This is a genomic window from Rhodococcus sp. RD6.2, assembly GCF_001040705.1.
Lineage (GTDB): Bacteria > Actinomycetota > Actinomycetes > Mycobacteriales > Mycobacteriaceae > Rhodococcus_G.
The window spans coordinates 683,870-741,230 of record NZ_CVQP01000005.1; the positions used below are offsets into that span (position 1 = coordinate 683,870).

The following is a 57,361-nucleotide window of genomic DNA, read 5'->3' on the forward strand; positions in this document are numbered from 1 at the left end:
ATCCGTGAGTTGCGCGACTACGTCGGGCACGATTTGCGGTCCGTCGACGATCAGGTGGCTGCCGCACGCGCCATCGTCGATCGAGGAGTGTGCGCTGTGGTCGTGGTGTCGCTCGGGGCGGACGGTGCCGTGCACGTGACGACCGAGGGGGCCGAACACACGCGGTCACTGCACGTGCCCGTCGTCAGCGGGATCGGTGCGGGCGACAGCATGGTTGCGGGCATCGTGTTCGGTCTCACCCGCGGGTGGGAGTTGCGTGATGCGGTGCGCTACGGCGTTGCCGCAGGCGCGGCGGCGATCGGCAGTCCCGGAACCGCGCTGTGCGATCGAGCGGAGGTCGATCGCTGCTACGCGCTGCTCTCGTCGGGCGGCGCAGGCGAAACTTGACCCCCCGGGAACGGGCCACGTCAGGCGTCGCCGGATGCTCAACGCAGGTGCGCGGCGATGGAGAAGGCCCAGGCCCTCACGTCGCCCCAGTCCCGGTTGTCGCCGTACCGTGCACCCATCAGACGCATGATCACCCGGAGACGACGCTGCGGAGGGCGGTCGAACACGCCCGCGAACGCGTGGAACTCGGTGACGCCGAGCATGTCCCGCACGGAGGCGATCGCCGGCGGCACCATCCGGCGGAACACCGCGCCGATCGGACCGCGCAATGCGGGACCCATCCCGACGCTGAACAGCCACGTCGGTCGCGCCGACAGGTCCGCGCGGTGCCGTTCGATGTAGTGGTGGAATTCGGGGAGGTAGTCGCCGTCGTGGATCGCGCTGCCGAGGACGACCGCCGCGAACCCACCCGGGTCGGGATCGTCGGTCACCGATGCGACGACGGCGGAACGTCCTGCCGCGGTGAGGGTGTCACCGATGCAGTTGGCGATCGTCGCGGTCGAACCCTGCACGCTGGCGTACGTCACCAGGACGGCCGGGGTTGACGTCACCGCGCCGGGTCCGGTTCACCGTGCCGGGCCGACCGGGCACGGTCGAGCAGGATCCGGCGTTCGGCGGTCGCGACGAGACGGCGCGTGTACGCCGCGGTGTCGGGGGTGACGGACACCGACGTGATCCCCTGCCGGACGAGGTGTTCGGCGAGGGCCGGGTTCGTCGAGACGGCCTGCCCGCACAGCGACGTGGTGAGCCCGGCGTTCGTCGCACGGTCGATGATCGTGTCGATGGCGTCGAGGACCGCCGGGTCCATCGCGTCGAACAGGTCCCGGCAGATCTCCGAGTCGCGGTCGACGCCGAGGACGAGTTGCGTCAGGTCGTTGGTGCCGATGGACACGCCGTCGATACCGAGCTCCGCGTAGCGGGGAAGCCAATAGCAAACGGACGGTACCTCCGCCATGATCCACCGATGCATGCTCCGATCGGATCCCAGGGGGTGCGCATCGAGCAGTCGCAGGCAGGCCTCGAGCTCCCACCGAGTACGAACGAACGGAATCATCAGGTGCACATTCGGGTATCGCTCCCGAACGCTGCGGATCACGTCGAGGTCGAGGCGGAACAGTTCCGGTTCGCGGACGTACCGGAAACAGCCGCGGTACCCGATCATCGGGTTGTCCTCCACCGGCTCGACATCACCGCCCGACAGGTTCGCGAACTCGTTGGTGCGCAGGTCGATCGCGCGGTAGATCACCGGCCTCGGGTGGAACGCGGCGGCGATCCGGGCGACGCCGGACGCCATCTGCGCGACGTACTCGTCGCGTCTCCCCTCGGCGAGGATGGTCGCCGGATGGACTCCCTGCAGGGCGTCCATGATCATGAACTCGGCGCGCAGGAGGCCGACCCCGTCGACGTCGGCCGCTGCGACCCTTTCCGCCGCCTCCGGTGTCGCGAGGTTGACGTACACCGCCGTCGCGGTCGGCTCGGTCCGCCCCGGTTCCCCGATGTGCACGGGCGGAATCGGCTCAGCGGCGGCCTCCGATGCGGCGACCGCGCCGCCCTCGACCACCGTACCGGCGTCACCGTCGATGGTGACAAGGGTCCCGTCGACGAGGACCGACGTCGCGTCCCTTGCGCCGACGACCACCGGTCTGCCGAGTTCCCGGCCGACGATCGCGGCGTGGCAGGTGATGCCGCCGCCGTCGGTGACGATTCCTGCCGCCCGGCGCAGCACCGGAAGCCAGTCGGGCCGCGTCATGGGTGCGACGAGGATGTCGCCGTCGTGCAGCTGGCGGGCGTCGGCGACCGAGTGCAGCACCCGCACCGTGCCGGAGGCCGTTCCGGGGCTCGCGCCCAGGCCGTGTGCCAGGACCCGGCCGTCTGCGGCCGGAACGGGGGCAGCGACGCCGTCCCCACCGAGGGTGGTGATGGGGCGGGTCTGGACGATCCACAGGTCGTCGCCGGCGAACGCGAACTCGAGGTCCTGCGGCGCGCCGTACCGCTCCTCGACGGCGACGGCCAGCCGTGCGAGCCGCTCCAGGTCGGCGTCGTCCAGTACACGGTGCCCGCGGTCGGCAAGGGGGATCTCGGTGCGCCGGTCACCGTCTGCGCCGCCGGTGATGGTGAACGACTGCGATCCGATGTGGACGTCGAGGACGCCGAACCCGTCCTTGCCGACGACGTACGTGTCCGGTTCAACCTGCCCACCGACGACCACCTCACCGAGCCCGGTCGCCGCCTCCACCAGCACCCGCTCGCGGTCCCCGCTACGCGGGTCAGCGGTGAACGCGACCCCGGACCGGTCGGACGGGACCATCACCTGGACGACGACGGCGACGGAGGGCTCGTCGTCGACGTTCTGGATGCTGCGGTAGCTCAGTGCCCGCTCCGACCACAGCGACGCCCAGCAACGACGAACCGCGTCGACGACGTCGTCGACGCCACTGACGTTGGTGAAGCTGTCATGGATACCGGCGAAGGAAGTGTCGGCGGCGTCCTCCCCCGGCGCCGACGACCGCACCGCGACCAGGGTCGCGTCACCGAGATCGCGGTAGGCGTCGGCGATCTCGGTGCGCAGCGTGTCCGGGATGGGTGCGGCCAGGACGCTCTCCCGCAGCTCCGTCGCCGCGGCCGCGAGTTCGGCCTCCGCTGCACCCGCGGCAGGTAGGCGGCGGGCGCGCAGGCTACCGCGAATCCCGGCCGTCGACATCGCGTCGAGGTACGCCTCGCGGGTGACGACGAACCCGGCGGGGACCGGGAAGCCCGCGTGGGTCAGCTCGCCGAGATTGGCAGCCTTCCCTCCCACGGCGGGGGTGTCGGACAGCCGAAGGCCGCCTATCGGGCGGATCCATTGGCGGTCCACGCTTGCCGGGGTGGTGCCGTTCATGCCGTGCTCCTCACCGTCACGGTTCAGCCAACACGGCCGCCGCGGCTCGCCCAAGGGCCTTAGGTCACCAATCGGGGCGCGGTGGAGACGGCCCGAGGTCCAATGGCCCTACCCGCGGGCGTGGCGCACCTGTGACGCTGATCTGAGCGGAAGGAGCGGTCATGCACGCGCGACACATCATGAGCAGCCCGGTCACCACGGTGACCCCGCAGACGCCGATCGACGAATGCCTGCGGATCGTCGAGAAGTCCGGATTCACCGTGCTCCCCGTCCTTGACGACGGGCACAACCTGGTCGGCATCGTCTCCGAGGGCGACCTGCTGCGCGAGAAGTTCCGCGCGCCGTCCGACGAGGCGTCGGTGACGGCGTCCGTGACGATGACGAGTCCAGTGGTCGCGATGGACCCGGACGTCGACGTCAGCGCACTCGCGTCGGCGATGCTGCGATCCGGCCTGCGGGGCATTCCGATCATGCACGAACGCGACGTGATCGGGATAGTCACTCGTCGCGACCTGATCTCGGTGCTCACCATGGACGACGACCACATTCGGCGCGAGGTCCAGCACCGACTGGACGTGTACGCGGGATCGCCGAAATGGTCCGTCACGGTCGCCGACGGCGCGGTCCGGGTCAGCGGGCTCGAGTCCGGGGACGCGGAGAGCGGCGTCGTCGCCGCGCTCGCGGAGACGACCCCCGGCGTGACCGCCGTCGAGTTCGGGTAGGCATCACACGGTTGTCGCGCATCTGCCCGGACAGATCACGCAACGCCGTCAGATGCGCAGAGCCACAGAGTCTTCCGCAGAGCCGGGACACAGCGCGACTACGTCGCGGAACCCGTCGGCGAGCGCTCCCGCGAGGACCTCGACGTCGGGTACCGCTGCTGCGTCGGCGTTCACCCCGACGCAGCACCGGGACCGGTACGACATCAGGGTCACGTTGAATGCGGACCCCAGGGTCGGGCTGAACGCGTAGTGGCCGAGCAGTTCCGCGCCCGCGACGAAGAGCGGCACCGGCGACCCTGTCACGTTCGATGCGACCAGGTCGACGTGTTCGAGCATCCCGACGAGCACGGCGACCGGAAGCAGGTTCAGGGTGCCCGCGATGACGGGTGACAGCGCAACCGCCGGTTCGTGCCGCCAGGTGTCGACCACGGTGTGGATGTGGCGGATGAGTTCGGCGGGGTCGGTCACGTCGGTGGGCAGCGGGAACCGGGCGAGGGTGATCCGGTTGCCGCCCACCGCATCACCCTCGGCGCGCAGGTTGATCGGCAATGTCACCCGCAACCGGTCCACCGGGGCGCCGTGGTGGCGGTGATAGCGGCCCGAGCCCAGAAGCACCGCCGCGAGGAAGGCGTCGTTGATCGATCCGCCCGCCGCCTCCGCGGCGGCTCCGAGGGCCCGTACGTCCACGTCGAGAGTGGCGAGTCGCCGGACGGTGCTGCGGTCGGTCATCACCGGGGACAGTGTGGTGAACACGGGACCGGTCAACCGGAGCGTCGACGCCAGTGTGGTCGCCGTCCTGCGCGCCGCGCCTACCGGGTCGCGGGCCGCCGCGGTCGACGCGCGCACCGCCGTGCGGCCGGCGGCGGCCAGGTGGCCCGGCCAGTAGCCTGCGCGTGGCGCGGCGACGGGCAGACCACCCTGCTGTGGTTCGTCCGCCTGGGCCTCCTCCCGGAGGTCGCCGTCACGGGTCAGGGCAACGATCTCCCTCATGATCTGCATCCCGCCGACCCCGTCGGTCAGGCTGTGGTGCACCTTGGTGACGAGCGCGGCCCGCCCGCCCGGGAGTCCACCGAGTGTGGTGAACTCCCACAGCGGGCGATCCTTGTCGAAGGCGCCCATCGTCGCCGTGCGCGCGAAGTCCAGGACCTCGCGCCAGCCCTGCCCATCCGTGACGTTGAGCGAACGGAGGTGCCAGCTCAGGTCGAAGTCGGGGTCGTTCACCCAGTAGGGCGGCGTCGTCCCGAATCGGGGTGTGACCACCCGGCGCCGGAAGAGCGGAACCCTCCGCGTACCCCGCTCCATCATCGCGACGAATCGGTCCGGATCCGGCAGGCGGTCGAGGAGCGCGACGGCCACGATCGTCGACCGCAGCACCGGGTCTGTCTCCATCCGCCAGGACATCAGATCCGTCTGCGTCAGGTAGCGGCGGGGTGCGTCCATCACGACCACCTCGACTCGTTGTGGGTTCATGCTCCAGTATTCGGCGGGACGCGAGCAGATCACAGTGACGAAGGATGCCCCTCGGCAGGACCTTGGACCCTGCCCGACCCGAATCCGGTGCGCGAGCATGAATGCACGACCGATCGGACGAACCGGGCAGGCCGGCAGGCCAGGTCGACAAGGAGGGCCGTCATGCGAACGCTCGTGGTCTACGAATCGATGTTCGGCAGCACCAGGCTCGTCGCCGAGGCGATCGCCCGTGGTGCCGCGGACGCCGGGGAGGCACAGGCGCTTCCGGTGGCTCGCGCCGATGCGGAGGACCTCACCGGATACGACCTCGTGGTCGTCGGCGGACCGACCCACCTGCACGGGATGAGCCGGCCGTCGAGTCGTCGGGGCGCCGAGCAGACCGCCGCGAAGCCTGGAGCCGACGAGACCCTCGAACCGGGTGCCACGGAAACCGGTGTGCGGGAATGGCTCTCGACACTACCCTCGGTGCACGGTCGTGCCGCCGCGTTCGACACCCGCAGACACGCACCCGCCCTGCTGACCGGCCGGGCGTCGAACGGCATCGGAAAGGGGCTGCGGCACCGCGGATACGACCTGGTGGCCGAGTCGGAGAGTTTCCTCGTCGACAAGAAATCCTGCCTCGAGCCCGGCGAGGAGGCGCGGGCCGAGCAGTGGGGCCGCGCGCTTGCGGGCACTCGATGACGAGCGAGGAATCCCCCATGGACGAGGACGTGACCATCACGTTCCACGGAGCCGCGCAGACCGTGACCGGATCCTGCATGGAACTCTCATCCGCGGGACATCGCATCCTCATTGACTGCGGGCTGTTCCAGGGGTCCCGGACACTGGAGATGCTCAATCACGCGCCCTTCGAGTTCGATCCGACGACGATCGAGGCGGTGGCGCTCACCCACTCCCACATCGACCACTGCGGGCTACTACCAAAGCTGGTGGCCCAGGGGTTCGGCGGACCGATCTTCTGCACCGCACCGACGGCAGACCTGCTCGAGTACATGCTCGCCGACGCCGGACGGATCCAGGAGTTCGAGGCGACCCGGCGCAACCGGCGCCGGGACCGCGCAGGCGAGGAACGGTTCACGCCGCTCTACACCGAGCAGGACGCCCTCGCGGCGTGGCGACGCACCCGGCCGATGGGGCTCGAGGAGTGGTTCGAACCCGCACCGGGCTTCCGGTCGAGACTGTGGAACGCCGGACACATCCTCGGCGCAGCGTCCGCCGAGGTCGACACCGGTGATGTCCGGGTGCTGTGCTCCGGTGACCTCGGCCCGCAGCACAAGGCGTTCCAGAACGCACCAGCCGGACCGACCGGGGTGGACCACGTCGTCTGCGAGTCGACCTACGGCAGCCGGTCCCGAGAACGGCCGTCGCTCGAGCAGCGGCGCGACCGGCTCGCCGCTGAGATCGACGAGGCCCTCGCCCGCGGCGGCAACCTGGTGATTCCGGCGTTCGCTTTGGAACGCACCCAGGAACTGCTGCTCGACATCGCGCACCTGGCCGACGCGCATCGGATTCCCGACGTGCCGGTGTTCGTCGACTCGCCGCTGGCGACGCGCGCGACCAGTGTCTTCGCGCGGCATGCCAGTGAACTCGAAGACCTCGGCGACACGGACGTGTTCCGTCACCGCGTCTTCCACTTCGTCGAAAACGCCGACGTCTCCGCGCGGATCAACGACATGTCCGGAGTCGTGGTCATCGCCGCGTCGGGCATGTGCGAGGCCGGACGCATCCGGCACCACCTTGCACACAATCTGCACCGGCGGGACTCGACCGTCCTGTTTGTCGGGTACCAGGCGCAGGGGTCGCTGGGACGGGTGCTCCTCGACGGCGCCCCGCGCGTGCGGATCTCGGGGTCCGATGTCAACGTCCGCGCCCGGATCCGGCGCATCGACACCTATTCCGCGCACGCCGACCAGACCGAACTGCGGAACTGGATCGCGCACCGCGCGCCGATCACCGGTGGACTGTTCCTCACCCACGGTGAGCCAGGGTCGATCGCCACATTGAGCGCGCTGGTCGGTGAGGACACGCCGCAGCTGCCGGTCCTCACCCCCTCGATCGGCGAGACATACCTGTTGCCTGCCGCCGCCCCCGCCACACTGGTCGCCGCCGCGCGCCCCGACGCAGCCCGCCTCGTCGGCCGCGACTGGCAGAACGACTACGTGGAGTTCACCCTCGGGCTCAAGGAGCGACTCTCCCGGATCCCGGACGTCGCGGACCGGCAGAGGGCGGTCGAGGAACTGCGCCGGGTCCTCGATGTGTACACCGACGGGCGGCCGTCAACCGGCAGCACCGCCGGACGCGACGGCGCCCGGCGCCACGACGGCACCGGGCACGCGGACTTCCACCAGGTCAGCTCGTCGCGTCGTCGCCCCCGCCGGAAGTCTTGATCTCGACGTGCCTTTCCGCCGACGGCCTGTCCGCCACCGGTACCGTCACCGTGAGGATCCCGTCGGCGTACGTGGCGTCGATGTCACCTTCCTGTGCCCCGGACGGCAATGGCATCGACCGATAGAAGCTGCCGTAGTGGAACTCCGACCGGGTGCCCTCCGACTTCTGTTCGCTGCGTTCGGCGGTGATCGTCAGCTGTCCGTCGCGGACGCTGATGTCGATCTCCTTGCCCGGGTCGACCCCGGGTAGTTCGGCACGCAGCGTGTACCGGCCCTCCCCGAGGTGCTCCTCGACGCGGATCATGTGACTGTCGAGCGGTGTCCACGGCGACATCGACTCGAGCCGAGTCACCAGGTCGGACCAGTCCGGCATCGCCGGCCACATCGACATCGGTTGGTGCTGGTGACGGGGAGAGAGCGTGCCCATGACATTCCTCCAGGTGTTCCGTTCGGTGTCCCTCTCGGGTGCTGTCCCCCCGATTTCACCGCTGTCGGCACGTGGCGGGTAGGGCCGAGAGTCGTCCGGGCGGGGACAGTGGTCACCCGGGCGCCTCCCGGTCGGTGCACTCGCAGACCTGCCGGTCAGTGCGTGTGCACGATCAGCAGCGGGCACGTCACCGAATGCAGCAGTGACCGGCTGGTCGATCCGAGCAGCATGCTGGCGAAGCCGCCGCGGCCTCGACAGCCGACCACCACGAGTTGGGCGAGGTTCGCGAGTTCGGTCAGGGTCCGCGCGGGCCGGTCCTCGACAACGGTCCGCCGGACCTTGACGTCGGGGAAGTTCGCGGCGTGGCCCGCGAGTGCCTCCGCTAGGGCGGCTTCCTCCCGGGTGCGGATCGACGTCCATTCCAGGCCCTGGTTCCGTGAGAACACGTTGGCGACGGCGGTGTCCGACCAGGCGTGGACGGCGATGAGTTCGGTGCCGCGCAAGGATGCTTCGGTGAAGGCCTCGGTGAGGACGTGGTCGGTGCCGGGTGCTCCGGCGACACCAACGACGACCGGCCCGCCCAGGGCGTCCACACCGTCTGATCGGGCGGGGACGACGGCGACCGGGCATGGGGCGTGTGCGGCGACTGCGGGACCGACCGCCCCGAGTAGGTCCCCGGTGACTTCACCGAGCCCGCGGGAACCGACCACGACCATCCGTGCGGAGGCGGCCCGGTCCAGCAGGACGGGCACCGGATGCCCTGTGACGAGTTCGCATTCGATTGTCAGTGGCTTCGACTGCGGCGACTCATCGGTCCGGGTTGACTCCGCGACGTCTCGGGCCAGAGCACTCGCGTGCGCCAGTGTGCGTTCGCCTTCACGTTCCTGGTCGTCGAAATAGGACGGCGGCAGGCCGATGGGGACCCCGTAGGTGCCTGCGACGAACCTTGTCGCGACCAATTGAAGGGAGGTTCCCCGGCGCATCGCGTTCTCCGCCGCCCACCGGACGGCCTGGTTGGAGGCGGCCGATCCGTCGACCCCCACGAGGATCGCAGTGTTCGCGTTCATCGGGTTCTCCTCTGATTCGATACCCCGTCGACCGGCGTGGCGTGGCGCCCCGCGACAGGGTTCATTGCCTCATCGTGGCGTCGGCGGCCCGGAGGGAGGAGAGGCCAAGGTCACCGGAACACCGTCACAGGTCACCCAGACGGCGGATACTGGAGCAGTACCGTGAGCCGTGCCGGAGCCGCGAGAGCGGAGGTTGCCGCATGATCAGTGTCTTTCTGGTCGATGACCACGAGGTTGTTCGCAGGGGGCTGGTCGAGCTGCTGGATTCCGACCCCGAATTGCAGGTGATCGGAGAAACGGGCACATACTCCGCGGCGCTGGCCAGAGTCCCGGCACTGCGGCCGGACGTCGCAGTTCTGGACGTGCGTCTGCCCGATGGCAGCGGCATCGAACTGTGCCGTGAGCTGATGGCGCGGCTGCCCACGCTGCGCTGCCTGATTCTGACGTCGTACAGCGACGAGGAAGCGATACTCGCCGCGATCCTGGCCGGTGCGAGTGGCTACGTCGTCAAGGACATCAAGGGACTCGAACTCGTCCGGGCGGTACATGAGGTCGGTGTGGGCAGGCCCCTTCTCGACAGCAACGCGACCGCCGCGCTCATGGCGAAGTTGCGGGAGGACGAACACGAGAACACCGGCCCCTTCGCCGGGCTGTCCGATCAGGAACGCACTCTGCTCGAACTGCTCGGGGAGGGGTTGACCAACCGGCAGATCGCGGCCCGGATGTACCTGGCGGAGAAGACGGTGAAGAACTACGTCTCCCGGCTGCTCACCAAACTCGGTGTCGAACGGCGCACCCAGGCCGCGGTGCTGGCCGCGAAGCTGGACCCGACATCCGGTCGTCCGTCCGGGACCGCGACGCCCACCCGGAGGGATCGGTGACCGGACACGGATCCGGCGACCACGAGGCGAACCCGGATCCGGTACCGAGGACGCAACCCGACGTGCGGGACCGCATCCTCGAGATCCTGCACACGAAGGAGAACGTCGACGGTCTGCTCAGCGCGATCCTGGCGGTGGCCTACGGTCTCGACCTCGACCGCACACTGCGCACGATCGTGCACGCCGCGGTCAGTCTGGTCGATGCGCGATACGGCGCGCTCGGTGTGCGGGGCGCCGGGGACGAGCTCGCCGAGTTCATCTACGAGGGAATCGATGAGGAGACTCGACCGCTGATCGGGGCGCTGCCCCGCGGCCGTGGCGTCCTCGGTGTCCTGATCGCGCATCCCGATCCGCTTCGCATCGACGATCTCTCGGCCCACCCGGCATCGGTGGGATTCCCGCCGCACCACCCACCGATGCGTACCTTCCTCGGCGTGCCCGTCCGGACACAGGACACGGTGTTCGGGAATCTGTACCTCACCGAGAAGGCGAACGGACAACGATTCACCGCCGACGACGAGGCTGCCGTCGAGGCACTGGCCGCCGCGGCGGGCATTGCGATCGACAATGCCCGACTGTACGGGCAGTCCCGAACCGAGCAGGCCTGGTCGGAGGCCACACGCGAGATCACGGTGGCGCTGCTCGCCGGCGACGAGCCACCGAGCGTTCTCCAGCTGGTCGCGGACAAGGTTGTGGAACTGACGGGTTCGGACTGCAGTTTCCTCGCTGTCCCAGACGATCCGGACACCGACCAGGAGTCGCTGACGGAACTGGTGGCGAGTGTCGTCGCGGGGACACCGCCCGTCGAGATCATCGGTCGCGCGATCCCACTGCACGGATCGGCGATCGGGACCGCCTTCTGCACACGGCAACCCGCCCACGCCGATCGACTGACCCTCGGCCCCTCCCACAGCCCGACGACTCTCCCCGGCGCGGCACTGGTGCTGCCGCTCCGTACCGCGAATGCGGTCTCCGGTGTGCTCGTGTGCCTTCGGAGCGCCGCGGGCGATCCGTTCGACCCGGACGAGTTGGAGCGGATGACGGTCTTCGCCGACCACGCCGCCGTCGCGCTCCGCCTGGCGAACGCCCAACGCCGGATGAGGGAACTCGACGTGCTCACCGATCGCGATCGGATCGCGCGCGACCTGCACGATCACGTCATTCAGCGACTGTTCGCAGTCGGCCTGTCACTCCAGGGAACCATTCAGCGCGCGAAGTCCACTGAGGTGCGGCAGCGACTGATGGGCACGGTGGACGACCTGCAGGAGATCGTCGAGGACATCCGCACCGCCATCTTCGACCTGCACGGCGGCGACGAGGGCGCCACCGACCTCCGGCGACGCCTGCACCAGGTCGTCGCCGAGGTCACCGCGGACTCCCGTCTCAAGACGACGCTTCACATGTCGGGTCCGCTCTCCGTCGTCGCACGGGGGTTGGCGGATCACGCCGAAGCCGTTCTCCGGGAGGCGCTGAGCAACGTGGTCCGGCACGCCTGCGCGACCGCTGTCACCGTGTCCGTCTCCGTCGGCGACGACCTGCGTCTCGAGGTCTCCGACAACGGGCGGGGCATGGCGGCGGGAACCCAGGGCTGCGGCCTCGACAACTTCCAGTCACGGGCCGCCGCGGCCGGTGGCACCGTCACCGTCGAGAGCACGGCGATGGAAGGGACCACCGTCCGCTGGCGCGCACCACTGCGATGAACCCGCGCTTCCCTTCGCCGCGCCGATCGACGTACGCTGACCGCGTCCCGAGATCCGTTCGGGGAGCAGGCGGGAACGCATGCGCGACAGAGTTGGTGAGACGGTGATGCGGCCGGTCGTCGACCTGCGCCGGCACGGCGTGGTCATCTTCGACCTCGGTGCCGTGGTGAATTCCGCCGACGGGGGACGGCCCCCCGAGTCTGCCGTGGCCCTTGCGGAGCGACTGCGACGTTCGGGCGTCGAGTACGCGCTCATATCTGCCCACCGGAACCCACCGAGTCCACTCGGGGGCGATGAGATCGCCCGGGCATTCCCGGTTCGGGTCGAGGGGTCTGCGCCGCAGGATGCGGTGGCACGACTGGGCTCTCGGCTCTCGACTGCCGTCCTCGTCGCATGCAACGAGGACATGGTCGAAGGGGCACGGCAATCCGGTTTCGCCCTCGTGATCGGTGTCGCCTCGATCGACAATGCCGACGCGTTGCTGCAGTGCGGCGCGGACGTGGTGGTGCGGGACATCGGCGAGATCGACATCCGGGCAGGCGACCGACGCGTCGCGGACATTCCCGGCGCGGTGACGGCGCGCCACGAGTTGGCGCCACCGCTCCGCGTCCGTAGACCGGCCGTTGTCCTCGACTTCGACGGGACTCTGGCCGACATCGTGTCCGATCCGGCGGCTGCCGCCCTCGCCGACGGTGTCGCGGCCGCACTGGCGCGCCTGGCAGCCGACGTCACGGTCGCGGTGATCAGTGGTCGCGATCTCGGCGACGTGCGGGCACGGGTCGGGGTCCCCGGTCTCTGGTACGCCGGCGGCCACGGTGTCGACATCGTCGGCCCAGACGGTCGGCGGTACGAGAATCCCGGCGCGTTTCGTGCGGTGAACCGGGACGTGAACTGGGACAAGGGGCAGGCCCTGCAGTGGATGCTCACGCACGCCATCGATTCGGACACGAATCTGCTCCTCTATGTTGGCGACGACCTCCCCGACGAGGACGCGTTCGACGTGGCCACCGCCGTCGGCGGCGTGGGGATCGTGGTCCGTAGCGCGGAAGCCGCCGACCGCAGATCCGCGGCGAGATATGCACTCGACGGCCCCGCCCAGGTACGCGAACTCCTCGAGCAGCTGGCGGATGCGGTGGACCGGGACCCTGTCGACGCGTCCCGCTCCACCGATTGGATCCTGCACTACGACGGCTACGATCCAGCGACCGAGAAATTGCGGGAAGCGATCTGCACGCTCGGCAACGGATTCTTCGCCACCCGCGGGTGCGCACCCGAATCCGAAGCCGGGCCCCGACATTATCCCGGAACCTATGTGGCCGGTATCTACAACCGTCTCGACGAGACACGATCGGACATGGACGTCGCGAACGAGAGCATGGTCAATGCGCCGAACTGGTTGACCACGACGTTCCGTGTCGGCGAGAGCAATTGGTTCGATGTCGACACCGCCGACCTGCTCGAGTATCACCAGTTCCTCAACATCCGGCGCGCGGTGCTGACCAGACGTCTCCGCTACCGTGACACACACGACCGGGTTACCACGCTCGTCCAGCGGCGCTTCGTCGCCATGCACCTCCCCCACGTCTGCGCGCTCGAGACCACCATTATTGCCGAGAACTGGTCCGGCACAGTGGAATTGCGCTCTGCCATCAACGGCGCCGTGCACAATTCCTTGGTCGATCGGTATCGTGATCTGCGCAGCGACCACCTCGAGCGGGTCGAGGGCACCGAATTGTCGCTCGACTCGGTGCTGTTGACGGCACAGACGAACCAGTCCCACGTTCCGTTGGCGACGGCGGCACGGACCACCACGTGGTCTGCGGGCAAGCGGTACGCCTGCCAGTACCGGTGGCTCCACTCGGACGGAATGGTCGGGCACGACATCACGTTCGATATCGCAGTCGGGCAGGCCGTTACGGTGGAGAAGGCGGTGACCCTCTTCACGGGGCGCGACCGCGCGGTGTCACACCCAGGGGACGAGGCGGCGCGATGGCTGTCCGGGCTCGGTCGGTTCGACGACCTGCTGGCCGGTCATGCGCTGATGTGGGAACAACTGTGGGATCGCGTCGGCATCGACGTCGCCGACCACGCGGACGCGTCCCGAATCCTGCGGCTGCACCAGTTGCACCTGCTGCAGACCGCGTCACCGACGACGGCCGACCTCGATGTCGGTGTGCCCGCACGCGGACTACACGGGGAGGCATACCGGGGCCACATCTTCTGGGACGAACTCTTCGTGTTCCCTGTGTTGAACCTGCGTGAACCCGCGCTGACGCGGTCGCTGCTGCACTATCGGTACCGGCGCCTGCCCGAGGCCCGCAGGGCGGCACGCGCGGCTGGATTCCGGGGCGCGATGTTCCCGTGGCAGTCGGGCAGCGACGGGCGCGAGGAGAGCCAGCAACTGCACCTGAATCCACAGTCCGGGCGGTGGCTTCCGGATGCGAGTTGGCGACAGCACCACATAGGGATCGCGATCGCCTACAACGTGTGGCAGTACTACCAGGTGACCGGTGACGTCGAGTTCCTCGCCGACATCGGCGCCGAGATGCTGGTCGAGTTGGCCCGGTTCTTCGCCAGCCTCGCATCGTACGACCGGGAGCGGTGCCGGTTCGTGATCCCGGGGGTAATGGGGCCCGACGAGTTCCACTCCGGTTCTCCGGACGACCCGTACGGCGGCGTCGACAACAATGCCTACACCAACGTGATGGCGGTGTGGGTGATCCTCCGCGCCCTCGAGGCACTCGATGCCGTACCTGCCGCGACGCGCACGCTCCTCGTCGACACACTGCACCTCGATGCGCAGGAGACGACCCGGTGGATCGAGGTCAGCCGCGGTATGTTCGTCCCCTTCCACGACCGGGTGATCAGCCAGTTCGAGGGCTACGGCGATCTGGCCGAACTCGACTGGACCGGGTACCGCGAGCGGTACGGGGACGTCCGGCGGCTGGATCGAATCCTGGAGGCGGAGGGCGACGACGTCAACCGCTACCGAGCGTCGAAGCAGGCGGACGTCCTCATGCTGTTCTATCTCCTCTCCGCCGACGAACTGAGGGACCTGTTCGACCGATTGGGCTACGACCTCGAACCGGACGACATCCCGCGAACCATCGACTACTACATGGCCCGCACGTCACACGGGTCGACATTGAGCGCGGTCGTGCACTCTTGGGTGCTCGCCCGCGCCAACCGCCACGACGCACTGCACTACTTCGATCTGGTGCTCTCCTCGGACGTTGCCGATATCCAGGGTGGTACGACTGCCGAAGGAATCCATCTCGCGGCGATGGCGGGCGGCATCGACCTCCTGCAGCGGTGCTTCACCGGGCTCGAAACGCGCTGTGACCAACTAGTTTTCGGGCCACACTGGCCTGAGGAGCTCGGTGCGCTGGAGTTTCCGATCTGCTATCGGGGCCATCAGTTGTGGTTGACGGTGAGCGGGCGGCAGATCGAGGTGAGCGCCGCCGAGGGTGACCAGCCGCCGATCGAGATCACGTGCCGTGACCGCGTGGTCGAACTGCGACCGGGCGGCACGGTCATGCTCGAGTAGGCGGCAGGGACCCGATGCTCACGCCGGCGGGACGGTAGCCGTGGCCCACCTCTCCTCGAGGCGCCCGTACCGCCAGATCACCAACGCTGCGGCCCAGGTCACGACGAACAGGGCGACGACGCCGTAGCCGAGCACGTTCAGGTCCAGACCGGTCAACACGCCCCAGAACCCGCCAGTCCAGCCGAGTTGCTCGGCGAGCAGCCCGAGCAGTTCGACGGTGCCGATCAGCAGCGCGACGACAACGGACAGGGCGGTCACGGTGACGTTGTAGTACACCCGCCGGACCGGATGGGAGAACGCCCAGCCATACGCGAAGTTCATGAACGACCCGTCGGCGGTGTCGAGCAGGCTCATTCCGGCGGCGAACAGCACAGGCAGGCACAGGATCGCGTACCACGGCAGCCCCGCGGCGGCGCTGGTCCCGGCAAGCACGAGCAGAGCGACCTCGGTGGCTGTGTCGAAACCGAGGCCGAACAGCACTCCCACCGGGTACATCTGCCACGGTTCGGTAATCGACCGCATCACCCGGCCGAGAACTCGAGTCACCAGCCCTGCTCTGTTCAACTGGTCCTCGATCTCCGCGTCGTCGACCCGGTCTGTTCGCATTCGACGGAACACCCGCACCGTTCCGTACAGCGCGAGGATGTTGACCGCGGCAATGACGCACAGGAACGTGCCCGAGACAGTCGTGCCGATCAGCCCTGTGTACCGGTGCAGCGCGGAGTCCTCGTCCCGGACAGGTCCGGCGATCGAGGTGATCCCGATCGAGAGCAGCATCGCCAGGCCGAACACGACCGTGGAATGGCCGAGCGAGAAGAAGAATCCGACCGACAGGGGACGTTGTCCGTCGTTCATCAGTTTGCGGGTGGTGTTGTCGATCGCCGCGATGTGGTCAGCGTCGAACGCATGCCGCAGGCCGAGTGCATACGCGGTCATCCCTACGCCGAGACCGAGGGTGGACGTGCCAAGGTCGTACTGTTGCGGGGCGACCACGAATGCCAGCACACCCCACCCGATCAGGTGGAGCACAACGATCACCATTGCCATCGCCGCGACGCGGACCCACTCGGTGCCGGCGAGACCCGACCGCCTTGCCGATGTGGGCATCGGTCAGACCGTCCCGGCCCGGCCGACCAGGGCGGCCGTATCCCGGTGCAGTCGGCCGAAGTTGTAGTAGGCCGCGCACGCCCCCTCGGGCGAGACCATGCAGGTGCCGATCGGGGTCTCCGGGGTGCACGCGGTGCCGAACACCTTGCACTCCCACGGCTTGATGACCCCCTTGAGGACCTCGCCGCACTGGCAGGCCTTGGGGTCGGCCACCCGCAGGCCGGGCATCGAGAAACGCCGCTCGGCGTCGAAGTCCGCGTAGTCGGGGTGGATGCCCAACGCGCTCTGTGAGATGAACCCCAGGCCGCGCCACTCGAAATGCGGGCGGAGCGTGAAGGTCTGCGCCATCAGACGCAACGCCTGCACGTTGCCGTCCGCCCGGACCACGCGGCTGTACTGGTTCTCCACCTCGCACCGGCCGCTGCGGATCTGCTGCAGCAGCATGTGCACCGACACCAGGATGTCCAGCGGCTCGAAGCCGGCGACCACGATCGGTTTTCCGTACACCTCGGGCACGAAGCGGTACGGCCGCAACCCCACCACCGTCGACACGTGCCCCGGACCGAGGAACCCCGAGAGCCGCAGGTCCGGGGACTCGAGGATCGCCTTGATCGGCGGGACGATCGTGACGTGGTTGCAGAACACGGTGAAGTTGTCCAACCCGAGTTGCCGAGCCCGCACGAGTGTGACGGCGGTCGACGGCGCGGTGGTCTCGAAGCCGACGGCGAAGAACACCACGTGCTTGTCGGGGTTGTCGACCGCGATCTTCAGGGCGTCCAGCGGCGAGTACACGAAGCGAATGTCGGCGCCGCGCGCCTTCGCCTCGATCAGGTTCCCGCGGGAGCCCGGCACGCGCATCATGTCCCCGAACGTGGTGAACACGACGTCGGGTTGCTCGGCGAGCCACATGGCATCGTCGATGCGGCCCATCGGGATCACGCACACCGGACAGCCCGGTCCGTGCACCAGTTCCACCGAGGACGGCAGCAGGTGCTCGATGCCGTGCCGGTAGATGGTGTGGGTGTGCCCGCCGCACACCTCCATGAACTTGAACTCGTTGCCCGCGGCGAGTTCGGTGATCGATGCGACCAGGGCGCGCGCGGCGGTCGGATCGCGGAACTCATCGACGAATCTCAAGACGGCTCCCTGCCTTTCATCCGGCCGTGCAATTCACTCGGCTTCACGCGAACTCGTTCACCCGATCTCGTTCACGCGATCTCGGACGCGTTGAAGGCCTCGATCTCGTTGACGTAGTCGGCGCCCATCTTTCGCACCTGGTCGAGCGTCGCCTGGGCCTCGGCCTCGTCGATCCGGGCCATCGCGAATCCGACGTGCACCAGCACCCAGTCGCCGACCTGCAGTCCGGTGTCGGCGAGCAGCCGGACGCTGATCGCCCGCTGCACACCACCCACGTCGACCTTCGCCAGATGCTCCGCGGGATCGCTCATGTCGACCACTCGACCGGGGATGCCCAGACACATCGCGCCTCATCCTCTCTCGTCAGCAGATCCGGGGCAGCGGATCGCCGACCAGCATGTCGACGATCCGGCTGCTGCCGAACGCGGTGCGCAGCGCGACGATGCCCTCCGGCTCGGCCAGGATCTCGCCGATGTCCGCTGCATCCGCGCCACCAGGACTCGCCCGCAGCGCGGCGAGCGCAGCGTCCGCCTCGTCGGGGGCCACGACGGCGATGAACTTGCCTTCGTTCGCGACGTACAGCGGGTCGATGCCGAGCAGGTCGCACGCGCCGACCACCGCCGGCCGAATCGGCAACGAGGCCTCGTCGAGCACCACCGCGAGCCCGCTGGCCTGGGCCAGCTCGTTGCACACAGTGCCGACACCACCGCGGGTGGGGTCGCGCATCCACCGGGTCGCCGGTGCTGCCGCGAGCAGCGACTCGACCAGCGCGTGCACGGGTGCCGTGTCCGAGGGGATGTCTGCCTCGAGCGCGAGGTCGCCCCGGGCCAGCAGGACCGCCATGCCGTGATCGCCGATGGTCCCGGAGACGAGCACCCGGTCGCCGGGCCGGACGAGGCCGGCGCCGAGGCGACGGCCCGCGGGCACCACCCCGACCCCGGCGGTGCTGACGTACAGGCCGTCGGCGGCGCCCCGGCCCACCACCTTGGTGTCGCCGGTGACGATCTCGACGCCGGACGCGGAGGCAGCGGCGGCCATGTCGGCGACGATCGAGCGCAACCGGTCGATCTCGAAGCCCTCCTCGATGACAAATGCCGCGGACAGCCACCGCGGTCGCGCGCCCGACACCGCCAGGTCGTTCACCGTGCCGTGCACGGCGAGATGTCCGATCGAACCCCCCGGAAACGACAGCGGCTGCACGACGAACGAATCGGTGGAGAACGACAGCCGGTCCCCGGTGTCGAGGCGCATGGTGGCCGCGTCGCCGAGCTGCTCGAGTTCGGTGTTGCGGAAGGCGTCCACGAACACGGCGTCGACCAGAGCCGCGGACGCCTTCCCCCCGGCGCCGTGCGAGAGCGAGATCACCGTGTCGCGCAGGCGCGGTCGGCGCCGGCGGAAGGCCTCGATCCGTTCGAGAACTTCGTCCTCGTGCTCGGTTCCGGTACTCACGGTCGACCTCCCGTGCTCGACTCGGCGTGTGCCAGGTGTTCCTGCGTGAGCGACCACAACCGGTAGCCGAGCAGGGCGTGGCTCTCCTGGATCCGGTGGATGCTCTGTGATCGGACGGTGAAGCAGAAGTCGAGGTCGTCGGTGGCGGCCATGCGGCCTCCGTCGTGTCCGGCGAATCCGATGGTCAGCAGGCCGCGGTGGCGGGCCTCGGTCAGCGCGGTCATCAGGTCGTCCGAGTTGCCGGAGGTGGACAGCGCGATCACCGTGTCGTGTTCGTGGGCATGCGCGATGATCTGCCGCGAGAAGATCAGGTCGAACCCGACGTCGTTGCCGAGGGCCGTAACCACCGCCTGGTCCGCGGCCAACGACCACGCGGGCACAGGACGCCCGCGGGCGGGCCTACTGAACAGGGACGCCAGGGTCGCGGCGTCGGTGGAGCTGCCGCCGTTGCCGAAGGTGTACAGCCTGCCGCCCCGGGAGAACCGGTCGGCCGTCAGACGTCCGGCCGCGTCCAGGCCGGCCGCCCATTCGTCCAGCGAGGCACCCTGCAGGCGGGCGCTGTCGGCCGCCTTGCCGCGGGCCGAGGCGGCGAGGTCGCGCAGCAGCGCGGTGGCATCGTGTTCGTGCGCGTCGATGAACGGATACAGGAAGTCGGTGTTCTCCGGTTCGCTGCTCACGGCCACTCCTCCGTCCCGTCGTCGTCCGGGTCCAGCCGGGTGATCGCCACCCCGCCGTGCACCAGCACCAGATCGCCGGCGGCGACCTCGCCGAGCAGCGACATGTCGACCGGTTCCCGGCCGGTCGCGGTGCGCACCGGTGCCGACCCGATGCCGTCGGCCGGCCACTCCACCTCGCCGAGCCGGCCCTCATCGCTGCAGGTCACGCACGTTTCGTCGGCGCAGGCCGACGCGGTGAGCAGGCCGGGGTGTTCGAAGCACACGTGGGTGAGCTCCCACAGCAGGTGGTAGAGCAGCACGAACCGGCCGGTGGCGGGGACCATCGGGTCGTCGGAATCCACCCACAGCACGTGGGTGGCGGAGCCGGGCGCAGGCCTGGGACCGGAGCCGATCCAGATCGTGTCCGCGCCCCACGCGGGCGCCCGCCGGACGATCTGGCGGACCGCGGGCTGATCCGCGGAGGCCACCGCGAGGATCACGTCGCCGGGACGGGTTGCGACCCGGCACTGGGCCACGGGGTCCGATTCCACCAGCGACACCGAGGGCAGGGCCCGTTTGCCCATGATGACCGGGTGCACGAACTCGACCGCCACGTGATGGGCGTGTGGTTCCCACTGTGGAGAGACGACCCACAGCGTCGCCCCAGCGTGGAAGCGGCGGGCCAGTGCCAGTGCAGTATCGGCGAGGTCGGCGGCCAGCTCCGGCCCGATGGAATCGGTGCCGGGCCCTGAGTCGTGTGTCCTCGTCATCGTGGCCGTCCCCTTTCGTCGGCGTCCGGAATGCCGCCGCGGGCGTGGGCCAACCCGAGCGCAGCCTGTCCCAGCGAGAGGCCACCGTCGTTCGGCGGTACCCGCCTGTGCGTCAGGACTTCGAACCCGTTCTGCTGCAGCATGATTCGGATCGAACTCAGAAGCACCCGGTTCTGGAACACGCCGCCGGTCAGTCCGATCGTGTGCACCCCGGCCGCCTCGGCCAGCCGGGACGCCAGCTCGGCCGTCCCGGCTGCCAGCGCGAGGTGGAAACCCGCCGCGAGGTTCGCGGCAGGGATTCCGTCGCGGACACCGTCGACGAGGTGGGCGACAGTACCCGCCCAGTCCAGTTCCTCGCCCCGCAGCGCCCACGGCAGCACCACAGGGTCCGCGGCGCTGCGGGCCAGTGCCTCGAGCTCGATCGCGGCCTGCGCCTCGTAGCTGATCCGATGCCGAACGCCCAGCACGGACGCCGCCGCGTCGAACAGCCTCCCGGCGCTGGTGGTACGCACGCAGCCGACGCCGCTGGTCAGCTGCGAGTCGACCAGCGCGCGCTCGTCGGCACCGAGGGCGCGCGCAGGCGGCAGGTCGTCCACGTCCCCGATGTCGGCCTCTCGCAGCACCGCGAGCGCGACCCGGGCTGGGGTTCGCACCGCGATGTCGCCGCCGGGCAGCGGGAAGGACCGCAGGTGCCCGGCCCGGTCGGCGTGCAGCGGATCCGGACCGACCAGCAGCAGCTCCCCGCCCCAGACGGTGCGATCGCAGCCATAACCGGTGCCGTCGTAGGCGATCCCGAGCACGGCGGTGCCGAGCCGGCCGTGCTCGGCGAGCAGCGACGCGACGTGCGCGTGGTGGTGAGCGGCCGTGACCAGGTCCAGATCGTGCTCCGCGCAGTACCTTTCGCCCCACTGCCGGGTCGCGTAGCCGGGGTGTGCGTCCGCGACCACTACCTCCGGGGCGACGCGGTGCAGGGCCGTCAGCCGCGCCACCGAAGCCTCGAACGCGCACCGGCTGTCCACGGTTCCCATGTCCCCGAGGTGCGCCGAACAGAAGGCGAAGTCCTGGCGGGTGAGGCAGAAGGTGTTCTTCACCTCGCCGCCGACCGCCAGCACCACCGGACCCGGCTGCAGCAAGAGCACCGGCATCGGCGCATATCCGCGGGAGCGGCGCAGCGGCAGTTCCGCGCCGCCGGTGACCGCGACCACCGAGTCCTCGCAGGCCACCGCGATGTCCCGGTCGTGCATCACGAACAGGTCGGCGATGCCGGCGAGGTGGGCACGCGCTTCGGAGTTGCCAGTGCACAACGGCTCACCGGACAGGTTTCCGGACGTCACGACCAGCAGTCTGGGCACCGGTCCGTCGTGTCCCGGGACCGGCGCGAACAACAGGTGGTGCAGCGGCGTGTACGGCAGCATCACCCCGAACTCGTCGAGTCCGGGGGCGACGGCGGCCGCGACCGCGGTCCCACGGCGTGCGCGGAGCAGCACGATGGGCCGTGCCTGCGCCGTGAGTGCATCCCGCTCGGCCGCGGACATTTCGCAGAGCCCGGTGACCGCGGCAACGTCCGGGGCCATCAGCGCGAACGGCTTCGCCGGACGGCGTTTGCGCTCGCGGAGCCGGGCCACCGCGTGCGGGTCGGTGGCATCGCACACCAGATGAAAGCCGCCGAGCCCCTTGACCGCGACGATCGCACCAGACGTGATCGCGGACTGCACTGCGATCAGCACGTTCGCGTCGCCGTCGATGCGGATACCGTCGTGTTCGGCGAAGATCCGGGGACCGCAGTCCGGGCAGCAGATCGGCTGCGCGTGGTAACGGCGGTCACCCGGGTCGTCGTATTCGTACGCACAGGCCGGGCACATCGGGAACCGCGCCATCGTGGTCGCGGGCCGGTCATAGGGCAAGTCGGTGATCACGGTGTAGCGGGGACCGCAATGGGTGCAGTTCACGAACGGGTGCCGGTACCGCCGATCGCCTGGGTCGCGCAGCTCGCGTAGGCAGTCGTCGCAGGTCGCAACGTCCGGGGGGACGAGCGTGCGGGCGCCTGCGGTGCGGTGGCTTTCGACGATGCGGAAGTCATGTTCGCCGGACGGCGGCTGCAGGACGCTTGAGACGTTGGCCAGGATCGCAAGCGGAGGAGCGTCGGAGCGCAGTCGGCGTGCGAACCGGTCGAGGTCCTCGGCCCGACCTTCGATCTCCAGGAACACCCCGGTGTCGTCGTTCCCGCAGTGCCCGCCCAGCCCCAGGTCGCGGGCCAGGCCCGCGACGAAAGGGCGGAAACCGACGCCCTGCACCACCCCGCGCACGATCAGGCGCCGCCGCTCGATCCGGTTGGCGGCCGCTGTCTTCGGATCGGCGACTGTCATCGTCGCTGCCTTCCTCGATACGGCGCCATCGGGAGGTCAAGATCTTGGTCGCCAGTTGAGGCAACGCACTTCCATTAAGACCTCGTGGGTGGTGGATGTCAACGGCTCACCGACCGGCGGCGGGCGATCCACCGGTACCACTCGTCCAGTCCCTCACCCGTGGTTGCCGACAGTGCGATGAGTTCACTGTCCGGGTTGACCGATTTGGCATGGTGCGAACAGGATTCGAGATCGAAGTCCACGTACGGCAGCAGATCCACCTTGTTGACGATCACCAGGTCCGCGACCGCGAAGATGTGCGGATACTTCAGCGGCTTGTCGGCCCCCTCCGGCGTCGAGACGATCACCACCTTCGCGTGCTCGCCGAGGTCGAACAGGGCCGGGCACACCAGGTTCCCCACGTTCTCGACGAACAGCAGTGTTCCCGCACCCGGTTCGAGGACGGCCAGTGCATCACGCATCATCTGGGCGTCGAGGTGACAGCCGGCGCCAGTGTTGACCTGCACCACCGGGCATCCGGCCGCACCGATCCGCTCCGCATCGAGGCGGGTCTCCTGATCTCCCTCGATCACCGCGACCGGAATCGTCGAGCCGAGGTCGGCGATCGTGCGTTCGAGCAGCGTCGTCTTTCCCGCACCCGGCGAACTCATCAGGTTGAGAGCCGTCACGCCGCCGTCGTCGAGTCTGGCGCGGATTCCCGCGGCGAGCAGGTCGTTCTTCGCGAGCACCTGCTGTTCCAGCAGGACGGTCTCGATCGGGGGCCGGTCGTGATGGTGGTCGTGGTCGTGATGGTGGTCGTGGTCGTGTCCCGGCGCACCGGATTCCGCGCCACACCCGCAGGTCGCACACATGACGTCAACTCACCTCCATCGAGACGATCTGCAGTTCCCGGCCCGACCGCACCTCGATGTCGGTACTTCCACAGGCGCACACCAGGATCGGATCGGGCAGTGCGACATCGGCACCGCAGTCGCGGCAGTGCCCGACACCGGGCGGAGTTTCGATGTCGAGCCGCGCCCCCTCCGCAACGGTGTCCGCAGTGACCACGTCGAAACAGAAGCGCAGCGATTCGGGAACCACCGCGCACAACGCACCGATGATAAGGCTCACGCTGTGCACGCGGCGGTCACCGGCACGTTCGCACACCGTGGACACAACGCTCCGTGCGATCGACAGTTCGTGCATCGCGACCCGCTCCACCCTGTCGGGACTGTCGAGACCAGGGCATGTCCTACGTCCACGATAGGCCACCAATGGCGCCTGCACGGGCGATCCGTTGACCCGCACGGGCCACACCTCGATACTGGACACCACGGGTTGAGCCGATCGACGGCGGACGAGCGCGGTGCACGCGGTCGGTTCGCACTGCAAGGAGGCCCTGTGGACGGCACCCGAGTACCCGACACCGCGGAGCACACCCCGGCGGCCCGAACCGTGATCGACCGCGGCGGGCTCGACCAGCTCGTCGCCGTGCTGCGCGCCGACGGGTACCGCGTGATCGGCCCGAAACTCGACCGCAATGCCATCGTCCTCGGCGAGCTCGACTCCGGTGACGACCTCCCGGACGGGTGGGGTGTGACCACAGCGCCTGGACAGTACCGCGTCCATCGCCGCGACGACGACGCCGTCTTCGGGCACTCGTCCGGTCCACAGTCGTGGAAGCAGTACCTGCACCCTCCTCGTCGCCCACTGTGGTCGACGGACCAGGACGGGACCTTCCGGCCGCCGCCGGACGAGGAGGTGGCGTACGCGTTTCTCGGTGTCCGAGGCTGCGATCTCGCCGCCATTCGCATCCTGCGCACCGTCCTGTGCGGTGGCGGCGACGGCCGCACCGCGGCGATGTACTCACGGTTGTTCGTCGTCGCCGTCGACTGCACCGAACCCGGCGGGGTCTGCTTCTGCGCATCGATGGGCACCGGGCCGGGCGCGGCCGGCGACTACGACCTGCGGCTGACCGAGCGACTCGGACACGACGGCCCGCACTACCTCGCCGACTCCGGAACCGACAGGGGTGCAACGGTACTCGCGAGGCTCCAGCACCGGGAAGCGGACCGGGATGAGGTCGACCAGGCCGCCCGGGACGTCGCTGCCGCCGCGGACCGGATGGGCAGACGGATGCCGGACGTCGACCTCCGCGCACTGCTCCGCACCGCACGTGACGCAGATGTGTGGGACGAGGTCGCGTCACGATGCCTGACGTGCGGCAACTGCACCATGGTGTGCCCGACCTGCTTCTGCACCACGGTCGAGGACGTTACAGACCTGACCGGCGGCAACGCCGAACGCTGGCAGCGCTGGGCGTCATGCTTCGAGCCCGAGTTCTCCCACCTGCACGGCGGCGATGTCCGGGTCTCCGGGCAGAGCCGCTACCGGCAGTGGATCTCCCACAAACTCGGCACCTGGCACGACCAATTCGGCTCGTCCGGGTGCGTGGGGTGCGGGCGGTGCATCGACTGGTGTCCCGTCGGCATCGACATCACGCAGGAAGCCGCACGCCTTGCCGAGATGTTCCCGGACGTGGGTGACTACCCGGGCGAAGGAGCGAAATGAACTCCCCCGCATCCGAACCGGACCCTTCCGTCGCCGGGTTGGACCCCGAACACCTGCGGGTGCTGCTCGGGCTGTCGAGGCTCGTCGAGTTCGCGGCCGGTGCGTCGGTGTTCCGCGAGGGCGCTCCCGCCGATCGGCTCTGGGTGGTGCACCACGGACTGGTGCAGTTGCACACCCATGTCCCCGGACGCGGAGATGTCCCGATCGACACGGTCGGCGCCGGCGATCTGCTGGGCTGGTCCTGGATGACCGCCCCCTACCAATGGCACTTCGCTGCGACCGCGTTGTCCGCGTCCCTGGCACACGAGATCGACGCGGCGGCGCTCCGCGAGTCGAGCGAGGCGGACCCGGTGTTCGGATACGCCGTCGCGTGCGCACTGTCGGGTGCACTGCTCGACCGTCTGCAGGCCACCCGGGCACGACTTCTGGACCTGTACGCGACGCCTGACGCAGGCTCGCAGCGGACGACCGCCGCGAGCCCGGTGACGACATGACGGATGCGGCGGATCCGATGGTCCCGACCCCCTATCGGGTCCGGGACCGGACCACCGAAACGCATGACTCGGTGACACTGTCCCTCGTCCCCGTCGTTGTCGCGCTGCCGCACTTCGTTCCGGGGCAGTTCATGATGCTGGCCGCCGCGGGAGTCGGTGAAATCGCCCTCTCCATCAGCGGAGACCCCGCCGGCCGCCGTCTCCAGCACACCGTCCGTGCCGTCGGCGCGGTCAGCAGCGCGATCCACGACGTCCCGGTGGGGTCCGTGCTCGGGGTGCGCGGCCCCTTCGGCACCGGGTGGGACCTCGGTACCTGCGTCGGACGTGACGTGGTGATCGTGGCGGGTGGTGCCGGACTGGCGGCGGTGCGGTCCGCGGTGCTGACGCTCCGTTCGGCCCGCGCCGACTACCGCCGGGTCGTCCTGGTCGTTGGCGCACGCGATCCCGCCGAGTTCCTGTTCCGGGACGAACTGAAGGTGTGGGCCACCGACGGGAGCATCGAGGTGGAAGTCACCGTCGACCAGCCGAGCAGCGACTGGGACGGGCCGGTCGGGTTCGTCACCGAGCCTCTCGGTCGGCTGGACCTCGATCCGGGCCGGACCACCGCCCTGATGTGCGGCCCGGAACCGATGATGCGGTTCGCAGCGCGGGTGCTGGTCGGCAAGGGGATCCCCGCCTCCGACATCCGCGTCTCACTCGAACGGAACATGCAGTGCGGCACCGCGCTGTGTGGTCACTGCCAGCTCGGTGAACTCCTCCTCTGCCGCGACGGTCCGGTCGTCGACTACGCGGTGGCGGGCCCCCTCCTCCACGTCCGGGAGCTGTGATGCCGAAACCGACTCTGGCGGTGTGGAAATTCGCGTCGTGCGACGGGTGTCAGCTCTCGTTGCTCGACTGTGAGGACCAGCTGCTGCAGCTGTCCGACGAGATGACCATCGGCTACTTCCTCGAGTTCTCCAGCGCCACCGTCGAAGGACCCTACGACCTGTCCCTCGTGGAGGGGTCGATCACCACCGCGGAGGACGTCGAACGGATTCACCACATCCGCGAGCGGTCGCGCCACTTGGTCACGATCGGCGCCTGCGCCACTGCAGGCGGCATCCAGGCGCTGCGAAACTTCGCCGACATCAGGGAGTTCGCGGCGAACGTCTACGCCTCACCCGAGTACATCGACACCCTCGCGACCTCGACGCCGATCGCGGCGCACGTCCACGTCGACCACGAACTGCGGGGTTGTCCGATCGACCGGCGCCAGCTGCTGGAGGTGCTCACCGCGTTCCTGGCCGGTCGCCGGCCCGACACCCCCGCCACCAGTGTCTGCAACGAGTGCAAGCGTCGCGGCCTGACGTGTGTGATGGTCGCGGACGGAACACCGTGTCTGGGTCCGGTCACGCACGCCGGCTGCGGCGCCCTGTGCCCCTCGCTCGACCGTGGCTGCTACGGCTGTTTCGGTCCGACGCCGCGGCCGAACCTCACGTCGATGACGCAGTGGCTGCGCCTCTGCGGGATGGACGACGACGCGATCGACCGGGTGTTGGCAACGTTCAACGCGGCCTCACCCGACCTCGCCGCGTACACACACCCCGTCACCGAACGCACCGAGCCCGGTCATGGGTGACGAGGACCGGCGGCTGATCGTCCGTGGCCTGGCACGCGTCGAGGGCGAGGGCAGGCTGCGGGTCGCGGTTCGCGGCGACCGGGTCGAACGCGCTGAGCTGAGCATCTACGAACCACCGCGCTTCTTCGAGTCGTTCTTGCGCGGTCGGGACTTTCGTGAACCCCCCGACATCACCTCGCGGATCTGCGGTATCTGCCCGGTCGCGTACCAGGTCAGTGCCTGCAACGCGATCGAGGACGCATGCGGCGCTCAGCCCGACGACGCAGTGACCAGGCTGCGCAGGCTGCTCTACTGCGGCGAGTGGATCGCCAGCCACGTGCTGCACATCTACTTCCTGCACGCCCCCGACTTCGCGGGCGTCGACGACTCGATCGCCCTCGCCCTCGCCGACCGCCCCCGAGTGGAACGGGGCCTGGATCTGAAGAAGGCGGGCAACGCGATCCTCGAACTGCTGGGTGGCCGCCCGATCCATCCCGTCAACGTGCGTATCGGCGGCTTCTATCGGACGCCCACCCGCGAGGAACTCCGGCCTCTCGCAGAGCAACTGCGCCGGGCCCTCGACGACGCGCTCGACACCGCCGCCTGGATCGGCGGATTCGACTTCCCCGACCACGAACTCCCCTACGTGATGATCGCCCTCACCCGGCCCGATCGGTACGCCATCGAGTCCGGCGCCATCCACACCACCGGCGGCACCCGGTTCTCGGCCGGCGAATTCCCGGAGCACGTCACCGAGCACCAGGTTCCCCACTCCACGGCACTGCACGCTCGACTGGACGGACATCGTTACCTCGCCGGCCCGCTCGCCCGATACACCCTCAACAGTGCTCGGCTGTCGGAGACCGCGCGCCAGGCAGCATCCGCCGCCGGACTGGGTGAGCAGTGCCGAAATCCGTTCCGCAGCATCGCTGTACGTGCGGTCGAAGTGGTATATGCGGTCGACGAGGCACTGCGGCTGGTCGAATCCTACGAGCAACCGTCGGCCCCGGCCCGCGTCCTGCACCCGCGGGCAGCGACCGGTCACGGTGTCAGCGAAGCTCCCCGGGGCCTGCTCTACCACCGGTACGACCTCGACGGCGACGGCACGATCCGCAGCGCGACCATCGTCCCGCCGACATCGCAGAACCAGTCGGCGATCGAACACGAGCTGGCCGGTGTCGTCGAACGGAACCTCCATCTCGACGACGCCGACCTGACGATGCTGTGCGAGCGGACGATTCGCAACCACGACCCGTGTATCTCCTGCGCCACCCACTTCCTCGACCTCACGATCGACCGACAATGACCGCGGTGGTGATCGCGCTCGGCGACGAGTTCCGGGGCGACGACGGTGTCGGCCCGGCGATGGCGCGGGTCCTGGACGGGTGTGGTCTCCCTGCCCGAATCGTGGTCTCACGCGGCGATCCCGTCGAACTGATCGACTGGTGGAACGGTGTACACGTCGCAGTGATCCTGGACGCCGTCACGCATGTGCACCCGTGGCCTGGATCGGTCCGCGTCATCGATCCCGCCGACCTGCAGACCACCGCCGCAGGCACTCATGGCTTCGATCTCGGCGCGGCTATCGCGCTGGGCAGGGCGCTGGACAGGATGCCGGACAGGCTGGTGATCGTCGGTATCGAGATCACCGCACCCGGCCGGGGACCCGGACTCTCGGCTGCCGTGGCTGCCGCCGCCCCGGAGGTGTCACGCACGGTCGTTGCCGCGATCGCGGGTGAGGCCCCCCACTCGGACCGCTGACCCGGTCCCCGATCGCTCTCAATACCCTCCCACGGCATCGCGGCGCCGTGACCTCCACCGCAGCATCTCGTCGCAGCCCCACACCAGGAACGGCAACGGCACCAGCGCCACAACCTGCCACGGCTGCGGGGTGACCGTCCCGAACACCCGCTGCAGGACCGGCACCGTCACCACGAGCGCGGCGAAACACACCTCGAATGCGATGCCCCACAGCAACAGCGGATTCGTGGCGAAGCCTGTCTCCGCGAGCGAGGCGCGGCGGGTCCGCGCGGCGGTCGCGGTACCGATCTGGCATGCCACGATGCCGAGAAACGTCATCGTGGTGGCCTGCTGCCAGGTGTGGTGCAACGGGCCGACTCCGACGTCCGCACCCAGCGACCAGCCTCCGGCGACCAGCGTGACGAGGAACAACACCATCACCAGTACCGCCGACACCCCACCGAGAACTCCCCAGGCCCGCACCAGCATCGGCCCGTCGATCACCGACTGGCTGCGGGGTCGCGGAGCGCGTTCCATCAGCCCCGGCTCCGCCGGTTCCCTACCCAGCGCGAGAGCAGGCAGCGTCTCCGTACCCAGATCGATCGCGAGGATCTGCATGATCGTCAGCGGCAGTGGCACGGCACCACCGGTCACCGCGTAAATCAGGAACGGCACCACCTCGGGTGTGGCATGCGCGAAGATGTAGACGATGAACTTCTGCACGTTGTCGTAGACCTGCCGCCCCGCCTCGACAGCCTTGACGATCGTCGCGAAATTGTCGTCGGTCAGCACCATCGTCGCCGCCTCCCGCGCGACGTCGGTACCCGACAACCCCATGGCGACACCGATGTCGGCACTGCGTAGAGCGGGCGCGTCGTTGACACCGTCACCGGTCATCGCCACGATGTTCCCCTGCGCCTGCAGCGCGTCGGTGATGCGGAGCTTCGTCTCCGGCGAGCTCCGGGCGAAGACCAGTTCGCCCGGTTCCGAGAGGAGCGCGTCGAGGTCGCGGTCCGACATCCGTTCCATCTCGTCGCTCCCCACCACGCGCAGGCCGTCGCGACCGATTCCCACCCCTTCCGCGATGCCCTGCGCCGTCAACGCGTGGTCGCCCGTGACCACGACGAGCCGGATGCCCGCGGTATGGCATCGCCTGACCGCATCGGGTATCTCGGGCCGTGGCGGGTCGACCAGTGCGGCGACGCCGAGGAAGACGAGGTCCCGCTCGACCTCGTCACGGGTGAGCCCCGCCGCCGCGCCCGCGTCGACACGGCGGTCCGCGAGAACGAGCAGGCGCCGCCCCTGCCGTGCCCAGGCGGTGACCGTCTCGTTGATCCAGGCCCGGTCCGCCTCCGTCAGTGCCCGATCGGTGTCGCGGCCGACGGCGATCCGGGTGCAGCGGGCAACCATCTCCTCGGGCGCACCCTTCGTGTGCACACGAACGCCCTCGGGCGTGTCGTCAACCGTGGACATGCGCCGCAGGTTCGGATCGAAGTGGAACTGCGCGATCCGGCTCGAGCGGTCCTGCCGCGGTTCGACACCCAGCGCCGCGGCAGCACGCAACAACGCCAGTTCGGTCTGGTCCCCGGCCTCGACGCCCTTCTCCCCTTCCGGATCGGCAGCGGCGGCCAGTTCGGCGTTACTGCAGAACACGGCGGCACACGCCAGCCTGTGCGCCGCGGTAGCCTCCTCGGCCACCGCGGCCAGATCGACGACCCCATCAGCCGTGCGGATACCGACCACGCGCATGCGATTGAGGGTCAGGGTGCCGGTCTTGTCGGTGCAGATGACACTTGTCGATCCCAGCGTCTCCACGGCGGAGATCCGCTTGACCAACGCACCCCGCCGCGCGAGCGCCCGAACCCCGACCGCGAGAGCGAGCGTGATGGTCGGCAACAGTCCTTCCGGCACATTCGCGACCAGTAGTCCGATCGCGAAGGTGACGGCGTCCCCGAAGGACAGCCCCGCCGCGAGGGTGCCGAGCGGGATGAACGCGACCCCCATGCCGACCGCTACGACGGCGATGAGCCGGGCGACCCGCTTCACCTGCCGCTCGAGCGGGCTCTCTTCCGGCCGAACGCGTTGGGACAGCGCCGCTATCCGTCCGAGTTCGGTCCGCATCCCGGTGGCGAACACCACCGCGGTCGCGTCACCCGCGGTGCAGGTCGTCCCGCTGAAGACGACGTCCCTGGCCTGGATCAGCGGAACGTGACTGTCACCGATATCGACGGCGACCGGGACCGGCGCGGATTCCCCGGTCAGGGTCGACGTGTCGACTTCCAGTGTCCCGGTCAGCAGCCGTGCATCGGCCGAGACCCGGTCGCCTTCGGTGATCACGACCACGTCACCGGGTACCAGTTCGCGGACGTCGACCTGACGTTCCACGCCGTCGCGCAGCACCCGCGCATGGTCGGGCAGGTACGCCGAGAGCGCCTCGACCGCCTGCTCGGCATGCCGTTCCTGCACGAACGCGAACCCCGCGTTCAGGATGATGACGGCGACGATCGCGACGGCGAGTGGACCCGAGCCGGACAGCGCTGCGAGCGCCGCCGCCAACCACAACAGCAGTGCGAGGGGATGCACCAATTGGCGGAGCAGTTCCCGCCACCACGGATCCCCGCGTTTGCGCACCAGGTCGTTGGTCCCGGCGACGGTCAGCCGTCGCTCGGCGTCCCGGCTGGACAGACCCTCCCGGCGTGACCGCAGGTCGCGCAGCAGCCGCTCCAAAGCCTCCTGCGGGTCAACGGCAGTCGTTCCGTCGACCGCCGGGGGTGGCGGCACCGCTGCCGACCGGCTCACGGGGTCGCCGCGCGATCGTGCCCGGGCGCCTCACGGATCGCCCACTCCATCGCGTCCACACCGGTCACGACGACGTCCGCACCTCGACGCTTCAGAGATGCCGAACGAGCCTCCGAGCCGATCCCGACAACAAGGCCGAACCCACCGCGGTGAGCGGCGGCGGCGCCCGACTCCGCGTCTTCGGTGACGACGATCTCGGCCGGGTCGGTCCGCAGACGCCCGGCCGCCTCGAGGAACAACGCCGGGTCGGGCTTGCCGGCCAGGCCGAACCGCTGGGCGTCGACCCCGTCGACCCTCACGTCGAAGTCGTCGATCAGTCCCGCACGGGACAGCACTGCTGCGGCGTTCCTGCTCGCGCTCACGGCGGCGACGAGCACACCGGCGCCACGCAGTCGACGCAACGGGTCGACGGTCGGTGCGATGACCTGACTGCCCTCCCCGTCGAGCAGTTCGTGGAACAGCCGGTCTTTCCGCTCCGCCAGCCGCGCCACAGTCTCGCCCGGAGCACCGGGCGCGGCATCCTCCTCGACGATGATGTCCCGTGACGCCAGGAAGGAGCGGATCCCGCCCGCACGGTTCCGCCCGTTGACCCAGGACAGATAGTCCTCGTCGGTGAACGGCGGCTGCGCTGGGTCGAGGCGAATGAGGAATCCGTCACGACAGACCGCGCCGGTGGCATCCATGAGTCTCCTCGCCGAAACGCGCGTGCGTTGTTCGTTCCCCATCGTTCACGTACTCCGCTGTGTCCCCGATGCGACGCCGTTCCCACGCCGCGCGGCCCGATACAGTTCACCGAGGTCGGATTCGATGCCCCTGCACAGTTCGTCCAGATCGGGGACGCCGTCGTAGTCCCCGGTGACACCGAAGGCCAGCTGCTGGTCGTAGCTCATGACTGCGACGCCGAGCCGAAGCCGGACCGCGATCGGGACGTAGGGCAGCAGTTCGACGACCCTCCGGCCGAGCAGGGTCAGCGGAACTCGTGGCCCCGGAACGTCGGTGGTCACCAGTGCCACGCTGTGCTGCGGCACCCGAAGCATCAGCCGCACGGCCCACGCGAGCGGAGCGAACGGCACCCACTGCGCCAGATCCGACACCATCTGCCCGGCCCCCGACTCCCCGTCGGACTTGGCTGCCTGCATCCGCGAATGCACGACGCGGAGCCGCTCGACCGGACCCTCGACCTCGACCGGCAGGTACGGGAGCATCAGCGAGATCTCGTTGTCCAGAGCGGCCCCCGCAGTGCCACCGGCACGGTAGGACACCGGCACCAGCGATCGAATCGTGTGTGGCCCGGGTACCTCCCCACGCCGGATCAGTTGCCGCCGGACAGCTCCGCTGACGGCGGCAAGCGCAACGTCGTTGAGAGTCACCCCGAAGACGTCACAGATCATCAAGGCATCCGGCAACGATGCCCGGGCGAAGCCGTACCGTCGATTCCGGGTCAGTGGGCCGTTGAACGACGACGACACCGACGGGACCAGCACCCGCCCGGCGAGGACTATGGAACCGGCGGCCAGGCCGACGAGGCGCGCGACGGTCCGGCGCGGCGAGCCCAGTGCGCCGACGAACCCCGAAGCCAGCCCAACGGGACCCGATGCTTTTGTCCTCGTGGCACTTTCACCGCGCACTACAGGGTCGGTCGATGTGTCGGAGTCGGGACGCACCACCGGATCGCACAGCGCCTCGAACAGTCGCGTGCCTGAGATTCCGTCGGCCATGCTGTGGTGAAGCTTCATCAGCAGTGCCCACCGGCCGTCCGCCAACCCTTCCACGACCCAGCACTCCCACAGCGGCCGGTCCCGATCCAGCCGCACCGCCATGATGTCGGCGATCTGCCTGCACAGTTCCGCGTCGTCACCGGGATGCGGCAGCGCGACCCTCCGCACCTGACGGTCGATGTCGAACCCTTCTGCCGCAACCCATTTCGGTAGCCCCAGATCCAACGGCACCCGATGGACAACCTGTTGCGCCCGCGGAACCTCCCCGAGACGGCCACCCACTGCGGCGGCGAACTCCGAACGCGTCGGTGCCGGACCTTCGAGTATCGCGACGGCCGCGATTGCCAGGTTCGCGGTGTCGTCGGCCTCCTCGACCTCGAGGAAGCATGCGTCCAGCGGCCGTAACGACGCCACGGTGCCTCACCTCATCACTGTCCGCGTCCGGCGTCGGCTGGTCTGCCGGACCGGACGATCATGATCGGACACTGTGCGCTGTGCAGCAGCGTCGCACTGATCGAGCCCAGCACCATGCCCTCGAACCCACCTCGACCACGGGTACCGACCACCAGGAGTTCCGCGCCGACCGCTCGATCCCGAAGTGTCCCTGCCGCGTTCCCCCGGACGACGGCCCTCGTCACGGGAACCTCGGGGTACCGCTCGGACCACCCGGCGAGGGCCTCCGCGAGAACCGCCCGCTCAGCTGCGTCGACCTCGTCCCACTCCATGTCCAGTTCGCCGCAGTATGCCGACGACACGGCGAACTGCGACCACGTGTGGACCGCGACAACTCCGGTCCCGCGCAACGCCGCCTCCGTGAACGCCGCCTCCAGCGCAGGCACGCCGTTCTCGGTGCCGTCCACCCCGACGACAACGTTCCCGACACCAGAGGTCTGACCCGTCTGCCCATGAATGACGACGACGGGGCTGTGGGCATGGGCGGCGAGTGCAACGGCCACCGAGCCCGCCAGCACGGCACTCACGTGTCCCAGTCCGCGGCTGCCGACCACGACCATCCGGGCGGACTTGGACTCTTCGATCAGGGCCGGCCGCTCCGCTCCCTCGAGAACGTCGGTGGTGATCTCGGTGACGGTCGCCGACGTGTCGGTGGTGTGGGCAATGGCCGCTGCCACGGCGAGATGGTCGTGGACCGCGCGGTCCCGGTCCGCGAAGTAGCGCGGCGGCAATCGGAGGTCGCCGTGTGGTGAGACTGCGCCGAGCGCGGAGACCAACCGCAGAGGGCAATGGTGCAGTTTGGCCTCACGTGCCGCCCAACTGACCGCCGCATAGGAGGGGACGGACCCATCGATGCCCACCACGACCGGGGTGTCCGATTCGGCGGCCCTCACGCCGCACCCTCATTCGACACGGTGGTCATGGCCTTGCAGGAGATGGAGCTTGCGCTGGTACTCGTCGTCGTCGATCTCGCCGCGGGCGAGCCGGTGCGCCAGCACCTGCTCCGGTGTGTCGACGTGAGGGCTGGGCAGCTCGGGTGTGTGGGCCAGCCCCCGAACCAGGGCGATCACCACGACGGCGATCGCAACCCAGAACACGACCACCGCGACCATCATGAGCATGTACCCCCATCCGCTCATGGCGTTTCCGTACCAGAACATCATCGACGCGCCTCCGCCCTCACCGGGTGAGCAGAACAGTCTCGTGGGTGGCGTTCTCGATGTCGGCGGAAGTCATCACGATCAGGCGATACGCCAAATCTCTCAGTGCCCGCGCTGTCGCGAGCTCGTCGCCGATCACGGGCACCTGCGGATCGGCCGGATCCCGCCTGGCGAGCCCGATGCCGACGAGCGTTTCGCCACCGATCGTCAAGGATGCCTTCGCCCGCGTCCGGCGGTCGTGTTCATCGATGGCCACCTCGATCGTCCAGCTCTTGTCCGTCATGACATGCTCCTCTCCTCGTGATGGCCTGTCTTCAGCGCGTTGCCCGGTGGAGTGAGTGCAGCGGGCACGGTCTCGCCCGACGATCGCGGCGTCGAACCACCGTCAACGGTCGTGCCGTTGGATTTCGCATCCGCCGGCTGCCCACCGGAGGCCGATTCGCGAGAGAGAAACGCCGTGATTTCGCTGATGGCGCTCATCAGCGGCGCCGGGAACACCACCGTCGTGTTCTTCTCGACTCCCAGTTCGAGCAGCGTCTGCAGGTTGCGCAGCTGCAGGGCGATGGGGTGGGCCATCATCGTGTCCGCAGCCTCACCTAGTGCCGCGGCGGCGTTGGCTTCCCCCTCCGCAGCAATGATCTTCGCCCGCTTCTCCCGTTCGGCCTCGGCCTCCCGGGCCATCGCCCGCTTCATGGTCTCGGGCAGCTGGATATCCTTCAACTCGACGAGGGTGACCGCGACGCCCCACTCGAGTGTCGTGGTGTCGAGGATCTCTCGGATGCTCGTGTTGACAACCGCGGTCTGAGCGAGGACCTCGTCGAGTGAGTGCTGCCCTACGACGTTGCGCAGCGTGGTCTGCGCGATCTGATCGATGGCGGCGTCGACGTCCTCGATTGCGACAACCGACCGTTCCGCGTCGACGACCCGGAAGTACGCCACTGCGGCCACGTCCACGCTGACGTTGTCGCGAGTGATGATGCCCTGGGACTGAATCGGCATCGTGACGATCCGCATCGACACCTTCGTGAGCGTGTCGACGATAGGAATGATCAACCGCAGGCCAGGCTCGTGGACGGCAATGATTCTGCCGAGCCGAAAGTGCACGCCCTTCTCATACTGCTTCACCACCCGGATCGACGCTGCCAGGAGCAGCGCAACGGCGACAGCGACAACGATGGCGGCGATGACAGCATTCACCGGACCCCGACCTCTCGCGAGACAATTCCGACTTCCAGTGAACCGGTCAACGCCGGCAGGCGGCAGGGCCCAATGTCACAACCCGGGACGACTTCGGCACTCGTCCGGGATTGCTGACAGACAGGGACGTCGTTGCGTGGTGGCCGACTACCAGTGCCCTTCACCCAAGTCGGCCTCTCACGGCACATCAGAAGGCCACCGGTGCAGAAGTCACCTCAGGAATCCCCTGCCTTCGACGTCGAGCGCTTCCGCTACGGCCGCCGCGGCTCCTACCCCTGGCGTCGGCCCACGCGTACTTCCAGGACGCTGTCAATCGCACGGCGCGGAGTCCGCGGCGGCGGGGGCGAGCATGCGGTGCCGATCCGCACCAGTACTTGCGGATACCGGCGGCCGACGAGCTCGGCCAGCATCGCCCGCGGCGACGGTAGCTCCACTACGTGTGACACGGTGCAGGTCGACAGGCCCTGCATGGTGCATTCGAGCAGCACGGCCGACAGTGCGTACCCGCAGTCGAGCAAAGTAGGGGCCGCATCATCATCGGTCGACAACACCGCGATCCGGGCCGCGTCGTCTACGTCGGGATCTGGGGACTCCGCTGTCCCGGCGGGGAACTCCCTGTCGAGCGGAACACGACCACGGTCGTCGGCAGAGGGACGAGCCGACGCGGGGACTCCGGCGCCATCCTGATCCAATCCGGTGCTCCACCAGTTCAGCTCGCTACCGTACTGCGGGTCGTAGCGTCGCAATCGCATCGTCAGCTCCGAGATCCGCTGCAACTCGCCGACGCCAGTGTCATCCAGAAAGGTGACGCTTGTGTGGGATCTGTGCCCGAGGAACTCCAATACCGTCGGCGTCGTCACCCATTCGGGCGGTGGGTTCATCGGCATCCGGTCGCTGTATCGCCGGTCGATCGCCGCGCCCATCAGTTGTTCGGGTTCTCTGAGCGCATGTGGCGACACCGGCTGCACCGAGGCGACGTGTGTTCGCGCTGTCGGCTCGGGGAAGCGTGAAGTCCGGATGTCCCACCCTGCTGCGGCCCACGCGACTTCGGAGTGATGCAACACCACCCCGCAACCGAGGATTCCCTCCCGGTTGAACGTATCGGTGGCAGGCAGCAACCTCGTGGAATCCACCCTCAGTTCGGCCGCGGATCCGTCCCAATACCAGTGCCAGGGCTGACTGTTGTGCAGCGACGGCGCACGCGTCGCACGGTTGAAGACTGCACGCACAGTTGCCGGGTCAGGGACTTGTTCGATCGTCATCGATGGCCTCGTCCATGTCGGTAGACGCAATGCCAGTGGGCTGCTGGCGCCGATGCCGCCTGCCACAGCAGGGCGACCGAGATCGCGCTACCTGGTCCTGAATACGACCAGATCTTCGTGCGTGTACTGCCCGAGCGAGGGTGAGCATTGGACCCAGCCCCGAATCGGACCTACCTCAATACCTACCAGAAACTGACCATTGGCACCCGGCGCCGAACCTCTGGCGGGTCAGCCCTGCCAGGATCAGGGCGCCCAGCACGCAGATGAGTCCGCTTTGCTCAGGATGGTGCGCGCGGTGTGTTCATCGCGTGATCAACCCTCACGGCCCCCCGAACACCGAAGACGAGTTCGGGCGCACCGGCCACCCGTTCCCTCGGATGCAACTGCTGCTGCAGTGAGGCGACTCCCCTGTCGTCGAGAGTGCCACCGTGGATCTGGCAGGCCCAGTCGAATCGTTCCGTGGACCAGGCAATCTGGTGGCCATGAGTCTTGTTCGCCCACGGCTCGACCGATCGTGGCCGTCGGGTGAGCCAGCCGGCATCCCGCCCGAGCGGCGCCGCGAACGCGCCTTCCGGTCTGTCGGTTCGATCTACGAGCCGTGGGGTGAGGTCCGTCAACACCGGCACCCGGATGGGTTCGGCGGTCACCTCCTCGCGAAACCACTGCATGGATGCCTTCCAGTGAGAGGCCGGTGGACCACCGCGGCCGGCCCGGACACGGGACTCGTCGTCCGTGACCACCGGGCCGTTCCAGACGAACAGGTCCGGATCGTCGCACTTCCCCAGTTCGAGGTCGGTGTACTCGGCGCCGGCGACACCGTCGCCGGAGTGCTGCGCCAGCACCGTTCCCGTGTCGGCGTCGACGACCAGCCGCAACGAGGGCTTCGGCATGTTGCGGCTCTCGCCTGGCGCCAGATCCACCGCCCAGCAGCGCCTCCCGAGAAACTCGATATCGGTCACCGGCCCCAGGGGCCGCGCATGACGGTCACCGACCCAGTGCCCGACAGGTGGGGTGATCACCAGAGATCGCCCCGCACCGGGACTGTGCACCTGCCGTAGATCGGTGCGGCGCGGAGTATCCGCGTCGGAGGTGAAATCCCAGGCGTCTACTCCGTCGCTGACGAACAGCACCTGCCCGTCGAGCGATTCGATCCGAGATCGTCGCCCCCACCGAAAGAGTCGTACACCCTCGCGCCGCACCGGCAGGAAGACAGGCTCCTCCCCGTGGTTCGCCATGTAGTAGTGGAACGGTTCGTCGGAGTTGCGGTATGGAACGATCACACCACTGACGGGCTGCTGAGGTCCGTCCGCCATGGCCACCAGCACCTGCACCCATTCAGTCATCACTACCTCCATCGCTGTCGGATCGAAAAGTCGGTCTCATCGAAAAGCCAAGGAGCACACGGCTGGTGCCGCCTCCCATACGGTCACGGCCGGTCACTCAGACGTACAGCACGCCGTCGACGGCCTCCGAGACCGGCGGGTAGGCACGCGTACCGGCCTGCTCCATCAACTCGGGTCGGACGTACCCCAGGAAGCGTTCGAGCCGGATGCCCTGTTCGTCGTAGAGGTTCAACCGCGCCACCAGCATCACGTTCGGGTAATCGCAGTGCCGGAACCGCACGTGGATCCGTCCGTGGGGCCACCGCCCGACGTAGGCGGCAGTCACCTCGTCGACCTCGTCCGAGAAGCGAACTCCATCGAGGCCCCGCAGGCAGTACCGCACGTACGCGTCATGATCGAGCGGCTCCAGCCCCACCGGCCAGCATCGATCGGTGATGTCCACCCCGCTGGTCGGCAAGGATCGGACCTCGCCGCTCAGGTCCGCGGCGAGCACCGTTCTGCCCGATTCCGCGAAAGGTTCTGGTGTGGCGACGAGCCACAATCGTCCTGCTCCCGCTGCCCCGTGCGCCACCCTCACCCCAGGTAGCTCGAACGCCGTCACCGGCTCCGACGATCCCCCGTCGTCGTAGACCCTGACGGCCGTCCGGCCACCAGCGCGACGATCCACGCCCCAGTACCAACGCAACTCTCCGTCAAAGGCCCGCTTGCGCCGGTGCGCCTCGTTGTACGACTGGTCGGCGTATTCGCCGGTGCACTCGACCGACCGACGCATCAGGCAGGGATGGGTCGCGGGCCCGATCCTCCGAGGAATCGCGGCGTTCAGAGGGACCTGCAGCACCGACGACTGGTAGTGCAGCTCGAAACCGGTGCGTGAGCCCGGTGATTCGGCATGGACCGGCTCCCGCGTCCAGGGTTCGTGTTCCACACCGACGAACAGTGACGCTTCGTCGAACTCGACCGACACGATCGCCGCAGCATCGACCTCGACGCGGCTCATGCCGCCGGCCGGGGTCGCCACCAGAAATGTCGGCCGTGACAGCACTGGCCGCGGAGGACAGTCAACTGCGGAAGCGACGTCCCGGCGACGTCGGACCTGCGGCAGACACCACGCCCCGGCCGGCCCTGCGCAGAGCAGGCGACCGCCTTCGGCGTATTCCACACGGTCGATTCCTTCGGCGCCGACATGCACCAATGGCCCGTCCCGATGGTTCTGCACCCACAGTCCGGTGGCATCGGCCACGATCTCGGGTTGCCCGGAACCCGGAGGCGCCGGGGGTAGATCCGCCCACGAGACCAGGCCCCCGAGCTCGCCTGTGCGTGGATCGACCAACGCCGCAACCGGCTGACTTTCGTCGACCACCCACAGGGTGTCATTTGCGAAGAACACATACCGAGGGCGCAACATCCTGCGCACCGGAGTTGGTTCGATCATCGCCCATCGCTCCCGCTGACTCCGCCCGAAGACGAAGAGAGCGACCTTACACCGCGTCTCCCCCTGCGCCCACCCACGCATGTGCATTAGCGCTAATGTAATCTCGGTTCATGCTGGCACCGCCCTCCCCCGGACTCGGCGAACTCCTTCGATACGTCGGCGAACTCGTCGACCGAGGCGCCGAAGAGGTGTACGCCTCGCTCGGGCTGTCGTACCGCGCCCGCTACACGCCAGTGCTGCGGGCGATAGCCGACGGAGCCGCGACCGTCACCGACATCACCACCCGGCTGCACCTCACTCAGGGGGCGATCAGCCAGACGGTCGGACTGATGGTCACCGACGGACTGATCCAACGGACGAAACTGCCGGACGGCCGCCAGAGCGGACTGAGCCTGACCGACAAGGGCAGCGACCTCGTCGATCAGCTCACTCCTCACTGGGAGGTCACCTTCGACGCGATTGCAGGGCTCGAGCAGGAGATTCACCACCCGCTGCGGCGCATCCTCTCCGACACCGCGGCAGCACTCGAAAGCAGGAACTTCGCCGACCGGATCCGTCAGGCACTCCAGGACAGGATCGAACGGGACGCGGCAACGGCGACGTCCGAGAGCACGGCCTCGACGAACTGGTTCGACCGAGTAGGTCAGGCGTACGCACAGTTTCGGCCGGTCTACCCGGAGCGGCTGGCGATGTTCCTGGCCTCGCTGGCACCGTCCGCCGACCTCGCCGTCGACGTGGGCTGCGGATCCGGGCAGCTGACGAGCAGGCTCGCTCCGTACTTCGACGAGACGATCGGCCTCGACCCCAGCGCCCAGCAGCTCGAGAACACGCGGCCGCAGGAGCGGGTTCGGTACGTACAGGCGCCGGCCGAGAAGCTTCCCGTGCCCGACCACAGCGCCTCGTTGATCACCGCGGCCCAGGCCGCGCATTGGTTCGACCGGCCCGCCTTCTACTCCGAGGTCCGCCGCATCGCCGTCGACAATGCCGTGCTGGCACTGGTCAGCTACGGCGTCATGCGACTCGAATCCGACCTCGCAGACCGGTTCGACCGCTTCTACCACCAGGAGATCGACCCCTACTGGCCGCCGGAACGCGCACTCGTCGACAGCGGATACGCGGACATCGACTTCCCGTTCGAGCAGTACCCGGCGCCGCCAATGGAGATCACCGAGAACTGGACGCTGAGCCAGGTTCTGGGCTACATCTCGACATGGTCGGCCGTTCGGCAAGTCGAGAACGCAGGCAAACCGGAAATCCTGCACGCCTTCGCCACCGACCTCGCTGCAGACTGGGGCAACCCGGCGGCGACGCGGCGCGTCACCTGGCCCGTCACCATGAAGCTCGGGATCGTGGCACCCCTGGTCCGACACGAATGACACGCGGTACACTTGCGGCACCACAGGAGGTGGTTGCCGTGCTCACCAACCGAGATTCCGCCCGCGACTCGATCCATGCACTATCCGACCAGGACCTCGTCGCCCTGCTCGCCGAGGAGTTCTCGCGCCGCCCGACCCTGCGTCCGGTACGCGACGACGTGACGGCACTGCTCGCCATGAGCCCCACCCTCGCGCTGGCACAGGAACACGCCGTGGCGAACCCGGCCGCTGCGGCCGTGGCCCGCACCCGCATCGTCGCGTCCGCGCTCGGCGCGATCGTCGACCAGCACGACATGCTCGACTCGACTGCGGTCAGTCGCGTCCTCGGCAAGGCAGCCACGAGCAGGAACACCGCCAGTCGCCTCACCGCATCGGGCACCGTGATCGCACTGCCCGCCTCGGGACAGAAGCTCTACCCCGCATTCCAGTTCGACGCCTCCCGTCAGGAGGTCCGCCCCATCGTCCGCGAACTCAACCGACGCCTCGGAGCGAAGGACGACCCGTGGGGCGTCGCCTCGTGGTGGCTCTCTCCCACCGCCTTCGCCGACGACCCACGCTCCCCCGCAGAACTCGCGCTCGCGGGCGACATGGACGAGGAACTCCGCGACATGGCGGACGACCTCACGCAGGACTGAGAGTGGCGGCACATCACCCGGATCCGCCCTCTCCCCTGCCCGCAGCCCTGGTCGTGACCGTTCCGGCCGGAACATCGCTGTGGCGCATACACAGTGCCACTCGAGGCGCTGCCGACCTCAACCCGACACCGAGCCCTCGGGCGCGCAGGGGCGGGCGCTTCGACAGCCTCGACGGCACCTACTCGTACACGTATGTCGGCGACAGTCCCGCCGCCGCCGTGGCCGAAACCCTGTGCCGCAACCTGCCTGTCAACCAGTCCCCTCGACTGATCCCCCGTGTCCAGATCGCCGGCCGCGTCCTCAGCGAACTTCGCACGATGCGGGCCCTACGTGTCGTCGACCTCACCGGCACCGGCGCGGCCCGCATCAACGCCGACGTGTGGTTGACCAAGTGCGACCAGTCCGGCTACCTGCACACCCGACTGTGGGCCGCAGCGATCCTCGCCGCCAACCCCGGCGTCGACGGCATCCAGTTCCGTCCGCGTCACGACGAGAACACCCTGTCGTGGGCACTAGTCGGCGCTCCCACCACTCGAACACACCCGGGTCTCACCCCCGTAAGCGGTGTCGTTCCGCTCGACTCGAGCGACGGTCACTACCTCCTCGGTGCACTCCTCACACCGCACAACGCTGCGCTGGGACCATAGGTCGGCCGCGCGGTACGTCATCCGATCGCGAAACGGCGGGTCGCCCGTCAGGGCGGCTTGTGTCGTTCGGGTGGCGAGTCGGGTTGACCCCCAATTGCCGATAAGCTGCCTTATGACATTATTGATGGGAGCGCGGTCACGCTGTTTCCGTGAAAAGCCAGGTCAGAGCGCTCTGGCGCGGGCTGCGGCCTCTCGGTACTCGACGCGATTGTGAGCGATGTGCGAGTCGACCCGCATGTGATCCCGCATCGTCGGAATCGCCGCGATGTCGTCGAGTTCGATCCCCCGCCGCAGTAGCCACGACTGCACCTCGCCCCACAGCCACAGCTGCCCCAGCGTCAGGTTGAACGGCGACGGGAACGGATCATCCTGGTGGCGTTGCCCATTGACCCACAGGGCCACCGCCTGCCGCGTGCACCCTGCGCGCTCGGCAATCAGTCTGCGGTTCACCAGATCCGGCTGGGTGCGCTCGACATCGACACCGACTGCGCTCAGGCTCGCAACCAGGTCAACCCCCGCGGCGTAGCCGCGGATGGCGTGTGCGGTCGCCGTAACCACGTGCAGCGGACCGTGATCCGCGACCTCCGCACCGAGTTCGCCCCGGACGCGGTCCTCGACGCGAATCGGCAGGACCGACGTGACGAACGAGTACCGGAACGGGCGCGAGTTCGACTCCACGCCGCAACCCTAGCGTCGACCGTCTTCGGTGTTGACGATCGTCAACACAGGGGTCGGTCGACTGTCGAGTCGACGAGATCCCCTCCCCCAGCGACCACCCGTCTGGTCAGCCGGTCGTCTGGTGGTGCCGAGCCGGACTCGCTCAGCACCACAACACGGCTGGAGTGATTCTTCCTATCAGGACGTGATGCTGATCGGCCCCGGGGTCCAGAGTCCGGATCGGGGTACGGATCTGCGCCGGTCCGGCAGTGCGGTCGATCGGCACGAACTGCTCCAGCGAGCCCCAGTCCCGATCCCAGTCGCCGCCGGCATCGGCATCACGGCGATGACCGGGGCCGGGGTCGGGGTCGGGGTGGCGAGGACGGCGCCGCAGATGCGCTTGGCGAGTGCTCCGGCAGCGCCGAGGAGGTCACTGCGCGAGAGCGTGGTGTCGCCGATCCGAACGGCGTCTGGGAGATCGTCGCCGCGAGCGACGGCGAGGGCGTCTAGTGATCGAAGCAGTACCAGCCCAGCGTCTCACACCGCGGGTTCGGCAAAGGGCAACACAACGGTGCCCGAGCCGCAACCATGGAATCAAGTTGATCGGGTACACCCGTGGCGACGGATCTGATCCAGGCCGCCGGACCCGGCGCTCGATGCGCCGGACCCGGCGGTGCGGGTCAATCCGGGACGGTGATCCGCCCGTCCAGGACGGCCTTGTGGATCGATTCGCGCAGCGCCGAACACCTTCCGACGTGGGCGCCGCGCAGCGTCAGCGTCGGATCCTGCTGGAACTCCTCGCAGATGGCCTCCGGGTGATCGGTGTTCCACTGCACCGACGTGTGCTGCCAGCTGTTCTTCTCGACGAGGACGCGATTGCCGCAGCGCTCGCAGTCGACCGGCTGCATCAGGCCGACGCCTCCGCCTCGGCCTTGCGGGCGAGGTTCCCCTCGACCTCCTTCTTCCACGCCTCGACCGGCTTGGTGGTGTCGAGCTCGAACTCGAAGCGGTCCACCATGTCCGGGGTGATGTCCGCGACGTCGACGTAGAACTGCTCGTACCAGCGGCGTAGCTGGTAGACCGGGCCGTCCTCGCTGCACAGCAGCGGGTTCTCGATGCGGGTCTTGTTCTTCCAGATCTCGACGTCCTGCTCGAATCCCATGCCGATGTAGCCGACCATCGCCTCGACCAGCTGGTCGGCGATGCCCGCGGGCACCTGCTCGGTCTTCTTGACCGCGATGCCGTACATGAGCACGAACTTGTCGGGGCTGACCGGGTAGTGGCAGTTGATCAACATCGACTCGACCTCGTACTTGTCGTACACGTAGACCAGGTCGTCGGTCATGAACGAGGGCCCGTAGTACGCGGCGACCGACCGGTTGCCGAGCAGCTTCGGGACGTCGGGGTCGTCCCACTCGACGACATCCTCGCGGCTCTCACCCGACTGCTCCTGGATGGCGATGTGACCCTCGAAGATGTTCTTGAAGTAGGTCGGCATGCCGTAGTGCACGTAGTAGAAGTGCGCCATGTCCACCACGTTGTCGATGATCTCGCGGCAGTTGGTGTCGATCTCGAGGGTCTTCCACGTCCACTCGGTCCACTCGGCCTCGGGGTCGCGGAAATCCGGGATGGCGACCTCCGGCGGGGGCGGGTTGCCCTCCGGGTCGTGCCAGACGAAGAGCAGCTCGTCCTTCTCCATCGTCTGCCACGCGCGGGTGCGCGCGAGCGGTGGCACCCGGCGGGCGTAGGGGATGTTCGTGCACTTGCCGTTGCCGCCCCAGCGCCAGTCGTGGAACGGGCACGCGATCGAGTCACCCTTGACGGTGCCCTGGCTCAGGTCACCGCCCATGTGCCGGCAGTAGGCGTCGAGGATCTTGATGTCACCGTTGCTGTCGGCGAACACGACGAGCTTGGTCCCGAAAGCCTCGATGGAGTGCGGTTTTCCGTCGCGGAACTCCTCCACCAGCCCGAGGCAGTGCCAGCCACGTGCGAAGCGGGCGGGCGGCGTGCCCTGGTCGATGATGCGAACCTCGTCCGAAATCTCGGTGTCCACGTTGGTCATAAAGCGTCTCCTCGTTCAGCGGCAGGGCTGGGCCGCGGTGATGCCGGTCACAGCTGCTTCTCAATCTCCTTGTACTAGAACGTGTTCTCTAGGACTGTTCCCACCCACCGGGCCATTCTGCTTCCACCGGGTCACTGCCGGACTGCAGTCCCTCTCGAGGGAGGAGCGCAGGAAGAATCCGAGGTTCGCGGGCCGCTCCGCGAGCCTGCACATGAAGTAGCCGTACCACTGGCCGCCGTACGGCAGACAGACCCGCATTTGGGCGCCGAGCCCGGCCAGGCGGAGCTGTTCGCCGTCCCTGATCCCGTGGAGCATCTGGTCTTCGATATCCGCAGTATTCCGCCCGACCCCGCCGCCATCGAGCCCGCCACCGCGATCATCGCCGGGTCGTGGGAGGCCACCATCGGGTAACCGTTGCCCTCCATCAGCACCCGCAGGCAGCGCAGGTTGGAGGCGTCCACCGCGGTGCTGCGGCTTCCAGCAAACGCAGGTTCCAGGCAGCACGACAGGGGCGGTCGACACCGGGTGGGAGCGCAGTAAACGTGGCTGCGCCGGGCAGAATCGGAGCCATGGACGATGATCTGCTCGCCTCGCGGTTCGAGGAGTTCCTGGTGCATCGCAGCACCGCGAAGCCGTCTGCGCACACTGTGAAGGCGCTCCGGCAGGACTTCACCGCGATCGCGAAGGGTCTCGCTGACTTGCACGGCACGACCGTCGACCAGCTCGGGTGCGACGTGGTGACGAAGGACCAGGTGCGGGCGGGTTCACCGCTCGGATCCAGCACCACTGCCCCATCGCTGCCGCCGTCACCGCGCCCGTCGACATCGTGGGGGTCCTGCGCCGGCAACAGTCGGCACCACCGGTCGGCCAAGGACAGCAACAGGTCATCGTCGTTGTCGCGCAACGCGAGCACCTGCCGCCAGATCCGTCGACCCTCGTCAACGACGTCCGCACCAAACGCAGCGTCAACGTCCGCGCGCACCCGCTCCCCCACCCACCGCGGGAGCACCCCTGCGTCGACCTGCGGCAGCACCCGTTCGAGCAGCGCTCGGGCAGATCCCTCGTGCGGCAACGTCACTGCCGCGGCGGAGCGCAGAAACAGTCGTGATCGCGGGCTCCGTCCGATCAGCCGGCGGTGTGCCCGCGCCGTGTCCAGGGCCCACGCCGTCGATGCGGCCGCCATAGACGCCCGCATCCGCGCGGCGGAGGATGCGGGGCGACCTCTGTCGTTGTGGTGAGTGACTTCGGGTTTCGGTGTCCCTATGGACCATTTGCCGGCCGTGAGGGCGCCCGCAGAGGACCCTGGCCGACCGCCCGCCTGTCAGTCGTGTGCGAGGTACGACGGGATCGTTCGGGCGCCGAGCAGCAGCTGCGTCCACCCGAGCGGACCGCCGCCGTAGTGGTCCTGCCAGAGACCGGTCATCACCGCCAGCGGACGATCCGGCGAGATCCGGCATTCGGGAACTTCCGCGACACCGTCGGCGTGCAGCAGCTGGTGCTGACACGGGTGGGTACCGGCGGTCCGGCCGCCGTCTTCATGTCGATCACGGCAAGCGAGCCTGTCCAGACACCGAAAGACCCAAACCCGAATCATCCTCGATCGTGTCGAGAGCCGACGACAGTTGCTGTTCTTGTCATCCCACCGCGGCTAGATACTCGCTGTAGAACAGTCCGAGGCCGACTGCCGATGCGATTGCGGCAACCAGCCAGAACCTGATGATCACGACCGTTTCGGGCCAGCCGCCGAGTTCGAAATGGTGGTGCATCGGGGCCATCCGGAAGACCCGGCGTCGGGAGGATCGGAAGACGGCGACCTGGATCAGGACCGATGCCGCCTCCGCGACGAACAACGCCCCGATTCCCACGGCGAGCAGTTCCGTCCGCGTCGTGATGGACAGGCCCGCGAAGAGGCCTCCCAGCGCGAGCGAACCGGTGTCGCCCATGAAAATCTTCGCGGGAGCTGCGTTCCACCACAGAAATCCGATGCAGGCACCGACACCAGCCGCGCACACGAGTGCCAGGTCGAGCGGGTCGCGCACGTCGTAGCAGCCCACTTCGGGAGCGGTCTCACATGCGTTGCGGTACTGCCAGAATGTGATGAGCACGTAGCTGCCGAGCGCCAGTCCCATCGATCCGGCGGCGAGACCGTCCAGCCCGTCGGTCAGGTTCACCGCATTCGACCACGAGACCACCACTGCGCAGGTGAACAGGACGAATACGATCGCGCCCATCGACAGTGTGGTGTCGCGGACGATGGACAGGTTGGTGCTGCCGGGTGTCAGACCACTACCGCCGCGAAAGTTCAGGGCGAGAACCGCGAAGATCACGGCCGCAGAAATCTGGCCGATGTACTTTCCCGTTGCCTTCAGGCCGAGGTTGCGTTGCTTCCGAAGCTTGATGTAATCGTCCAGGAACCCGACGCCGGCGAGAGCTGTTGTGAGCCCGAGTACCAACAGTCCTGAGGCGGATGGACCGTCGGCGTCGTAGCCGAGGCCGATCAGGTGTGATCCGAGATATCCGGCCCACAGTCCGAGCAGGATCGCGATGCCACCCATCGTGGGAGTTCCACGCTTGGACTGATGACTCGCCGGCCCCTCGACTCTGATCTCCTGGCCGAACCCCTGCCGCGAGAATGCTTTGATCAGAAGCGGTGTCAGCAGGATCGACACCGCCAGTGCAATGCCGGACGCAAAAAGGATCTGCCTCAATTTTCCCCCGAACGGTGCCAGCCCTGCGTTGTCGTCGTAGCTCGACCGAGCGCAGGAGGACAAGGCCAACAGGTCGTTGGGAGCGCCGGCCCCCACCCCAGCGTGTTTCCGCTGCTTCGTGTGGGCTGTCCCCCGGCGGACACGATAGCGGCCCACGCGACACCGCCCGTGCGAACACGACGCGGAGCCCACCGATCAGCGCCGCGTATCGCCACTTTTCACGACACGTCGGCAGATCGACGTCGGCAACGGTGGAATGCTCGCACAAGCTGACGGCTTCCGACTTATATAGCGGTGCGGGGCCGCGTTCGAACCGACGGGTTTCGTAGCGTTCCGTAGGCGACCACAGGGATGACTCGGCGGCTTCCTGCCACCTCACCGGCCGGGAGGTTGGCTCTGAGAGGGTTCTGTCCTCCCTGTGGTCACCGTCCGCGGTCTGGCCCAACAGAGGAACGCCACCCTTCGAGGTGCTGAAAGTCGGAATGCCGACCACGGATACCACCATTCACCTGCACTGAAGGAGAACCGTTCGGTGATCGTGATCGGCATCGACCCACACAAATCCACCCACACCGCGACCGCCGTCGACCCCGGAACCAACACGGATCTGGGGTCGATCCGAATCCGCTCCACCATCGAGGACTATCAGCGGCTTCTCGACTGGGCTCAGCAGTGGCCACAGCGGCAGTGGGCAGTCGAGAACGCCGCAGGTCTCGGGCATCACCTGACCCAATGGCTCCTGGCCAGCAGTGAATCGGTCGTGGACATCCCGCCGACCGCGACCGCCCGGGTGCGGGAGCTCTCCCGCGGCGGTCGACGCAAGAACGACCGCATCGACGCCGCCGCCGCGGCGTGCGTGGCCTTCATGCAGGGCGACTTCCGGCCTGTCGCTCCGGAGGATCACACTGACGTGCTGCGCCTGATCGACGAGCGCCGCCGCGACCTGGTCGTCCAGAACGGCCGGCTGGTCAACCAACTCCATGCCGTCCTGCGGGAGCTGCTCCCCGGCGGCATCGAAACGAAGTTCGACACCGAGGACGCCGCACTCGAACTGAGGCGCTTCCAGCCCGCCACGGACGCCGACGCGATGCGCAAGACACTCGCCCTCGAAGTGGTCGGCGACCTGCGCAGACTCCGATTTCAGATCGACGACCTCGCCGAACGCATCGAGGCGGTCCTCGAGTCCTGTGAATCCACGCTGACCGACATCCACGGCGTCGGCCCGATCATGGCCGGCCGCATCCTCGCCCGAACCGGCAACCCGTTCCGGTTCAGCGGCGAGTCGGCCTTCGCGATGTATACCGGCACCGCACCGATCGAGATCTCCAGTGCCGACAAGAACCGACATCGACTCTCGCGCTCGGGCGACCGCCAGCTTAACGCCGCCATCCACGTCATCGCCGTCGCTCAAGCCCGCCGCCCTGGAAACATCGGATACGTCTACTACCAGCGAAAACTATCCGAAGGGAAGACTGCTCGCGAGGCGCAACGCTGCCTCAAACGCCAGATCGCCAGACTCCTGTGGCGCACAATGTGCGCCGACCACGACCGCTACATCGGACGTCAATCTCTGGAGGAGGTACCCGTGGCATAAGCGTCAGCGTGCCTAGAATCCACCTCTTCAGGAGTACTCCGGATCACCGCTGCCGGTGATCCCGCGGCGACGACGTGGTCAGGTATATCGCGTAGAACCACGCTCCCGGCGCCGATGACTACGTTGCGGCCGATCGAGACCCCAGCGCCGATAGTGACTGAGGCACCGAGCCAGGTGTTCTCGCCGATGGCGATCGGAGCGGCTCGTTCCCACCCCTCACGGCGCCGGCGATGGTCGTCGACAGGATGCAGCGCCGTCATCAACTGAGCACCGGGACCGATCCTGACGTGCGCACCGATCGTGATCGTCGCGTCGTCCATGAAGAACGCATTGGCGTTGACGAAGGCATTCGCTCCGAGCCGGATGTTGTATCCGTAGCTGCATTGGAATCGCGGCATCACGAAGGCTCCGTCGCCGAACTCGCCGAGCAACTTGGTGAGAACCTGCGCCCGCGTGGTTGCGTCGTCAGCCGCTGCGCCGTTGAAGCAATCGAGCTGTCGCCAACAGTCCAGACGATGCTGCCGAAGCTCCTCGTCGTCGAGGTACCACTCACCACGTGCAAGGCGGTCCGCTTGTTCTCCCACAGGCCGATTGTGGCAGACCGAACCAATGCGTGACACGCCACAATCTTGGCCTATCGAGAGGATGGTGCGGGCCGGTGCTTCCCCGGGCATGCGCCCCATCGGCCCGCACCAAGTGTGCGAAGCGCCCAGGTTGGCAGTGTTCGAACGATCGGTCCTCTTGACGAATACAGAGGAACCCTCAGCTACCGCCCGGGCATCGGCTACCTTCAACCGATGCGTCGACCCGTAGCAGTGCTCGGACTTGCAGTCGGGCTGGCCGTCTGTGCCGCGGCCTTCCTCGTGACTTCGCCGCACGCCCTCTGTTCCGGCCACCGGTTTCCTCCGTGGCCCGAGTTCGGTTGGACCGCCTACGGTTACTCCACGGATTTCACGCGAGCCTGGTCACCTGTCGTGACTGCAAACTGTCGACTGGTGTACTCGGATGGGCATGAGGCCTCGGCGTTCCTGATCGACTGGCCAGCCAACCTCTTGGCACTAACGGGACTCGTCGTCATGACTGTCTCGGCGCTGGCTTGGTTCCGCTCGCGCCATGCCTTCGTCTAGTAGCCGAATGCACGAAACGGTGCGGGTCGACGCTTCCTTCGTCGGCCCGAACCGAGATCATGCGGCCCGTGTTCGAACGATCCTGGGGTTGACAGCACACACAGGAACCCTCCGGCGCGGCCGTGTCGGCCACCTCCGGCACAATCGAACACGTGGCCGAACATCTGGACGACTGGTTCGAGGAGTTCCTCGTGTACCGGAGCACCGCCAAGCCGTCACCGAACACGCTGCGCGCCTACCGGCAGGACTATCGCATCGTGGCCGAGACCCTGGCTCGGACCGCGGGTGTTCGACCCGACCGCCTCACTCCCGCCGTCATCGACAAGGGACGCATGCGCACCGCGTTCGCCGAGTACGCGGACACCCGCCAGCCGGCGTCCATTCGGCGGTGCTGGTCGACGTGGAACATGCTGTGCGACTTCCTGTTCGCCGCCGATGCGATCGTGGCGAATCCCATGTCGTCGGTGTTGCGACCCAAGGCACCCAGGACCGTACCCAAGGCGTTCCACGCCGATTCCGTCGAACGCCTCGTGACCACCCTGCAGGCACCCGACGACGGCGCGCGCGCGTGGCCGCAGCGCGACCTGGCGCTGATCCTCACCGGCTTGCTGACGGGACTGCGGTCGGCGGAACTCATCGCGATCGACCTGGGAGACCTCCGTGATTCCGCCGGCGACAGCGCCGCGAACGCGAAGGTGATCCACGTCCACGGCAAGGGCAACAAGCAGCGGGTGGTGACCGTCGAACCGGTCGTCGTCGATGTGCTCGGCGACTATCTGGACAGTCGCGCACGGCGCTTTCCGGCGACGACGCGCAGGCGCGCGGCGACGGATCCATGGCAGCGCTTCGCCCCCACCGACCCGATGTTCGTCGGTGGGGACGGGGCGCGTATCACCCGGGGCACGCTGCAGTATCGCGTCGAGCGCGCCTACCGGAGAGCAGGCATCAACGGCGATCGAGCGAAAGGCGCTCTGGTACACCAGCTTCGACACACCTTCGCGACAGCGATGGCGGATCAGAACGTGAGCGTCTACACCTTGATGCGGATGCTCGGCCACGAGTCGATGACGACCACCCAGCGGTACACGTCGGGGGCGGGTACCGAGGTTCGCGGCGCGGCGGCGCTGAACCCGGCGTACGGCCTCGTGAGCCGTTCCGCCGGGCGTTCACCGTCCTGAGCGGCACCCCTGGTCAGGGATGTGTCGCCCCTGGTCAGCGATGTGTCACGGCAGCGTGGCGAGGAACGCGAACACCGCAGGCTGCACGGCCGGATTCGCGTTCACGACGCCGGTGACCGCACCGATCGTGCCGCCGATCGCCGCGCCGAGCGGGCAGCCGACGAACAGGAACAGCACGCAGCCGACGACGAGGCCGATCGCGGCGCCGGTGTTGGCCTGCAACTGTCCGCCGTTCAGCCAGCCCTTTTCGATCTCGGCGATCATGGTCTCGTAGGCGGCCTGGCTGTACGCAGGCTGGACGCCGACGGGTGGCGCCTGGGGCGTCAGGATCAGTTCACGCCCACCCTCTCCCACTGTGGCGGATATGGGAACGAGCGCGTCACCTACTGCGTAGGCGAGCGGGACCGATGTCAGCGGCGTCCCAGCGTCGTCGAGGACGTCGACGGCCGTACCGCCCGCCGTGGGCCTGAACATCCCGGAGTCGAGAACGGTCGCCACCGAGCGACCGTCCGGAAGGATCGAGGTCGTGTAGCCGACCCCGGCATCGCTTGGTGTGGGGGTAGAGGCATAGGAGGTGCCGGTACCTACACACAATGTCGCAACCACGGCCACGGACAGGACCGTGGCCTTCTGAAGTTTCATGGTGGGGCTCCCAACTCGAGCGACACCGAGACCACGGGGACCCACGGACTCGGCGATTCGAACACCGATTGGCGGGAAGACAGCCGACGAAACCGTTCGTAGGCTGTCAGGAACACACCTAGAATAGAGGCCAAACGGCCTCGCGTCTGCCCCTTTTGGGCTTGTGACCTCGGCTGATGCTCCTGACGTACGTTTTGCCGCCGGGCCGTTGCTCAGTGTCCCGATCGCCGCGAGACAGGCGCCGGCGCCGAGCTCGGAGCACCGCGGGAGCCTCCCTCACGATCGAATGTGACTCCGAGTGCCTCATTGCGAGGTGCTCAACCGTTCGGCACCGCCGTCCTGCAGCCTCTGCCTCTGCAGCACAGCCAGGAGAACGGGTTAATTCATCGCCAACTCACTCGTCAGTGCTTCACCGCCCACGCGACACTTCCGCCCGAGAGCCGGAAGGCGAACACGGCCCAGGTCGTCAGCACGCGGGCGTTACCCACCAGCGGCGGAGAATCTTGCCGGGCCTCGACGCAGCGGCAATGAAGAACGGGCGCCCGTCTGGGCATTCGATGCGAAGTCAGCCACCCACCCGCCTGACTCTGTTGATCCGTATCGAGCGGTCGGGTGACCGTTCCCGCGGTCGGCGGAGACCGCTTGGTGCAAGATGTCTACCGGAGGATTCGGACATCTGGGGGTGTCCAGAGGGGAGCCAGGATGGTGTCTGCAGGTTTGCCGGGGCGGCGAGCACGGCTGCTCCCCCGGCTCGACGAAGCACCGCAGACCGTGCTGTGGGGGCCCCGTGGGTACGGGAAGACGACACTCGTGGAGACGTGGCTGGCGGAGCAGCCGGACAGCACCGTGATTCGGGTCGAGGTTCCCGATCCCGGCACGGCCACGGAACAGTACTGGTCGGATCTCACGGAGAGGATGAGCGCCGACACCGGCGTGCTCGTCCTCGACCGCCCGGATCGACTGTGCGACGCGACCACCTGGGAACGGCTGCACACGATCCGCGCGGCGCATCGCGGGTTGCGCGTCCTGGTGTCGATTCGCGAGAGCACCCTGCTGGAGTCCGTACCCATATCCGACCCGAACCTGACGATCGTCCCCGCGGGGGAACTGGAGTTCACCGAGGCGGAGGTCGCCGACCTGCTCGCACACCGCGCCGTGTCGTCCCCGCAGCGGACGGCCCGAGACCTGTGGCGGACCACTGGAGGCCACCCGGCGCTGGTTGCGATCGCCGAGAGCGTGATCCGAGTTTTCGGCAGCGACCTGGACTTCGAGCGCGAACGCGCCTACCTGGCAGTACGGGTACAGATCGACAGGTATGTCGAGGGCATGCTGCTGGAGGATCCGGGCATCGGCGACATGGCTCGCACAATCGCGGTGCTGCGGCGGCCGTCCCCCGATGCGCTGGCACTGTTGGGAGTCGACGACGCCGCAGGTACCCTCAGCGGCCTCGAACACGCCGGGCTGTTACGACGCATGCCGGCGGCACCGGACACCTACTGGACGTGGCCCACAGCGCTCCGCAGATCCGTACTGCGGATCGTGGAGCGAGACGCCGTAGCGCCCTCGCGGTCGGCCTCGGCGACCCTCGCACGCTGGTTCGCCGACCGCGGCGAGCCTGTCGAGGCCCTCCGCCACGCGACCGACGGCCAGGACTGGGATCTGCTGCTCGCCATCCTCACGACCGAGTGGCCCACAATCGTCACCACCGGACTGGGAGTACTGGTCCGTGCGTTGCACGCGCTGCCGGAATCGGAGGCACAGGCGAACCCGGCCGTCCAGTACGCGCGCCTGCTCGTCGCCGGGGCGGGCCTGACGGCGGGAACTCCGGGCCACGTACGGGGGCCGCTGCCGGACATCTCCGTGACCGAGACCGCTGATCGCGACTCGGCCGAACTGGCGCTCCTGACCGGCACACTGCGCCTGTGCGTTCAACGCTGGAACGGCGACTACGACGCGGCCGTGCGTGACCGCGACACACTGGTGACACTCGCGAACCGGATGAACGAATCCGGTGGCCTGGACCGGCGCTGGCTCTCCGCGGTCTGGATGCACCTCGGGCTGGCCAGCCAGCTTCGAGTCGGGGACAGGCGGACGGTCGAACTACTCACCCACGCCGTCGACTGCGGCATTGCCGATCCCGGTAACTTCGCGGCCCGTCAGGCCGCCGGTCATCTGGCGCTGCACCATGCGGTGCTGGGCGAGCCCGAGCGGACGGCACACTGGCTCGGGCAGGAGTCGAGGTTCGGCGAGCGGGCGGGCTGGATCCGAGCGTTGGTCGAACGGCCAGCAATCATTGCGCGGGCACTGCAACAACTCGACCGATTGGACGTCCCTCCCGCCGAGGCCGCACTGGACGAACTCGACGAACTCGACGACGAGGCCGACGAGGCCGACGAGCTCCAGGCGTTCGTCGTGTACGTGCGCAGTCAACTCGACCTGATCCAGGGCCGTTCCGAGGTCGGCCTCGGCCGGGTGGACAGGAGCCGCCACCGGCTTCGGCGCCGGCTCGGGCCGACCGCCGCTGCGGGCCCACTGTTGACCGCGGCTCTCATGGACCTGCACACGGCGACCGGTCAGGCGGCGCGGGTGCTCGAATGCGCCCGACTGGCCGACGGACCGATGCACCCGATGATGCGGCTGGCCGCGGCGAGGGCCGCCATGTGCGCCGGCGACCATACGGCCGCGACCGCGCTCTGCACGCCTCTGACCGGCCACCGTGTGAGCGAGACCCGAGTCCGCCTCGAAGCGCAGTTGATCATGGCCACCCTCGCGCACGAGCAGGGTCGCGACCACGACGCCCGGATCGCCTGGAACCGAGCAACGGCGATGTCTCTGGACAGCGGGCTGGTGCGGCCGCTGTTGACCGTGCCGCCCACGATCCGCGAGGCGCTGACCGCGGGCGGAGCCGCGATTCCCTTCTCGGACAGGCTCGCCGGGTGGGGCGACGGACCGTTCCCGCGTCCCGCACCGCCGGTGACCCTGACCGAGCGCGAGGCCGCCGTGCTCGACGGCCTCACCCGCGGTGGCAGCGTTGCGCAGATCGCCGAATCCCTGTTCGTCTCCCCGAACACCGTCAAGTCCCAGCTGAACAGCCTGTACCGGAAGCTCGGTGTGCACTCCCGCGAGGGCGCCGTCCTGGAGGCCGCACGCCGCGGACTCGGCTCCGCTAGTCCTGTTCGACGATCGTCAGGCAGGACGCCGTAAGTGACCGGGCGCGTAAGCTGACACTGCACCAGGGTCTAGTCAGATCCACCGCGGAAGGCTCACGCCATGCGCCGTGCAGCAATTCATCGTTCGTTCGTTGCCCGCGCCGCGGCGTCCGTCGCCGTCCTCGCCGTCCCGCTCTGCCCATCCGCTGCGGCGACTGCGAACCCGCCGCCGGTCCCGGCGGCGTCGACCACGGTGTTCCAGGTTCCGGTGAGGTTCGTCGAAGGTTGCCTCAGCACTGTGTTTGCGTGCTTGGGCCTTCCGTCGCTGACGACCCTGACGCCGACGGCAACATCGGATGCACCCGGTACGGTGACCTTCGCGACCGAACCGTCGCCATGGGCCTCGACCTGCCCCGACGTAACGGTGAGCTGGCGGAACCTGAACACCGGCGCCGTCGGCGCCACCGCGCTCCGGCGCGTGGAACCCGGCTACGATCCGCCGATAGCACCGCAGGATCGGTGCCGACACGCCCCCGCGACAGCGCTCACCGGCAGCGGCACGATCGTCGCAACCGCCGACGTCGGCGCGTTCACCCGCGGGGGCCCTGCAGGCGTCGGGTACCGACTCGTGTTCACCCCTGGCATCGGCACATTCCAGGTCCACTGAACCTCGCCCCGACTGTTCTCGGAGGTCGCCATGATCGATGTCGGCTGGCTGAACCTGTCGAGCAGAGCCTCCGGCTCCACCCCGATGTCGGGCGGATACCCGGAAGCGGTCCTGCCGACCGGGACCGGGCAGGTTGTCGTCGTTGTCGTACAGACCGGCAGCTCGTTCGTCACACCGGGTGTCGCAACCGTCTACGTTCCGTAGACGACGGCCCCGCTGTCCG

General features: G+C 68.3%; 52 protein-coding genes and 3 pseudogenes (1 of these 55 only partly in view). 22 read left to right on the top strand and 33 right to left on the bottom strand.

All coding sequences use genetic code 11. The annotated features are described in order from the left end of the window. Positions 1-387: the 3' portion of a 1-phosphofructokinase family hexose kinase gene (locus RHCRD62_RS09530; RefSeq protein ID WP_050064413.1), read on the top strand. The gene continues 558 nt to the left of window position 1, outside the view; the window shows 387 of its 945 coding nt (coding positions 559-945); its start codon lies off the left edge, out of view; the stop codon is at positions 385-387. A 38-nt stretch (positions 388-425) separates the two neighbouring features. Here RHCRD62_RS09530 and RHCRD62_RS09535 read toward each other — a convergent pair whose 3' ends face one another. Then, positions 426-938, bottom strand: a complete 513-nt coding sequence (locus tag RHCRD62_RS09535; protein ID WP_050064414.1) for a flavodoxin domain-containing protein — start codon at positions 936-938, stop codon at positions 426-428. Next, a complete protein-coding gene (gene ppsA, locus RHCRD62_RS09540; RefSeq protein WP_050064415.1) occupies positions 935-3,265 on the bottom strand; it encodes a phosphoenolpyruvate synthase in 2,331 nt (776 codons plus the stop codon). The genes RHCRD62_RS09535 and ppsA overlap by 4 nt, the downstream gene beginning before the upstream one ends. Positions 3,266-3,426: 161 nt before the next feature. On the opposite strand from ppsA, the gene RHCRD62_RS09545 reads away from it, so the two are divergent. Continuing rightward, a complete protein-coding gene (locus RHCRD62_RS09545) occupies positions 3,427-3,987 on the top strand; it encodes a CBS domain-containing protein (protein WP_050064416.1) in 561 nt (186 codons plus the stop codon). A gap of 48 nt (positions 3,988-4,035) precedes the next feature. On the opposite strand, the gene RHCRD62_RS09550 is transcribed toward RHCRD62_RS09545, so the two are convergent. Beyond that, complete coding sequence (locus RHCRD62_RS09550) at positions 4,036-5,427, bottom strand: wax ester/triacylglycerol synthase domain-containing protein (protein ID WP_157050854.1); 1,392 nt, start codon at positions 5,425-5,427, stop codon at positions 4,036-4,038. A gap of 192 nt (positions 5,428-5,619) precedes the next feature. Between RHCRD62_RS09550 and RHCRD62_RS09555 the strand changes: the two genes are divergently transcribed. After that, on the top strand, positions 5,620-6,138 hold the full coding sequence (locus RHCRD62_RS09555) for a flavodoxin family protein (RefSeq protein WP_050064417.1): 519 nt from the start codon (positions 5,620-5,622) through the stop codon (positions 6,136-6,138). A gap of 17 nt (positions 6,139-6,155) precedes the next feature. Then, positions 6,156-7,844, top strand: a complete 1,689-nt coding sequence (locus RHCRD62_RS09560) for an MBL fold metallo-hydrolase RNA specificity domain-containing protein (protein ID WP_084734157.1) — start codon at positions 6,156-6,158, stop codon at positions 7,842-7,844. Here the strand turns inward: RHCRD62_RS09560 and RHCRD62_RS09565 are convergent. Together RHCRD62_RS09565 and RHCRD62_RS09570 are read right to left on the bottom strand one after the other, a co-directional pair. Beyond that, positions 7,807-8,271: an Hsp20/alpha crystallin family protein gene (locus RHCRD62_RS09565; protein ID WP_050064418.1), complete on the bottom strand. Its 465-nt coding sequence runs from the start codon at positions 8,269-8,271 to the stop codon at positions 7,807-7,809. The two genes, RHCRD62_RS09560 and RHCRD62_RS09565, sit on opposite strands and share 38 nt — an antisense overlap. A gap of 155 nt (positions 8,272-8,426) precedes the next feature. Further along, positions 8,427-9,338: a universal stress protein gene (locus tag RHCRD62_RS09570; RefSeq protein WP_050064419.1), complete on the bottom strand. Its 912-nt coding sequence runs from the start codon at positions 9,336-9,338 to the stop codon at positions 8,427-8,429. A gap of 200 nt (positions 9,339-9,538) precedes the next feature. Here RHCRD62_RS09570 and RHCRD62_RS09575 point away from each other — a divergent pair, with 200 nt between their 5' ends. The 3 genes from RHCRD62_RS09575 to otsB all read left to right on the top strand — a co-directional run bounded on the left by RHCRD62_RS09575 (position 9,539) and on the right by otsB (position 15,466). After that, the gene (locus RHCRD62_RS09575; RefSeq protein ID WP_050064420.1) at positions 9,539-10,219 is read left to right on the top strand and encodes a response regulator transcription factor; all 681 of its coding nucleotides are present in this window, start codon (positions 9,539-9,541) and stop codon (positions 10,217-10,219) included. 62 nt (positions 10,220-10,281) lie between these two features. Beyond that, a complete protein-coding gene (locus RHCRD62_RS09580; RefSeq protein ID WP_050064579.1) occupies positions 10,282-11,919 on the top strand; it encodes a sensor histidine kinase in 1,638 nt (545 codons plus the stop codon). 79 nt (positions 11,920-11,998) lie between these two features. Beyond that, positions 11,999-15,466, top strand: coding sequence for a trehalose-phosphatase (gene otsB, locus RHCRD62_RS09585; RefSeq protein WP_084734159.1), 3,468 nt, complete (start codon positions 11,999-12,001; stop codon positions 15,464-15,466). An 18-nt stretch (positions 15,467-15,484) separates the two neighbouring features. On the opposite strand, the gene RHCRD62_RS09590 is transcribed toward otsB, so the two are convergent. From RHCRD62_RS09590 to RHCRD62_RS09630, 9 genes are all read right to left on the bottom strand, one after another. Next, positions 15,485-16,573 carry a Nickel transporter NicT gene (locus tag RHCRD62_RS09590; protein WP_050064421.1) on the bottom strand — a complete coding sequence of 363 codons (1,089 nt, stop codon included), beginning with the start codon at positions 16,571-16,573 and terminating at the stop codon, positions 15,485-15,487. A 3-nt stretch (positions 16,574-16,576) separates the two neighbouring features. Further along, positions 16,577-17,710, bottom strand: a complete 1,134-nt coding sequence (hypD, locus tag RHCRD62_RS09595) for a hydrogenase formation protein HypD (RefSeq protein ID WP_050064422.1) — start codon at positions 17,708-17,710, stop codon at positions 16,577-16,579. 71 nt (positions 17,711-17,781) lie between these two features. Beyond that, positions 17,782-18,054, bottom strand: a complete 273-nt coding sequence (locus RHCRD62_RS09600; RefSeq protein ID WP_050064423.1) for a HypC/HybG/HupF family hydrogenase formation chaperone — start codon at positions 18,052-18,054, stop codon at positions 17,782-17,784. Between the two features lie 19 nt (positions 18,055-18,073). Continuing rightward, a complete protein-coding gene (hypE, locus tag RHCRD62_RS09605) occupies positions 18,074-19,159 on the bottom strand; it encodes a hydrogenase expression/formation protein HypE (protein WP_050064424.1) in 1,086 nt (361 codons plus the stop codon). Next, positions 19,156-19,836: a D-sedoheptulose-7-phosphate isomerase gene (locus RHCRD62_RS09610; RefSeq protein WP_050064581.1), complete on the bottom strand. Its 681-nt coding sequence runs from the start codon at positions 19,834-19,836 to the stop codon at positions 19,156-19,158. Before RHCRD62_RS09610 ends, hypE begins: the two co-directional genes overlap by 4 nt. Then, on the bottom strand, positions 19,833-20,585 hold the full coding sequence (locus RHCRD62_RS09615) for a HypC/HybG/HupF family hydrogenase formation chaperone (protein WP_050064425.1): 753 nt from the start codon (positions 20,583-20,585) through the stop codon (positions 19,833-19,835). The genes RHCRD62_RS09610 and RHCRD62_RS09615 overlap by 4 nt, the downstream gene beginning before the upstream one ends. Next, positions 20,582-22,951, bottom strand: coding sequence for a carbamoyltransferase HypF (gene hypF, locus RHCRD62_RS09620; RefSeq protein ID WP_050064426.1), 2,370 nt, complete (start codon positions 22,949-22,951; stop codon positions 20,582-20,584). The genes RHCRD62_RS09615 and hypF overlap by 4 nt, the downstream gene beginning before the upstream one ends. A gap of 98 nt (positions 22,952-23,049) precedes the next feature. Then, a complete protein-coding gene (hypB, locus tag RHCRD62_RS09625) occupies positions 23,050-23,802 on the bottom strand; it encodes a hydrogenase nickel incorporation protein HypB (protein ID WP_050064427.1) in 753 nt (250 codons plus the stop codon). A 4-nt stretch (positions 23,803-23,806) separates the two neighbouring features. Continuing rightward, entirely contained in the window at positions 23,807-24,136 is a 330-nt protein-coding gene (locus RHCRD62_RS09630; protein ID WP_050064582.1) for a hydrogenase maturation nickel metallochaperone HypA/HybF, read from the bottom strand. A 195-nt stretch (positions 24,137-24,331) separates the two neighbouring features. On the opposite strand from RHCRD62_RS09630, the gene RHCRD62_RS09635 reads away from it, so the two are divergent. Genes RHCRD62_RS09635 through RHCRD62_RS09660 form a run of 6 tightly spaced genes read left to right on the top strand, consistent with a single transcriptional unit; the run spans position 24,332 to position 29,353 of the window. After that, on the top strand, positions 24,332-25,501 hold the full coding sequence (locus RHCRD62_RS09635) for a 4Fe-4S dicluster domain-containing protein (RefSeq protein WP_050064428.1): 1,170 nt from the start codon (positions 24,332-24,334) through the stop codon (positions 25,499-25,501). Beyond that, a complete protein-coding gene (locus RHCRD62_RS09640) occupies positions 25,498-25,995 on the top strand; it encodes a Crp/Fnr family transcriptional regulator (RefSeq protein ID WP_050064429.1) in 498 nt (165 codons plus the stop codon). The genes RHCRD62_RS09635 and RHCRD62_RS09640 overlap by 4 nt, the downstream gene beginning before the upstream one ends. Continuing rightward, a complete protein-coding gene (locus tag RHCRD62_RS09645) occupies positions 25,992-26,822 on the top strand; it encodes an FAD/NAD(P)-binding protein (RefSeq protein ID WP_050064430.1) in 831 nt (276 codons plus the stop codon). Before RHCRD62_RS09640 ends, RHCRD62_RS09645 begins: the two co-directional genes overlap by 4 nt. Continuing rightward, positions 26,822-27,613, top strand: a complete 792-nt coding sequence (locus RHCRD62_RS09650) for an NADH-quinone oxidoreductase subunit B family protein (RefSeq protein ID WP_050064431.1) — start codon at positions 26,822-26,824, stop codon at positions 27,611-27,613. The genes RHCRD62_RS09645 and RHCRD62_RS09650 overlap by 1 nt, the downstream gene beginning before the upstream one ends. Then, on the top strand, positions 27,606-28,898 hold the full coding sequence (locus tag RHCRD62_RS09655) for a Ni/Fe hydrogenase subunit alpha (protein ID WP_050064432.1): 1,293 nt from the start codon (positions 27,606-27,608) through the stop codon (positions 28,896-28,898). The genes RHCRD62_RS09650 and RHCRD62_RS09655 overlap by 8 nt, the downstream gene beginning before the upstream one ends. Then, positions 28,895-29,353: a hydrogenase maturation protease gene (locus RHCRD62_RS09660; RefSeq protein WP_050064433.1), complete on the top strand. Its 459-nt coding sequence runs from the start codon at positions 28,895-28,897 to the stop codon at positions 29,351-29,353. The genes RHCRD62_RS09655 and RHCRD62_RS09660 overlap by 4 nt, the downstream gene beginning before the upstream one ends. A gap of 18 nt (positions 29,354-29,371) precedes the next feature. On the opposite strand, the gene RHCRD62_RS09665 is transcribed toward RHCRD62_RS09660, so the two are convergent. From RHCRD62_RS09665 to RHCRD62_RS09710, 10 genes are all read right to left on the bottom strand, one after another. Further along, the gene (locus RHCRD62_RS09665) at positions 29,372-32,131 is read right to left on the bottom strand and encodes a cation-translocating P-type ATPase (RefSeq protein WP_253277254.1); all 2,760 of its coding nucleotides are present in this window, start codon (positions 32,129-32,131) and stop codon (positions 29,372-29,374) included. After that, a complete protein-coding gene (locus RHCRD62_RS09670; RefSeq protein WP_050064434.1) occupies positions 32,128-32,814 on the bottom strand; it encodes an HAD family hydrolase in 687 nt (228 codons plus the stop codon). The genes RHCRD62_RS09665 and RHCRD62_RS09670 overlap by 4 nt, the downstream gene beginning before the upstream one ends. Positions 32,815-32,859: 45 nt before the next feature. After that, entirely contained in the window at positions 32,860-34,263 is a 1,404-nt protein-coding gene (locus tag RHCRD62_RS09675; RefSeq protein ID WP_050064435.1) for a wax ester/triacylglycerol synthase family O-acyltransferase, read from the bottom strand. Between the two features lie 14 nt (positions 34,264-34,277). Next, positions 34,278-35,195: a universal stress protein gene (locus RHCRD62_RS09680; RefSeq protein ID WP_050064436.1), complete on the bottom strand. Its 918-nt coding sequence runs from the start codon at positions 35,193-35,195 to the stop codon at positions 34,278-34,280. Between the two features lie 9 nt (positions 35,196-35,204). After that, positions 35,205-35,441, bottom strand: a complete 237-nt coding sequence (locus RHCRD62_RS09685) for an SHOCT domain-containing protein (protein ID WP_253277255.1) — start codon at positions 35,439-35,441, stop codon at positions 35,205-35,207. A gap of 40 nt (positions 35,442-35,481) precedes the next feature. After that, positions 35,482-35,745 (bottom strand): DUF1876 domain-containing protein, encoded by a 264-nt coding sequence (locus tag RHCRD62_RS09690; RefSeq protein WP_050064438.1) that lies wholly within the window; start codon positions 35,743-35,745, stop codon positions 35,482-35,484. Beyond that, positions 35,742-36,659 (bottom strand): slipin family protein, encoded by a 918-nt coding sequence (locus RHCRD62_RS09695; RefSeq protein ID WP_084734161.1) that lies wholly within the window; start codon positions 36,657-36,659, stop codon positions 35,742-35,744. Before RHCRD62_RS09695 ends, RHCRD62_RS09690 begins: the two co-directional genes overlap by 4 nt. Positions 36,660-36,928: 269 nt before the next feature. Beyond that, positions 36,929-37,921, bottom strand: a complete 993-nt coding sequence (locus tag RHCRD62_RS09700; RefSeq protein WP_084734162.1) for an Acg family FMN-binding oxidoreductase — start codon at positions 37,919-37,921, stop codon at positions 36,929-36,931. A gap of 278 nt (positions 37,922-38,199) precedes the next feature. Beyond that, the gene (locus RHCRD62_RS09705; RefSeq protein WP_050064585.1) at positions 38,200-39,264 is read right to left on the bottom strand and encodes a hypothetical protein; all 1,065 of its coding nucleotides are present in this window, start codon (positions 39,262-39,264) and stop codon (positions 38,200-38,202) included. Between the two features lie 97 nt (positions 39,265-39,361). After that, entirely contained in the window at positions 39,362-40,282 is a 921-nt protein-coding gene (locus RHCRD62_RS09710; protein WP_157050855.1) for a hypothetical protein, read from the bottom strand. A 524-nt stretch (positions 40,283-40,806) separates the two neighbouring features. Between RHCRD62_RS09710 and RHCRD62_RS26170 the strand changes: the two genes are divergently transcribed. From RHCRD62_RS26170 to RHCRD62_RS09725, 3 genes are read left to right on the top strand one after another with little or no spacing between them, the layout of a single operon-like run. Then, positions 40,807-42,072 (top strand): methyltransferase domain-containing protein, encoded by a 1,266-nt coding sequence (locus RHCRD62_RS26170; protein WP_084734163.1) that lies wholly within the window; start codon positions 40,807-40,809, stop codon positions 42,070-42,072. 38 nt (positions 42,073-42,110) lie between these two features. After that, positions 42,111-42,707: a hypothetical protein gene (locus RHCRD62_RS09720; protein WP_050064587.1), complete on the top strand. Its 597-nt coding sequence runs from the start codon at positions 42,111-42,113 to the stop codon at positions 42,705-42,707. A 2-nt stretch (positions 42,708-42,709) separates the two neighbouring features. After that, positions 42,710-43,354: an RES family NAD+ phosphorylase gene (locus tag RHCRD62_RS09725; protein WP_050064440.1), complete on the top strand. Its 645-nt coding sequence runs from the start codon at positions 42,710-42,712 to the stop codon at positions 43,352-43,354. Between the two features lie 162 nt (positions 43,355-43,516). Here RHCRD62_RS09725 and RHCRD62_RS09730 read toward each other — a convergent pair whose 3' ends face one another. The 5 genes and pseudogenes from RHCRD62_RS09730 to RHCRD62_RS26380 all read right to left on the bottom strand — a co-directional run. Then, the gene (locus RHCRD62_RS09730) at positions 43,517-44,032 is read right to left on the bottom strand and encodes a hypothetical protein (protein ID WP_050064441.1); all 516 of its coding nucleotides are present in this window, start codon (positions 44,030-44,032) and stop codon (positions 43,517-43,519) included. Between the two features lie 339 nt (positions 44,033-44,371). Next, a pseudogene (locus tag RHCRD62_RS26375) lies at positions 44,372-44,539 on the bottom strand (acyl-CoA synthetase); the annotation flags it as partial. A gap of 152 nt (positions 44,540-44,691) precedes the next feature. Beyond that, positions 44,692-44,919, bottom strand: coding sequence for a hypothetical protein (locus RHCRD62_RS09735; RefSeq protein WP_050064442.1), 228 nt, complete (start codon positions 44,917-44,919; stop codon positions 44,692-44,694). Then, a complete protein-coding gene (locus tag RHCRD62_RS09740) occupies positions 44,919-46,073 on the bottom strand; it encodes a 3-ketosteroid-9-alpha-monooxygenase, oxygenase component (protein ID WP_050064443.1) in 1,155 nt (384 codons plus the stop codon). Before RHCRD62_RS09740 ends, RHCRD62_RS09735 begins: the two co-directional genes overlap by 1 nt. Before the next feature lie 162 nt (positions 46,074-46,235). Further along, positions 46,236-46,534, bottom strand: a pseudogene (locus RHCRD62_RS26380) (proline dehydrogenase family protein); the annotation flags it as partial. A 266-nt stretch (positions 46,535-46,800) separates the two neighbouring features. Here RHCRD62_RS26380 and RHCRD62_RS25780 point away from each other — a divergent pair. After that, positions 46,801-47,181, top strand: coding sequence for a hypothetical protein (locus tag RHCRD62_RS25780; RefSeq protein ID WP_157050856.1), 381 nt, complete (start codon positions 46,801-46,803; stop codon positions 47,179-47,181). Positions 47,182-47,406: 225 nt separating this feature from the next. Here RHCRD62_RS25780 and RHCRD62_RS26385 read toward each other — a convergent pair. Together RHCRD62_RS26385 and mraY are read right to left on the bottom strand one after the other, a co-directional pair. Then, a pseudogene (locus RHCRD62_RS26385) lies at positions 47,407-47,580 on the bottom strand (arabinosyltransferase C-terminal domain-containing protein); the annotation flags it as partial. A 127-nt stretch (positions 47,581-47,707) separates the two neighbouring features. After that, the gene (gene mraY, locus RHCRD62_RS09760) at positions 47,708-48,781 is read right to left on the bottom strand and encodes a phospho-N-acetylmuramoyl-pentapeptide-transferase (protein WP_050064588.1); all 1,074 of its coding nucleotides are present in this window, start codon (positions 48,779-48,781) and stop codon (positions 47,708-47,710) included. A gap of 532 nt (positions 48,782-49,313) precedes the next feature. Between mraY and RHCRD62_RS09765 the strand changes: the two genes are divergently transcribed. After that, a complete protein-coding gene (locus RHCRD62_RS09765; protein WP_050064447.1) occupies positions 49,314-50,375 on the top strand; it encodes an IS110 family RNA-guided transposase in 1,062 nt (353 codons plus the stop codon). On the opposite strand, the gene RHCRD62_RS09770 is transcribed toward RHCRD62_RS09765, so the two are convergent. Further along, a complete protein-coding gene (locus RHCRD62_RS09770) occupies positions 50,345-50,959 on the bottom strand; it encodes a sugar O-acetyltransferase (RefSeq protein ID WP_050064448.1) in 615 nt (204 codons plus the stop codon). The two genes, RHCRD62_RS09765 and RHCRD62_RS09770, sit on opposite strands and share 31 nt — an antisense overlap. Before the next feature lie 695 nt (positions 50,960-51,654). Here RHCRD62_RS09770 and RHCRD62_RS09775 point away from each other — a divergent pair. Then, positions 51,655-52,680 carry a tyrosine-type recombinase/integrase gene (locus RHCRD62_RS09775; protein WP_050064589.1) on the top strand — a complete coding sequence of 342 codons (1,026 nt, stop codon included), beginning with the start codon at positions 51,655-51,657 and terminating at the stop codon, positions 52,678-52,680. A 45-nt stretch (positions 52,681-52,725) separates the two neighbouring features. Here the strand turns inward: RHCRD62_RS09775 and RHCRD62_RS09780 are convergent, their stop codons facing one another. Then, a complete protein-coding gene (locus RHCRD62_RS09780; protein ID WP_253277256.1) occupies positions 52,726-53,322 on the bottom strand; it encodes a DUF8020 domain-containing protein in 597 nt (198 codons plus the stop codon). Positions 53,323-54,024: 702 nt separating this feature from the next. On the opposite strand from RHCRD62_RS09780, the gene RHCRD62_RS09785 reads away from it, so the two are divergent. The 3 genes from RHCRD62_RS09785 to RHCRD62_RS25785 all read left to right on the top strand — a co-directional run bounded on the left by RHCRD62_RS09785 (position 54,025) and on the right by RHCRD62_RS25785 (position 57,342). After that, positions 54,025-56,526, top strand: a complete 2,502-nt coding sequence (locus RHCRD62_RS09785) for a LuxR family transcriptional regulator (protein ID WP_157050857.1) — start codon at positions 54,025-54,027, stop codon at positions 56,524-56,526. 66 nt (positions 56,527-56,592) lie between these two features. Then, complete coding sequence (locus tag RHCRD62_RS09790) at positions 56,593-57,138, top strand: hypothetical protein (RefSeq protein WP_050064450.1); 546 nt, start codon at positions 56,593-56,595, stop codon at positions 57,136-57,138. Between the two features lie 30 nt (positions 57,139-57,168). Next, the gene (locus RHCRD62_RS25785) at positions 57,169-57,342 is read left to right on the top strand and encodes a hypothetical protein (protein WP_157050858.1); all 174 of its coding nucleotides are present in this window, start codon (positions 57,169-57,171) and stop codon (positions 57,340-57,342) included. Positions 57,343-57,361 lie beyond the last annotated feature (19 nt).

Coding starts and splice junctions, on each gene's coding strand:
- RHCRD62_RS09600 (WP_050064423.1), bottom strand. CDS start 18,054: ATGTGTCTGGGCATCCCCGGTCGAGTGGTCGACATGAGCGATCCCGCG.
- RHCRD62_RS09630 (WP_050064582.1), bottom strand. CDS start 24,136: ATGCACGAACTGTCGATCGCACGGAGCGTTGTGTCCACGGTGTGCGAA.
- otsB (WP_084734159.1), top strand. CDS start 11,999: ATGCGCGACAGAGTTGGTGAGACGGTGATGCGGCCGGTCGTCGACCTG.
- RHCRD62_RS09740 (WP_050064443.1), bottom strand. CDS start 46,073: ATGACCAACGTGGACACCGAGATTTCGGACGAGGTTCGCATCATCGAC.
- RHCRD62_RS09615 (WP_050064425.1), bottom strand. CDS start 20,585: ATGACGAGGACACACGACTCAGGGCCCGGCACCGATTCCATCGGGCCG.
- RHCRD62_RS09670 (WP_050064434.1), bottom strand. CDS start 32,814: ATGGATGCCACCGGCGCGGTCTGTCGTGACGGATTCCTCATTCGCCTC.
- RHCRD62_RS09645 (WP_050064430.1), top strand. CDS start 25,992: ATGACGGATGCGGCGGATCCGATGGTCCCGACCCCCTATCGGGTCCGG.
- RHCRD62_RS25785 (WP_157050858.1), top strand. CDS start 57,169: ATGATCGATGTCGGCTGGCTGAACCTGTCGAGCAGAGCCTCCGGCTCC.
- RHCRD62_RS09705 (WP_050064585.1), bottom strand. CDS start 39,264: ATGACTGAATGGGTGCAGGTGCTGGTGGCCATGGCGGACGGACCTCAG.
- RHCRD62_RS09790 (WP_050064450.1), top strand. CDS start 56,593: ATGCGCCGTGCAGCAATTCATCGTTCGTTCGTTGCCCGCGCCGCGGCG.
- RHCRD62_RS09690 (WP_050064438.1), bottom strand. CDS start 35,745: ATGACGGACAAGAGCTGGACGATCGAGGTGGCCATCGATGAACACGAC.
- hypB (WP_050064427.1), bottom strand. CDS start 23,802: ATGTGTGCGACCTGCGGGTGTGGCGCGGAATCCGGTGCGCCGGGACAC.
- RHCRD62_RS26170 (WP_084734163.1), top strand. CDS start 40,807: ATGCTGGCACCGCCCTCCCCCGGACTCGGCGAACTCCTTCGATACGTC.
- RHCRD62_RS09590 (WP_050064421.1), bottom strand. CDS start 16,573: ATGCCCACATCGGCAAGGCGGTCGGGTCTCGCCGGCACCGAGTGGGTC.
- RHCRD62_RS09655 (WP_050064432.1), top strand. CDS start 27,606: ATGGGTGACGAGGACCGGCGGCTGATCGTCCGTGGCCTGGCACGCGTC.
- ppsA (WP_050064415.1), bottom strand. CDS start 3,265: ATGAACGGCACCACCCCGGCAAGCGTGGACCGCCAATGGATCCGCCCG.
- RHCRD62_RS09685 (WP_253277255.1), bottom strand. CDS start 35,441: ATGAGCGGATGGGGGTACATGCTCATGATGGTCGCGGTGGTCGTGTTC.
- RHCRD62_RS09650 (WP_050064431.1), top strand. CDS start 26,822: ATGCCGAAACCGACTCTGGCGGTGTGGAAATTCGCGTCGTGCGACGGG.
- RHCRD62_RS09550 (WP_157050854.1), bottom strand. CDS start 5,427: ATGGACGCACCCCGCCGCTACCTGACGCAGACGGATCTGATGTCCTGG.
- RHCRD62_RS09735 (WP_050064442.1), bottom strand. CDS start 44,919: ATGCAGCCGGTCGACTGCGAGCGCTGCGGCAATCGCGTCCTCGTCGAG.
- RHCRD62_RS09780 (WP_253277256.1), bottom strand. CDS start 53,322: ATGAAACTTCAGAAGGCCACGGTCCTGTCCGTGGCCGTGGTTGCGACA.
- RHCRD62_RS09785 (WP_157050857.1), top strand. CDS start 54,025: ATGGTGTCTGCAGGTTTGCCGGGGCGGCGAGCACGGCTGCTCCCCCGG.
- RHCRD62_RS09570 (WP_050064419.1), bottom strand. CDS start 9,338: ATGAACGCGAACACTGCGATCCTCGTGGGGGTCGACGGATCGGCCGCC.
- RHCRD62_RS09565 (WP_050064418.1), bottom strand. CDS start 8,271: ATGGGCACGCTCTCTCCCCGTCACCAGCACCAACCGATGTCGATGTGG.
- RHCRD62_RS09640 (WP_050064429.1), top strand. CDS start 25,498: ATGAACTCCCCCGCATCCGAACCGGACCCTTCCGTCGCCGGGTTGGAC.
- RHCRD62_RS09545 (WP_050064416.1), top strand. CDS start 3,427: ATGCACGCGCGACACATCATGAGCAGCCCGGTCACCACGGTGACCCCG.
- RHCRD62_RS09660 (WP_050064433.1), top strand. CDS start 28,895: ATGACCGCGGTGGTGATCGCGCTCGGCGACGAGTTCCGGGGCGACGAC.
- RHCRD62_RS09700 (WP_084734162.1), bottom strand. CDS start 37,921: ATGACGATCGAACAAGTCCCTGACCCGGCAACTGTGCGTGCAGTCTTC.
- RHCRD62_RS09560 (WP_084734157.1), top strand. CDS start 6,156: ATGGACGAGGACGTGACCATCACGTTCCACGGAGCCGCGCAGACCGTG.
- hypF (WP_050064426.1), bottom strand. CDS start 22,951: ATGACAGTCGCCGATCCGAAGACAGCGGCCGCCAACCGGATCGAGCGG.
- RHCRD62_RS09555 (WP_050064417.1), top strand. CDS start 5,620: ATGCGAACGCTCGTGGTCTACGAATCGATGTTCGGCAGCACCAGGCTC.
- RHCRD62_RS09575 (WP_050064420.1), top strand. CDS start 9,539: ATGATCAGTGTCTTTCTGGTCGATGACCACGAGGTTGTTCGCAGGGGG.